54 protein-coding genes (2 of these 54 only partly in view) are annotated in these 56,745 nt (G+C 70.1%); 22 read left to right on the top strand and 32 right to left on the bottom strand.

Translation table 11 applies throughout. The features are described 5' to 3' along the window. From ACZ6Z4_RS06550 to ACZ6Z4_RS06520, 7 genes are all read right to left on the bottom strand, one after another. A protein-coding gene (locus ACZ6Z4_RS06550) for a glycoside hydrolase family 130 protein (protein ID WP_465558853.1) crosses the window boundary here: on the bottom strand, positions 1-1,013 show its 5' portion. It extends 46 nt beyond the left edge of the window; only the first 1,013 of its 1,059 coding nucleotides appear in the window; its start codon is at positions 1,011-1,013; the stop codon falls past the left edge of the window. Positions 1,014-1,036: 23 nt separating this feature from the next. After that, positions 1,037-1,864, bottom strand: a complete 828-nt coding sequence (locus tag ACZ6Z4_RS06545; protein WP_465558851.1) for a carbohydrate ABC transporter permease — start codon at positions 1,862-1,864, stop codon at positions 1,037-1,039. 1 nt (position 1,865) lies between these two features. Continuing rightward, positions 1,866-2,765 carry a carbohydrate ABC transporter permease gene (locus ACZ6Z4_RS06540; RefSeq protein ID WP_465558849.1) on the bottom strand — a complete coding sequence of 300 codons (900 nt, stop codon included), beginning with the start codon at positions 2,763-2,765 and terminating at the stop codon, positions 1,866-1,868. 115 nt (positions 2,766-2,880) lie between these two features. Further along, complete coding sequence (locus tag ACZ6Z4_RS06535) at positions 2,881-4,173, bottom strand: extracellular solute-binding protein (protein WP_465558847.1); 1,293 nt, start codon at positions 4,171-4,173, stop codon at positions 2,881-2,883. Next, positions 4,170-5,198: a LacI family DNA-binding transcriptional regulator gene (locus ACZ6Z4_RS06530; protein WP_465558845.1), complete on the bottom strand. Its 1,029-nt coding sequence runs from the start codon at positions 5,196-5,198 to the stop codon at positions 4,170-4,172. Before ACZ6Z4_RS06530 ends, ACZ6Z4_RS06535 begins: the two co-directional genes overlap by 4 nt. A 178-nt stretch (positions 5,199-5,376) precedes the next feature. Beyond that, positions 5,377-8,319, bottom strand: coding sequence for a preprotein translocase subunit SecA (gene secA / locus ACZ6Z4_RS06525; RefSeq protein WP_465558843.1), 2,943 nt, complete (start codon positions 8,317-8,319; stop codon positions 5,377-5,379). 155 nt (positions 8,320-8,474) lie between these two features. Continuing rightward, positions 8,475-9,695, bottom strand: coding sequence for a winged helix-turn-helix domain-containing protein (locus ACZ6Z4_RS06520; protein WP_465560601.1), 1,221 nt, complete (start codon positions 9,693-9,695; stop codon positions 8,475-8,477). A gap of 144 nt (positions 9,696-9,839) precedes the next feature. On the opposite strand from ACZ6Z4_RS06520, the gene ACZ6Z4_RS06515 reads away from it, so the two are divergent. After that, a complete protein-coding gene (locus ACZ6Z4_RS06515) occupies positions 9,840-10,643 on the top strand; it encodes a S1 family peptidase (protein WP_465558841.1) in 804 nt (267 codons plus the stop codon). Positions 10,644-10,725: 82 nt separating this feature from the next. Here ACZ6Z4_RS06515 and hpf read toward each other — a convergent pair whose 3' ends face one another. The 4 genes from hpf to ACZ6Z4_RS06495 form a co-directional block, all read right to left on the bottom strand. Continuing rightward, the gene (gene hpf, locus ACZ6Z4_RS06510) at positions 10,726-11,349 is read right to left on the bottom strand and encodes a ribosome hibernation-promoting factor, HPF/YfiA family (protein ID WP_465560595.1); all 624 of its coding nucleotides are present in this window, start codon (positions 11,347-11,349) and stop codon (positions 10,726-10,728) included. Between the two features lie 216 nt (positions 11,350-11,565). Beyond that, positions 11,566-12,255, bottom strand: coding sequence for a ComF family protein (locus tag ACZ6Z4_RS06505; RefSeq protein ID WP_465558838.1), 690 nt, complete (start codon positions 12,253-12,255; stop codon positions 11,566-11,568). A gap of 55 nt (positions 12,256-12,310) precedes the next feature. Next, complete coding sequence (locus ACZ6Z4_RS06500; RefSeq protein WP_465558836.1) at positions 12,311-13,240, bottom strand: AEC family transporter; 930 nt, start codon at positions 13,238-13,240, stop codon at positions 12,311-12,313. A gap of 96 nt (positions 13,241-13,336) precedes the next feature. Then, a complete protein-coding gene (locus ACZ6Z4_RS06495) occupies positions 13,337-14,521 on the bottom strand; it encodes an MFS transporter (RefSeq protein ID WP_465558834.1) in 1,185 nt (394 codons plus the stop codon). Positions 14,522-14,623: 102 nt separating this feature from the next. Here ACZ6Z4_RS06495 and ACZ6Z4_RS06490 point away from each other — a divergent pair, with 102 nt between their 5' ends. Next, on the top strand, positions 14,624-15,484 hold the full coding sequence (locus tag ACZ6Z4_RS06490; protein WP_465558832.1) for a helix-turn-helix domain-containing protein: 861 nt from the start codon (positions 14,624-14,626) through the stop codon (positions 15,482-15,484). Between the two features lie 54 nt (positions 15,485-15,538). Further along, the gene (locus ACZ6Z4_RS06485) at positions 15,539-15,721 is read left to right on the top strand and encodes a hypothetical protein (RefSeq protein WP_465558830.1); all 183 of its coding nucleotides are present in this window, start codon (positions 15,539-15,541) and stop codon (positions 15,719-15,721) included. Here ACZ6Z4_RS06485 and ACZ6Z4_RS06480 read toward each other — a convergent pair. The 6 genes from ACZ6Z4_RS06480 to ACZ6Z4_RS06455 form a co-directional block, all read right to left on the bottom strand. Then, positions 15,704-16,387 carry a haloacid dehalogenase type II gene (locus ACZ6Z4_RS06480; RefSeq protein ID WP_465558827.1) on the bottom strand — a complete coding sequence of 228 codons (684 nt, stop codon included), beginning with the start codon at positions 16,385-16,387 and terminating at the stop codon, positions 15,704-15,706. The genes ACZ6Z4_RS06485 and ACZ6Z4_RS06480 overlap by 18 nt on opposite strands. A gap of 435 nt (positions 16,388-16,822) precedes the next feature. Continuing rightward, positions 16,823-17,590, bottom strand: a complete 768-nt coding sequence (locus ACZ6Z4_RS06475) for an SDR family NAD(P)-dependent oxidoreductase (RefSeq protein ID WP_465558825.1) — start codon at positions 17,588-17,590, stop codon at positions 16,823-16,825. Between the two features lie 175 nt (positions 17,591-17,765). Further along, on the bottom strand, positions 17,766-18,470 hold the full coding sequence (locus ACZ6Z4_RS06470) for an SDR family NAD(P)-dependent oxidoreductase (RefSeq protein ID WP_465558823.1): 705 nt from the start codon (positions 18,468-18,470) through the stop codon (positions 17,766-17,768). Between the two features lie 149 nt (positions 18,471-18,619). Further along, positions 18,620-19,219 (bottom strand): sulfite oxidase-like oxidoreductase, encoded by a 600-nt coding sequence (locus tag ACZ6Z4_RS06465; protein WP_465558820.1) that lies wholly within the window; start codon positions 19,217-19,219, stop codon positions 18,620-18,622. 30 nt (positions 19,220-19,249) lie between these two features. Further along, the gene (locus ACZ6Z4_RS06460) at positions 19,250-19,906 is read right to left on the bottom strand and encodes a sigma-70 family RNA polymerase sigma factor (protein ID WP_465558818.1); all 657 of its coding nucleotides are present in this window, start codon (positions 19,904-19,906) and stop codon (positions 19,250-19,252) included. Positions 19,907-20,073: 167 nt separating this feature from the next. Then, positions 20,074-20,457, bottom strand: coding sequence for a DUF4440 domain-containing protein (locus tag ACZ6Z4_RS06455; RefSeq protein WP_465558816.1), 384 nt, complete (start codon positions 20,455-20,457; stop codon positions 20,074-20,076). A 381-nt stretch (positions 20,458-20,838) separates the two neighbouring features. On the opposite strand from ACZ6Z4_RS06455, the gene ACZ6Z4_RS06450 reads away from it, so the two are divergent. The 6 genes from ACZ6Z4_RS06450 to ACZ6Z4_RS06425 all read left to right on the top strand — a co-directional run bounded on the left by ACZ6Z4_RS06450 (position 20,839) and on the right by ACZ6Z4_RS06425 (position 28,736). Beyond that, a complete protein-coding gene (locus tag ACZ6Z4_RS06450; protein WP_465558814.1) occupies positions 20,839-21,741 on the top strand; it encodes a DUF929 family protein in 903 nt (300 codons plus the stop codon). A 3-nt stretch (positions 21,742-21,744) separates the two neighbouring features. Beyond that, positions 21,745-22,212: a vitamin K epoxide reductase family protein gene (locus ACZ6Z4_RS06445; RefSeq protein WP_465558812.1), complete on the top strand. Its 468-nt coding sequence runs from the start codon at positions 21,745-21,747 to the stop codon at positions 22,210-22,212. Between the two features lie 132 nt (positions 22,213-22,344). After that, positions 22,345-24,318, top strand: coding sequence for a cytochrome c oxidase assembly protein (locus ACZ6Z4_RS06440; protein WP_465558809.1), 1,974 nt, complete (start codon positions 22,345-22,347; stop codon positions 24,316-24,318). Next, the gene (locus ACZ6Z4_RS06435; protein ID WP_465558807.1) at positions 24,315-26,549 is read left to right on the top strand and encodes a heavy metal translocating P-type ATPase; all 2,235 of its coding nucleotides are present in this window, start codon (positions 24,315-24,317) and stop codon (positions 26,547-26,549) included. Before ACZ6Z4_RS06440 ends, ACZ6Z4_RS06435 begins: the two co-directional genes overlap by 4 nt. 188 nt (positions 26,550-26,737) lie before the next feature. Next, positions 26,738-27,337, top strand: a complete 600-nt coding sequence (locus tag ACZ6Z4_RS06430; protein WP_465558804.1) for a DUF5134 domain-containing protein — start codon at positions 26,738-26,740, stop codon at positions 27,335-27,337. Positions 27,338-27,368: 31 nt separating this feature from the next. Further along, on the top strand, positions 27,369-28,736 hold the full coding sequence (locus ACZ6Z4_RS06425) for a PepSY-associated TM helix domain-containing protein (protein ID WP_465558802.1): 1,368 nt from the start codon (positions 27,369-27,371) through the stop codon (positions 28,734-28,736). Between the two features lie 144 nt (positions 28,737-28,880). Here the strand turns inward: ACZ6Z4_RS06425 and ACZ6Z4_RS06420 are convergent, their stop codons facing one another. The 4 genes from ACZ6Z4_RS06420 to mtrA form a co-directional block, all read right to left on the bottom strand. Then, positions 28,881-29,378 (bottom strand): GNAT family N-acetyltransferase, encoded by a 498-nt coding sequence (locus tag ACZ6Z4_RS06420; protein WP_465558799.1) that lies wholly within the window; start codon positions 29,376-29,378, stop codon positions 28,881-28,883. A 626-nt stretch (positions 29,379-30,004) separates the two neighbouring features. After that, positions 30,005-31,837, bottom strand: a complete 1,833-nt coding sequence (locus ACZ6Z4_RS06415; protein ID WP_465558797.1) for an LpqB family beta-propeller domain-containing protein — start codon at positions 31,835-31,837, stop codon at positions 30,005-30,007. Next, complete coding sequence (gene mtrB, locus ACZ6Z4_RS06410) at positions 31,834-33,393, bottom strand: MtrAB system histidine kinase MtrB (protein ID WP_363676666.1); 1,560 nt, start codon at positions 33,391-33,393, stop codon at positions 31,834-31,836. Before mtrB ends, ACZ6Z4_RS06415 begins: the two co-directional genes overlap by 4 nt. 167 nt (positions 33,394-33,560) lie before the next feature. Beyond that, a complete protein-coding gene (gene mtrA, locus ACZ6Z4_RS06405; protein ID WP_077013824.1) occupies positions 33,561-34,238 on the bottom strand; it encodes an MtrAB system response regulator MtrA in 678 nt (225 codons plus the stop codon). Positions 34,239-34,492: 254 nt separating this feature from the next. Here mtrA and ACZ6Z4_RS06400 point away from each other — a divergent pair, with 254 nt between their 5' ends. Genes ACZ6Z4_RS06400 through ACZ6Z4_RS06380 form a run of 5 tightly spaced genes read left to right on the top strand, consistent with a single transcriptional unit; the run spans position 34,493 to position 39,572 of the window. Then, a complete protein-coding gene (locus ACZ6Z4_RS06400; RefSeq protein WP_465558794.1) occupies positions 34,493-35,524 on the top strand; it encodes a hypothetical protein in 1,032 nt (343 codons plus the stop codon). Continuing rightward, a complete protein-coding gene (locus tag ACZ6Z4_RS06395; RefSeq protein WP_465558792.1) occupies positions 35,521-36,159 on the top strand; it encodes a DUF4129 domain-containing protein in 639 nt (212 codons plus the stop codon). The genes ACZ6Z4_RS06400 and ACZ6Z4_RS06395 overlap by 4 nt, the downstream gene beginning before the upstream one ends. Further along, positions 36,156-37,322, top strand: a complete 1,167-nt coding sequence (locus ACZ6Z4_RS06390) for a DUF4350 domain-containing protein (protein WP_465558790.1) — start codon at positions 36,156-36,158, stop codon at positions 37,320-37,322. The genes ACZ6Z4_RS06395 and ACZ6Z4_RS06390 overlap by 4 nt, the downstream gene beginning before the upstream one ends. Continuing rightward, positions 37,294-38,280, top strand: coding sequence for an AAA family ATPase (locus tag ACZ6Z4_RS06385; protein ID WP_363676638.1), 987 nt, complete (start codon positions 37,294-37,296; stop codon positions 38,278-38,280). Before ACZ6Z4_RS06390 ends, ACZ6Z4_RS06385 begins: the two co-directional genes overlap by 29 nt. Beyond that, on the top strand, positions 38,280-39,572 hold the full coding sequence (locus tag ACZ6Z4_RS06380; RefSeq protein WP_465558787.1) for a DUF58 domain-containing protein: 1,293 nt from the start codon (positions 38,280-38,282) through the stop codon (positions 39,570-39,572). Before ACZ6Z4_RS06385 ends, ACZ6Z4_RS06380 begins: the two co-directional genes overlap by 1 nt. On the opposite strand, the gene ACZ6Z4_RS06375 is transcribed toward ACZ6Z4_RS06380, so the two are convergent. Beyond that, positions 39,569-39,940 (bottom strand): winged helix-turn-helix transcriptional regulator, encoded by a 372-nt coding sequence (locus tag ACZ6Z4_RS06375; RefSeq protein WP_465558784.1) that lies wholly within the window; start codon positions 39,938-39,940, stop codon positions 39,569-39,571. The two genes, ACZ6Z4_RS06380 and ACZ6Z4_RS06375, sit on opposite strands and share 4 nt — an antisense overlap. Here ACZ6Z4_RS06375 and ACZ6Z4_RS06370 point away from each other — a divergent pair. After that, positions 39,939-40,451 (top strand): cupin domain-containing protein, encoded by a 513-nt coding sequence (locus ACZ6Z4_RS06370; protein ID WP_465558782.1) that lies wholly within the window; start codon positions 39,939-39,941, stop codon positions 40,449-40,451. The genes ACZ6Z4_RS06375 and ACZ6Z4_RS06370 overlap by 2 nt on opposite strands. On the opposite strand, the gene ACZ6Z4_RS06365 is transcribed toward ACZ6Z4_RS06370, so the two are convergent. From ACZ6Z4_RS06365 to ACZ6Z4_RS06340, 6 genes are all read right to left on the bottom strand, one after another. After that, entirely contained in the window at positions 40,448-40,984 is a 537-nt protein-coding gene (locus tag ACZ6Z4_RS06365; protein ID WP_465558780.1) for an MOSC domain-containing protein, read from the bottom strand. The two genes, ACZ6Z4_RS06370 and ACZ6Z4_RS06365, sit on opposite strands and share 4 nt — an antisense overlap. Beyond that, positions 40,981-41,904, bottom strand: a complete 924-nt coding sequence (locus ACZ6Z4_RS06360) for an ABC transporter ATP-binding protein (protein ID WP_465558778.1) — start codon at positions 41,902-41,904, stop codon at positions 40,981-40,983. Before ACZ6Z4_RS06360 ends, ACZ6Z4_RS06365 begins: the two co-directional genes overlap by 4 nt. Then, positions 41,904-42,860 (bottom strand): ABC transporter ATP-binding protein, encoded by a 957-nt coding sequence (locus ACZ6Z4_RS06355; RefSeq protein ID WP_465558776.1) that lies wholly within the window; start codon positions 42,858-42,860, stop codon positions 41,904-41,906. Before ACZ6Z4_RS06355 ends, ACZ6Z4_RS06360 begins: the two co-directional genes overlap by 1 nt. After that, positions 42,857-43,735 carry an ABC transporter permease gene (locus ACZ6Z4_RS06350; RefSeq protein ID WP_465558774.1) on the bottom strand — a complete coding sequence of 293 codons (879 nt, stop codon included), beginning with the start codon at positions 43,733-43,735 and terminating at the stop codon, positions 42,857-42,859. Before ACZ6Z4_RS06350 ends, ACZ6Z4_RS06355 begins: the two co-directional genes overlap by 4 nt. After that, positions 43,732-44,751, bottom strand: a complete 1,020-nt coding sequence (locus ACZ6Z4_RS06345) for an ABC transporter permease (protein WP_465558772.1) — start codon at positions 44,749-44,751, stop codon at positions 43,732-43,734. Before ACZ6Z4_RS06345 ends, ACZ6Z4_RS06350 begins: the two co-directional genes overlap by 4 nt. A gap of 151 nt (positions 44,752-44,902) precedes the next feature. After that, a complete protein-coding gene (locus tag ACZ6Z4_RS06340) occupies positions 44,903-46,693 on the bottom strand; it encodes an ABC transporter substrate-binding protein (protein ID WP_465558770.1) in 1,791 nt (596 codons plus the stop codon). A gap of 135 nt (positions 46,694-46,828) precedes the next feature. Between ACZ6Z4_RS06340 and ACZ6Z4_RS06335 the strand changes: the two genes are divergently transcribed. The 3 genes from ACZ6Z4_RS06335 (at position 46,829) to ACZ6Z4_RS06325 (ending at position 48,807) form a co-directional block, all read left to right on the top strand. After that, the gene (locus ACZ6Z4_RS06335; protein WP_465558768.1) at positions 46,829-47,407 is read left to right on the top strand and encodes a dihydrofolate reductase family protein; all 579 of its coding nucleotides are present in this window, start codon (positions 46,829-46,831) and stop codon (positions 47,405-47,407) included. 132 nt (positions 47,408-47,539) lie between these two features. Continuing rightward, the gene (locus ACZ6Z4_RS06330; protein WP_465558766.1) at positions 47,540-48,142 is read left to right on the top strand and encodes a hypothetical protein; all 603 of its coding nucleotides are present in this window, start codon (positions 47,540-47,542) and stop codon (positions 48,140-48,142) included. Beyond that, positions 48,142-48,807: a hypothetical protein gene (locus tag ACZ6Z4_RS06325; protein ID WP_465558764.1), complete on the top strand. Its 666-nt coding sequence runs from the start codon at positions 48,142-48,144 to the stop codon at positions 48,805-48,807. Before ACZ6Z4_RS06330 ends, ACZ6Z4_RS06325 begins: the two co-directional genes overlap by 1 nt. On the opposite strand, the gene ACZ6Z4_RS06320 is transcribed toward ACZ6Z4_RS06325, so the two are convergent. Continuing rightward, positions 48,804-49,571: a DUF1206 domain-containing protein gene (locus ACZ6Z4_RS06320; RefSeq protein ID WP_465558762.1), complete on the bottom strand. Its 768-nt coding sequence runs from the start codon at positions 49,569-49,571 to the stop codon at positions 48,804-48,806. The genes ACZ6Z4_RS06325 and ACZ6Z4_RS06320 overlap by 4 nt on opposite strands. 94 nt (positions 49,572-49,665) lie before the next feature. Then, the gene (locus ACZ6Z4_RS06315) at positions 49,666-50,664 is read right to left on the bottom strand and encodes a stage II sporulation protein M (protein WP_363676627.1); all 999 of its coding nucleotides are present in this window, start codon (positions 50,662-50,664) and stop codon (positions 49,666-49,668) included. A 124-nt stretch (positions 50,665-50,788) separates the two neighbouring features. Here ACZ6Z4_RS06315 and ACZ6Z4_RS06310 point away from each other — a divergent pair, with 124 nt between their 5' ends. The 3 genes from ACZ6Z4_RS06310 to ACZ6Z4_RS06300 are packed head-to-tail and all read left to right on the top strand — an operon-like array spanning position 50,789 to position 53,068. Continuing rightward, positions 50,789-51,766, top strand: a complete 978-nt coding sequence (locus ACZ6Z4_RS06310) for an RDD family protein (protein ID WP_465558759.1) — start codon at positions 50,789-50,791, stop codon at positions 51,764-51,766. Between the two features lie 10 nt (positions 51,767-51,776). Continuing rightward, positions 51,777-52,535 carry a class I SAM-dependent methyltransferase gene (locus tag ACZ6Z4_RS06305; protein WP_465558757.1) on the top strand — a complete coding sequence of 253 codons (759 nt, stop codon included), beginning with the start codon at positions 51,777-51,779 and terminating at the stop codon, positions 52,533-52,535. Beyond that, positions 52,532-53,068: a hypothetical protein gene (locus ACZ6Z4_RS06300; RefSeq protein ID WP_465558755.1), complete on the top strand. Its 537-nt coding sequence runs from the start codon at positions 52,532-52,534 to the stop codon at positions 53,066-53,068. The genes ACZ6Z4_RS06305 and ACZ6Z4_RS06300 overlap by 4 nt, the downstream gene beginning before the upstream one ends. On the opposite strand, the gene ACZ6Z4_RS06295 is transcribed toward ACZ6Z4_RS06300, so the two are convergent. Further along, entirely contained in the window at positions 53,041-53,574 is a 534-nt protein-coding gene (locus ACZ6Z4_RS06295) for a helix-turn-helix domain-containing protein (RefSeq protein ID WP_465558753.1), read from the bottom strand. The two genes, ACZ6Z4_RS06300 and ACZ6Z4_RS06295, sit on opposite strands and share 28 nt — an antisense overlap. Positions 53,575-53,658: 84 nt before the next feature. Here ACZ6Z4_RS06295 and ACZ6Z4_RS06290 point away from each other — a divergent pair, with 84 nt between their 5' ends. Next, positions 53,659-55,632, top strand: a complete 1,974-nt coding sequence (locus ACZ6Z4_RS06290; RefSeq protein ID WP_465558751.1) for a vWA domain-containing protein — start codon at positions 53,659-53,661, stop codon at positions 55,630-55,632. 9 nt (positions 55,633-55,641) lie between these two features. On the opposite strand, the gene ACZ6Z4_RS06285 is transcribed toward ACZ6Z4_RS06290, so the two are convergent. Then, positions 55,642-56,745, bottom strand: the 3' portion of a protein-coding gene (locus ACZ6Z4_RS06285) for a serine/threonine-protein kinase (RefSeq protein ID WP_465558749.1). Its footprint extends 288 nt past the window's final position; the window shows 1,104 of its 1,392 coding nt (coding positions 289-1,392); its start codon lies beyond the right edge, outside the window; its stop codon occupies positions 55,642-55,644.

Genomic DNA, 56,745 nt, shown 5'->3' with positions numbered 1-56,745 from the left:
ATGCCGTAGAACACGTAGTGCACGCCGTCGACCTCCTCGATCGCGGTCGGGAAGACGACGTTGCCGACGGTCCCGATCCGCTCCTCCTCGGTCTCCGGGACGAGAATCGGCTCCGCCGTGCGATCCAGGACCTTGGTCACGTCGTCGAACGACAGCAGCAGGGCCCCGGCGGCGTAGCTGACCTTCTGCGTCGTCGGGTCGAAGCCCTTCGGCTGCTCCCCCGTCACGCCGTGGTGGATCACCAGCCAGCCCTCCGGCACCCGCAGCGGCGCCGGCCCGGCGCCGATCTTGAGCTCCTCGAACGGGTGCTCCGACATCGCGACCAGCCGGTGCTGCCGCAGGTGCACCAGGTTCTCCAGCCCGCGCTCGACCTCGGCGACCGGGACGAACGACACCCAGATCCCCGGCCGGTCGTCGGTCACGCCCGCGGGCAGGTGCACGCCCTCGCCCTCGCGGAACCAGCCGAGGTCCCACATCGGCCGGTGCAGCATCGCGTACGACGGTTCGCCGTCCGGCCCGGGCACCGGCTCGGGGAAGAACACCGTGTCCTTGTTCGGGAACAAGTTCAGATCCGTGTCCAGATCGCTCTGGTACTCGAAGTGCAGCGGCCCCAGCCGCGTCCACGTCCGCAGGTCGTCGGAGACGGCGAGCGCCGGCTTCGGCCCGAGCGGCCCGTACGCGACGTACGTCATCACGTGCTTGCCCAGCGACGGGATCCAGGTCACCCGCGGGTCCTCGACGCCGGCGTTGTTCAGCCCACGCTCCCAGCCCTCGTCCGGGGCCAGGACGACGCCCTCGCGCTCGACGCCGGAAGGCACGCCGTCGTCCAGGACGACGCGAGCCAGGCCGACCCGCGAAACGTTGCCCGGAGCAACCAGTCGCGGCAGCAGGTACAGCGTCCCGTCCGGCGTGTGCCCGGTGGCGGGGTTCAGCACGCCCTCGGACTCGAGCTCGTTACCGGGCTCCGGCGTCATCACGACACCGACCCGCGTCAGTGTGTACGGAACAGTCACAATCACAAACCTTTCGAGAAAGTTCAGCCCTTGACCCCGGACTCGAGGCTGGAGGAGATGAAGCGGCGCTGGAAGATCACGAACAGCGCCACCGCCGGTGCGGCCAGCACGCAGGCCCCGGCGAGCAGCGCACCGAACGGGTTCGCGGCCCGCGCCGACACGGTGGTCAGGTAGTTGGACAGCGAGACCGCGAGCGGTTGCAGGTCCTGCTGCTTGGTGATCAGGAACGGCCAGAGGAACTCGTTCCACGGCCCGATGAAGGTCAGCAGTACGCCGGTCAGCAGCGCCGGCTTGACCAGCGGCACCGCCACCCGCCACAGGATGGCGAGCTCGCCGGCACCGTCGATCCGGGCCGCGTCGAACAACTCCTGCGGCAGTTGCAGGAAGTACTGCCGGAAGACGAACACCGCGGTCGAGTTGATCGCGAACGGCAGGATCATCCCGAGGTAGGAGTCGGCCAGCCCGTAGCTGCGCACGATCATCACGTAGAGCGGGATCGTCAGCAGCTGGAACGGGATCACCTGGACGAGCAGCACCAGGTTGAACACCGCGCCGCGGCCACGGAACTGCAGCCGCGCCAGCGCGTACCCGGCCAGTACGCCGAAGATCAGCGTGCCCAGGATGACGCCGCCGGTGAAGATCCCGGAGTTGATCAGCGACCGGCCGAGGTCGATCGCGGCGTTGATCTCGGCGTAGTTGTGCCCGGTCAGGTTGCCCGGCGACGGGAACGCACCGCCGACCGACGGGTCCGGCTCGGTCTGCAGGCTGCCGACGAGCATGTAGTAGAAGGGGAACAGGAACACGAACGCCCCGACCAGCAGGGCGAGGAACCGCCACGGACTGCGCATCATCTCAGTCCTCCCTCCCGACGAAGCGGCGTTCGACCAAGGCCAGGATCAGGACCCCGATCACCAGCAGGACGCCGATCGCGGCGCCGATGTCCGGGTTGCCCTGCTCGATCCCGCGCTGGTACATCACCAGCACCGGCGACGCGGACGCGCCGTCCGGGCCGCCTCCACCGGTGAGCAGGTACGGCTCGGTGAACAGGTTCGCCCCGGTCACCGTCGCCAGCAGTACGACGAGCGTGGTGGCCGGTCGTACCCCCGGCACGGTCACGTTCCAGAACGACTTGAACCGGCCGGCGCCGTCCATCGACGCCGCCTCGTACAGATCCTTGGAGACGTTCTGCAGCGCCGCCAGGTAGAGCAGGATGAAGAACCCGAGCTGTTTCCAGGTCACGTAGATCGCGACCGTCGGCATCGCGAGCTTCGAGTTCACCAGCCAGGACGGGTCCGGTGCGAGCGGCCCGAGCACGGAGTTGACCAGACCGTTGGAGTTGAACAGGAACAGCCAGACGCCGACCACGGCGACGCTCGCGGTCACGTACGGCACGTAGTAGCTGACCCGGAAGAAGCCGCGCCAGCGGATCGCGCCGTTCAGCGCGTAGGCCAGCAGCAGCGACAGGACGACGGTCAGCGGCACGTTGATCAGCAGGAAGATGCCGACGTTGCCGAACGACCGCCGGACCGCCGGGTCCGAGAGCACGGTGGCGTAGTTCTCGAACCCGACGAACGGCCGGTCGACGATCGCGCCGGGCGCGGTGAAGAAGTAGTCGTGGAAGGACATGTAGACCGCGAACCCGAGCGGATAGGCGAAGACCGCCGCCAGGAACACGACGTACGGCGTGACGAACAGCGACCCGATCGGCTGCTTGCCGAGGATCTTGCCGACCGCTCCGGTTCGGGTGGTCATGAGGCCTCCCGTCCTGGACTGAGGAGCGTAAGGAGCGAAGCGACTGAAGCGACGAGGGAAGGACGGGAGTTGAGCCTCATGACCCGCCGAGCCGGAGGCGAGGCAATCGGCACAGTCATGACTGCTTGGCGAGCTGGTCGACCTTCTCGACCGCGCCGTCGAGGGCGGCGCCCGGGTCCTCCTGGCCGAAGATCACGGACTTGGAGTACGCGTCCCGGAAGGTCTGCCAGATGGTGATCGAGTTCGGCACGTTCGGCACCTCGACGGTGCGCGCGGCCTGGTCGGCGAACTGCTGGTAGTCCGGGTTCTTCTGGAAGTACTCCGGGTACGTCGTGGCGACCTTGTCCCGCAGCGGCATCTGGCCGGTGGCCTCGAGCAGCTTGCCGTCCTGCTCCTGGCTGGTCGCGAACTTCAGCACGTCCCACGCCGTCCCGCGGTTCTTGCAGGCGGAGTACATCGCGACGTTCTTGGCGTCGCTGAACGTGTAGATCTCGTTCGCGGGCTTACCGGCCGAGGTCGGCACCGGCACGGCGCCCCACTCGACCTTGTTCTTGTACGTCGCGATCGCCCACGGCCCGACGACCGCCATCGCGGCGGTGCCGTCGACGAACGAGTCGCCGGTGTACTTCTCCTGCGAGGCCAGCTTCTCGGCGTACAGGGTCCGCCAGAACGCGGCCACCTTCTTGCCCTCGTCGGAGGCGAACTGCGCCTTGCCGTCGGCGATCAGCTGCTTGCCGCCGGTCTCGGCCGCGAACAGCGGGTAGAAGTCGAACCAGGACTGGTAGAACTCGTTGCTCGGCGCCGGGTAGATCGCGTACTTCGCGGCCTTGGCGGCGACCAGCTTGCGCGACGTGGCCAGGAACTCGTCGTACGTCGCCAGCGGCGGCTTGGTGGTGTCGATGCCCGCCTTGGCGAAGGCCTTCTTGTTGTAGAAGATCATCACCGGGTTGTCCTTCCACGGCAGCTGGTAGTACTTGCCGTCGGTGGACTTGTACTGCTCGGCGACCTTGCCGCTGCGGCTCTCGACGTAGTCCTTGCCGCCGTCGAAGCCGTCGAGCGCCACCAGGCCGCCCTGCTTCTGGAACTGCGACACCGAGGCCGGCGAGGTGTTGAAGATCAAGCAGGGCGCGTTGCCGGCGGTGATCGCGGCTCCGATCACCTCCTCGGAGCTCTTCCCGGTCGGGATCTCCTGGGCTGTCACCTTCTGGTCGGCGTGCGCGGCGTTCCAGGCGGCCACCATCTGCTTGCCCCAGGCCACTTCCTCGGCGTTGTTGGACAGCCAGACGGTGATCTCGCCGCGGGCCTGCGCGGCCGCGCCGGCGTCACCGCCGCCGTCGCCGCCACCGCACGCGGCGGCCACCCCGGTCAGGCCCAGTGCCAGCAGCGTTGCGGTCAGCTTGCGTTTCATGACTCCTCCAGACGTGCGGTCGAACGGCGGACGACGAGCCGTGCCGGTGGGAGCTCCACGTCGGCGACGTCCCCGGACCCGTCGATCAGTTGGTTGAGAGTGGTCGCGGCGGCCTCGCCGAAGGCGTAGGGATCGGCGCGCACGGTGGTCAGGCCGGGATGGACGAACTCGGCGAGCTCGCTGTCGTCGAAGCCGGCGATGCTCAGGTCGTCGGGCACGGTGAGCCCGGCTCGCTGGGCGGCGCCGAGCCCGGCGATCGCCATCCGGTCGTTGGCGTAGACGATCGCGGTCGGCCGCTGCTCGAGGGCGAGCAGCTTGCGGGTCGCCTCGATCCCGCCGGCCGCGGTGAAGTCGCTGATCTCCAGCCCGGCGGGCTCCAGGCCCGCGTCGGCCAGGGTCGCGACGAACGCGTCCGCCCGGGCGGTGGCGTGCACGAAGGTGGGCGGGCCGGCGACGTGGGCGATCCGGTGGTGGCCGAGCTGCAGCAGGTGCTCGACCACCTCGACCGTGCCGGGCCGGTCGTCGAGGCAGACCGCCGGGAACGGCGACGTACCGACCGGGCGGTTCAGCGTCACCGCGGGCAGACCGAGCTCGCTGAGCAGGTCGATCCGCGGGTCGTCGTGGCGGAGGTCGGACAGGAAGACACCGTCCACCCGGCCGTCGCGGGCCAGCCGCCGGTACCCGGCGACCTCGTCCTCACCGTCGGTGACGACCTGCAGCACCAGCGCCTGGCCGCCGCGCGAGAGCACGCTCTCGACACCGGCGATGAACGCCGAGAAGAACGGGTCCGACGACAGTACGGCGGGATCGCGCGTGAGCACGAGGCCGAGCGCGAACGCCTTCGAGACCGACAGCGAGCGGGCGCGGTTGCTGGGCCGCCAGCCGAGCTCGTCGGCGGCCGCGAGGATCCGGTCGACGGTCGCCTGGGCCAGGCCCGGCCGCCCGTTCAGCGCGAACGAGACTGACCCCTTCGAGACCCCGGCGCGCGCCGCCACATCGGCGATCGTCGGTCGATCCTTCGCCACGCCGTACCTCCGATTGAGCTTTTAAACCGGTTTAAACAGTCACTAAACCGGTCAAAACCTGCTTCGTCAAGGGTTCACCGGGTGTCTTACAGACCACACGGGCGGCGTCGATGTGACAGCGCGGAACACGACGAAGGCCGCCCCCACCCAGTGGGAGCGGCCTTCGGGGTGGTGCTGGTTACTTGTAGACGTCCGCGGCCGGGTCGCCGTGGCAGCGCTTGTACTTCTTGCCGGAGCCGCACGGGCAGGCGACGTTGCGCGGGGTGCCCGGGTACATCAGGCCGCTCGCGTCGGTGCCGTCCTCGGTGCGGACCGCGACCTCCTCGTCGCCGTCGATCGTCGGCGCCGAGTACGACAGGCGCTGCGGCGGACGGTTGTCCTTGCCGAGGCCCTTGGCCAGCAGCTTCGGGCGGTCGGTCAGGCGCGGGCCGTCCTGCGGGCGGTCGGCGTCGCGACCGGGGAACTCCGCCACCGGGGCGCCCGGGGTGAGGATGTCCTCGGCCTCCTCGACGACCTCGGCCGCCGCGGCCTGCTGGGCGCGCATCGCCTCGACGTCGACCTCGACGTTGAAGATGAACGCGACCGACTCCTCCTTGATCGACTCCATCATCGCGGCGAACATGTCGTAGCCCTCGCGCTGGTACTCGACCAGCGGGTCACGCTGCGCCATCGCGCGCAGGCCGATGCCCTCGCGCAGGTAGTCCATCTCGTACAGGTGCTCGCGCCACTTGCGGTCGAGCACGTTCAGCACGACCCCACGCTCGAGCTCACGCATCGACTCCGAGCCGAGCAGCTCCTCGCGGCGCGCGTAGGCCTCGCGGGCGTCGGCGACGAACTTCTCCACCATGAAGTCCTGGGTCAGGCCGGAGCGCTCGCCGCCGGCCTCCTCGATCAGGTCCTCTTCGGTGACAGTCGTCTGGTAGAGCGTCTTCAGCGCGGTGAACAGCGGGTCCAGGTCCCAGTCCTCGGCGAAGCCGTCGGCGGTCGCGCCCATCACGTAGCCGCTGACGGTCTCGTCGAGCATGTCGAGCACCTGGTCCTGCAGGTCGGCGCCCTCGAGCACGCGGCGGCGCTCGTCGTACACGACGTGGCGCTGACGGTTCATCACGTCGTCGTACTTGAGGATGTTCTTCCGGGTCTCGAAGTTCTGCGCCTCGACCTGGGACTGTGCCGACGCGATCGCCTTGGTGACGACCTTGTTCTCCAGCGGGACCGTGTCGTCGTCGTTGCGCGACATCGCCCAGTCGACCATCTCGCGCTTGAACAGGCGCATCAGGTCGTCCTCGAGCGACAGGTAGAAGCGCGACTCGCCCGGGTCACCCTGACGGCCGGAACGACCGCGCAGCTGGTTGTCGATCCGGCGCGACTCGTGCCGCTCGGTGCCGAGCACGTAGAGGCCGCCGGCTTCGCGGACCTCCTTCTGCTCCTCCTTCACCTGCAGCTCGAACTTCTCCAGGACCTTCGGGTACTCCGCCTCGTACTCCTCCGGCGTCTCCACCGGGTCCAGGCCGCGGGCCCGCAGGTCCTTGTCGGCCAGGAACTCCGGGTTGCCGCCGAGGATGATGTCGGTACCACGGCCGGCCATGTTGGTGGCCACGGTGACCGCGCCCTTACGGCCGGCCTCGGCCACGATCGCGGCCTCCCGCGCGTGCTGCTTGGCGTTCAGCACCTCGTGCGCGATGTTCTCCTTGCGCAGCTGCGCGGACAGCCGCTCGGACTTCTCCACGCTGGTGGTGCCGACCAGGATCGGCTGGCCGCTCTGGTGCTTGTCGACGATGTCCTTGACGACGGCGTCGAACTTGGCGTCCTCGGTGCGGTAGATCAGGTCGCGCTGGTCCTGGCGGACCATCGGCTTGTTGGTCGGGATCGGGACCACGCCGAGGTTGTAGATCTTGGAGAACTCGGCCGCCTCGGTCATCGCCGTACCGGTCATGCCGGCCAGCTTGCTGTACTGGCGGAAGTAGTTCTGCAGCGTGATCGTCGCGAGGGTCTGGTACTCCTCCTTGATCTCGACCTTCTCCTTGGCCTCGATCGCCTGGTGCAGACCCTCGTTGTAGCGGCGGCCGTGCAGCGTGCGGCCGGTGTGCTCGTCGACGATCAGCACCTCGCCGTCGACGACCACGTAGTCCTTGTCGCGCTTGAACAGGTCCTTGGCCTTCAGCGCGTTGTTCAGGTAGCTGATCAGCGGGGTGTTCGCCGACTCGTACAGGTTGTCGATCCCGAGCCGGTCCTCGACCTTCTCGATCCCGCGCTCGAGGATCGCGACGGTGCGCTTCTTCTCGTCGACCTCGTAGTCGGCGACCTTGCGCTTCTTCTCGTCGATCTCCAGGTCGGTGACGCCGCGCCGCTCGTTCTTCAGCTTCTGGTCGTCGGCGTTGGTCCAGGCGTGCAGCGTGGAGGCGATCTGCGCCATCTCGACGTACCAGCGCTGGGAGTCCTCGGCCGGGCCGGAGATGATCAGCGGGGTCCGGGCCTCGTCGACCAGGATCGAGTCGACCTCGTCCACGATCGCGTAGTTGTGCTCGCGCTGCACGCAGTCGGCGATGTCGCTGGCCATGTTGTCGCGCAGGTAGTCGAAGCCGAACTCGTTGTTCGTGCCGTAGGTGATGTCCTTGTGGTAGGCGATCCGGCGCTCGGCCGGGGTCATCTCCGGCAGGATCACGCCGTAGTCGAGGCCGAGGAAGTGGTACACCCGGCCCATCCACTCGGCCTGGAACTTGGCCAGGTAGTCGTTCACCGTGACCACGTGCACGCCCTTGCCGGACAGCGCGTTCAGGTACGTCGGCAGCGTGCCGACCAGGGTCTTGCCCTCACCGGTCTTCATCTCGGCGATGTTGCCCAGGTGCAGCGCCGCGCCGCCCATGATCTGGACGTCGTAGTGGCGCTGGTGCAGGGTCCGCTTGGCCGCCTCCCGGACGACCGCGAACGCCTCCGGCAGCAGCGCGTCCAGGGACTCGCCGTTGGCCACCCGCTCCTTGAACTCGGCGGTCTGGCCGCGCAGCTCCTCGTCGGACATCGCGACGAAGTCGTCCTCGATGGAGTTGACCACCTTCGCGATGCGCTCGAGCTGACGCAGCGTCTTGCCCTCGCCGATGCGCAGGACCTTGTCGATCACCTTCATGGTGGGCAGTTCTCTCCTCGCTGCTGAAGCCTGGTTGCGGCGGACATGCGTCACCTATCGTACGGGGCCGGGTGAGCCAAGCCACGTCGAGCGTCCTCAGACCCACGCACGAGAGCGCCGAAAAGTTCCGGTACGGCGAACGACCGTACCCGTTGTCACTGTCCGCGCAGGGCGTCACTCAGCGCAGGCGCCAGGTCGCCCAGCCCGGCGACGCGAACCTGGTCGAGCCCGAGCCAGCCGGCCAGCTGGACCAGCTCGGCGGCCAGCTCCTCCGGTGTCTCGGCGGGCGCGCCGTCCTCGGAGTGCGCCGACTGGACCAGCAGGACGCCGGCCGCCCGGTCCGCCTTCAGGTCGACCCGGGCCACCAGCCGGTCGCCGAGCAGGAACGGGAGCACGTAGTACCCGTAGACGCGTTTCTCGGCCGGCACGTAGATCTCGATCCGGTACCGGAAGTCGAACAGCGCCTCGGTCCGGGTCCGCTCGAAGACCAGCGAGTCGAACGGGCTGACCAGGGCGCGCGCGTTCACCCGGCGCGGGAGCCGGGCGTCGCGGTGCAGGTACGCCGGGCGCTTCCAGCCCTGGATGGAGACCGGCAGCAGCTCGCCCTCCTCGACCAGCTCCTGGATCGCCTGGGTGGTCGGGCCGGGCGCGGTCCGGAAGTAGTCCTTCAGGCACTGCGCCGTCCCGACGCCGTGCGCCTTGGCGGCGATCCGGACCAGCTCGCGGTGCGCCTCCTCCGAGCTCGGGATCGGCGTCGCCAGCACGTGGGCGGGCAGGACGCGCTCCGGGACGTCGTACATCCGCTCGAACTGCTGGTTGCGCTTGGCGACCGTGATCTCGCCCGCGAAGAAGAGGTACTCCAGCGCGCGCTTCACGTCCGACCAGTTCCAGCCCCAGTTGTCCTTCTGGCGCTCCACGTCGTCGTCGATCTCCCGCGCGGTCAGCGGCCCCTGCGCGGTGACGTCGGCGAGCACCTGCTTCACCAAGTCAGGCCGCTCGGCCGCGATCGACCGCGGCCCACCCCACGCCTCGGTCGCCGCCCGCGCCATCCGCCACCGCATCAGCGGGTGCGTCTCGACCGGGATGAGCGAGGCCTCGTGCGCCCAGTACTCCACCAGCCGCCGCGGCGCCTTGCCCGCCGCCCGGTCGAGCAGATCCCGCGGATACGGCCCGAGCCGTGAGTAGAGAGGTAAGTACTGCGCCCGGCTCAACACGTTCACCGAGTCGATCTGCAACAACCCGATCCGCCCCAGCACCCGGCTGAGCGCCCGCATGTCCGGCACGCCCTTGGGCCGAGGGTCGGCAAACCCCTGCGCGGCCATCCCGATCCGTCGCGCTTGCGCCTGAGACAGCACCTGAGTACTCACCTTGGGCATTCTGCCGGTCGGCACCGACAGAATGCCGGTCATAACTCCTGAGTTACCGCAAGTGAGAGGTGTGCTACACAGGGTGTGCGCGGGACGCTGCTCGGACAGGCCGCGACGCCCGCGCGGCCTCTTTCACCTGTGGAGCGTGAGGCAATGACAGGAAGACTCCAGCTGGTTCGTGCCACTCTGGCCGCGACGGCGCTGACCGCCGCGTCGCTCGGTGCGGTCGCCACCGCGTCGGCGAGCCCGGCGCCGGAACCGCCGCACACCCGGATCGTCGGCGGCGAGATCGCGCACACCGCCGACACCCCGTGGGCGCTGGCGCTGAACAACAGCGGTTCCCCCGTCCCCAGCGGCCAGTACTGCGGCGCGACGCTGGTCGCGCCGGACAAGATCGTCACCGCCGCGCACTGCGCGACCGAGGACGCCGGCACGTACACCGCGATCCAGGGCCGCGACAAGCTCACCGACCCCGGTGGCAAGACGTCGAAGATCAGCGCGATCTGGGCGGACCCGAAGTACGGCCAGGAGGGTGGTCACGACGTCGCGGTGATGACGCTGGCGACGCCGTTCACCGGTGTCGAGACGCTCCCGCTGGAGACCAGCACCGCCGCCGACGTGGCCGGCGCCCAGTCGGTCGTCTACGGCTACGGCAACACCGAGGGCACCGGCCCGGCCGACACCTTCCAGAAGGTGACCGTCCCCGTGCTCGGTGACTCCTACTGCGCCGGCGTCTACGCCAGCCAGGGCTACACCGCCGACGGCGAGATCTGCGCCGGCTACGAGGACGGCGGCAAGGACTCCTGCCAGGGTGACTCCGGTGGCCCGCTGGTCCTGAACGGCCGCCTGTTCGGTGTCGTGTCGTGGGGCATCGGCTGCGCCGACGCCGGCAACCCGGGCGTGTACGCCGAGGTCGCCACCTACTCCGCCGAGCTGCAGGCGCAGATCGGCAGCTAGACCAGCATCTCCTAGACCCTTCGCAGGGGAAGGGAAGGGGCCCGGGGATCACTCCCCGGGCCCCCCTTCACGTTCCTGCGGGCTAGACGGCCAGGCGGATCACGCCGTAGTCGTAGCCCCGGCGGCGGTAGACGACGCTGGGCTGGTTCTCGTCGGCGTCGACGAACAGGTAGAAGTCGTGGCCGACCAGTTCCAGCTCGTAGAGGGCCTGGTCGAGCGACATCGGCTTGGCGGTGTGGGTCTTCTCGCGCATCACCAGCGGGCCGTCACCGGTCACCGTCAGCGAGCCGAACTTCTGGGTCGGGATCTCGTCCTCCGCGGTCTCCTCGACCACGAGGTCAGCTCCGTTGAACGTCTGCTTGGCGTTCACGTGCCGCAGGCCTTCGGGCGCGTGCTCGCCGCGGTGCACGCGGCGACGGTCGGCGGCCTTGCGGACCTGGGCCCGCAGCCGGTCCAGGCTGACGTCGAACGCCGCCTGCTTGGTCTCCCCGCACGCCTCGGCCCGGACCACCGGGCCCTTGGTGTACATGGTGAGCTCGACCCTCATCGCCCGATCGTGCTGTCGCGGGTTCTTCTCCTGACTGACTTCCACCTCGCATCGCAGCACCCGGTGATCGACCTTCTCGATCCTGGCGAGCTTTTCCTCGACGTACTGCCGGAAGCGGTCACTGACCTCGCAGTGATGACCCTTGACAACGACGTCCACGGAAACCTCCATCGATCGGCGACTTCTTTTACGTCTCGGGACCCCCGTTTCCTGTCGGCAGGTGCCCGAAACGAGAACACCCGCTCACAAGCCGGTCGGACTCCGTGGCCAGGAATCCGGCTGATCCGGTCCTGCGCCACTTCACTGCCCGACAAGCCCTAGCGGGTGTCATAGGCCAACGCTAGTCGGCTTCGGCGAAAACCGGTAGGGAAGTTCTCATGAACCGGGCGTCCCGTGCCGCCGGGTCGCGGCCAGCACGGCGGATCCGAGCACCGCGATTCCCGTTGTTTCCAAGGCTCCGGCGGCCTGGCTGAGCGTGGAACCGGTGGTCAGCACGTCGTCGACCAGCAGGACCGGTTGAGTTGTCAGGGTTTCAGCCCAGCGCGAACGCACGCCGAAGACGCCTTCCATGTTGGCGATCCGCTCCCGCGCCGACAGCCCGGCCTGGTCCGCGGGCCGCCGGACCAGCTTGAGAGCCGCCGCCAGACGGACGTCGTACCCGTTTTCGGACAGGTGGCGGGCGGCAACGATCGCGATCCGGCGCAGCGGCTCGTGACCGCGGGCCCGGACGGTCGCGCGGGCCGAGGGGATCGGGCAGAGCCAGGCGGCGCGACCTGGGGAGATCGCTGCGGCGACAGCGGTCGCGAGAGTTCGGCCGAGGGGGTCGGCGAGGGCGTAGCGGGCATGCTCCTTGTGCTCGAGGATCAGGCGGCGGAGGACGCCTTCGTACGGCGCGCAGGCGGTCGCCGCCGGGAATCCGGGCGGCAGAGGCGTCGGCGCGGCGGGAAACGGAGTGAGGGCTGCCAGTTCAGCACGACAGTCGGAGCAGAGAGTGACGCCTGGGCGCGCACAGCCGGCGCAGGTGCCGCCGAGGACGAGATCGAGCCATGCGTCCCGGAGTCCCACCGGAAAACTGTGGGCTCTTTCCAGTCTGCTCCACAAATCGGACCTGTGGACAAACTCAGGCGAGTAACCCGGTGATCAGCGTCATCGTGGGGATCGCGAGCAGCGTCGTGAGCATCACCGTGCTCCGGGCGAGCTGCTGACCGGTCCGGTAGTGCACGGCGTACACGTAGACGTTCTGCGCGGTCGGCAGCGCCGCGAGCAGCGTCGGGGCGAGCAGCGCGTGCCCCTCCAGGCCGAGGACCCAGCGACCGACGGCGTACGCGACGACGGGCTGGAGGACGATCTTGAGCGAGACGGCCAGGGCCACGTCCGGAGCGGGGCCGATGCGGGTGGTGCTGGTCCGGCCGCTCAGGCTGAGCCCGTACGCGATCAGCGCGACCGGGACACCGGCGGCGCCGACCAGTTCGACCGGGCGCATCAGCAGCGTCGGTGGGTCGAAGCCGACGGCGGCAACCAGGAGGCCCAGCAGCGACGCCACCGTCAGCGGGTTGCGCAGCGGGCGGGTCAGGACGGTCCGCAGCGACACCCTCCGGCCGGAGCCCTGCCGGTAGCCGTCCAGTACGGCGAACGCGACGGGCGCCATCACCAGGAGCTGGAACAGCACGATCGGCGCGACCAGCGCGCCGTCGCCGAGCACGTAGACGGCGACCGGGATCCCCAGGTTGCCCGCGTTCACGTACGACGCGGCGAGCGCGCCGATCGTGGCCTGGGCCCGGTCGCGGTGCCGGACCAGCGCCGTCACGGTCACCGACAGCACGACGATGACCAGCACGCAGGACAGGCTGGTCAGCAGCACCGGCGAGAAGATCGCGTTCAGGTCCGCGCGGGCCACGGTGGCGAACATCAGCGCCGGAGTGGCCACGAAGAACGCCAGCCGGGACAGGACCTGCTCGTCCTCGCTGCGCAGCACGCCGGCCCGGCCCACGACGTACCCGAGCACGGCGACCGCGACCAGCGTGAAGAACGCGCTCAGGACGGAGGACATCGGGTGCCCTCGGACTTTGTCATTACCTCCATGCTAGAAACCGTCCGCCCACCGGCCGTGGGCGGTCCCGCATGCCGGACGACCGGAAGCGGACAGTCAGGCGCCCGGCGGGAAGGCGTACCTCCGGCCGCCGAGCACCGCGACCGTCGCCACGACCAGGAGCAGCAGCGCCGCCCAGGTCAGCGACATCGTCCCCAGCCCGGGGATCAGCACCCCGCCGAGGAAGCCGCCGAGCGCGATCGACGACGAGATCACCGTGATCGTCACCGACTGCGCGACGTCCGAGGCCGGACCGGTCGCGTCGATCACGGCCGCGATGAACAGGCTCGGCGAACTGCCGAACGCGAACCCCCAGGCCGCGGCCGCGACGTACACGAGCACCGGCGTACCGGACAGCACCGCCAGCACCAGCACGCTGACCGCGAACAGTAGCGTGCTGCCGACGACCAGCTTGCGCAGGTGATGGTCGATGTGGGCACCGACCAGCAGCACGCTCAGCACCGCCGTCACACCGAACGCGAACAGCACCCACCCGGTCTGCCGGCTCATCCCGACGTGGTCCAGGAAGTCGGTGACGTAGGTGTAAACGATGTTGTGGGCAACCATGTACGCCGCGGTCGCGACGAGGATCGTCCGCAGCCCCGGGATCACCAGGACCTGCCGGACCGTGAACCGCTCCTCGGCCGTCTGCCCCGGCAGGTTCGGCAGCGTCAGCACGACCCACACGGCGTTCAGCACCGCGAGGCCGGTCGCGGTCCAGAAGGCGACCTGCCAGCCACCGAAGTGGCTCAGCCAGGTGCCAACCGGTACGCCGAGCGCGAGCGACAGCGGCGTACCGGCCAGAGCGATCGCGATCGCCCGCCGCTGCCGCCCCTGCGGAGCGAGGCGGGCGGCGTACCCGGCGAGCAGCGGCCAGATCAGCGCGGTGCCCACGCCGGCGGCGAACCGGATGACCATCGTCAGCGGGTAGCTGGTGGAGATCGCGGTCAGCGCGTTGGTGACGCCGACGACTGCCAGCGCGACCAGCAGCACGTTGCGCCGCGGCCAGCTCGCTGTCAGCCGCGACAATGGGATCGCCGCGAGCGCGGTGGCGAGCGCGTAGATCGTGACGATCTGCCCGGTCAGCGCGACGTCGGTGTGCAGCGTCGCGCCGATCTCCGGGAGCAGTCCGGCCGGCAGGCACTCGGTCAGAATGCCGATGAAGCCGCTGAGGAACAGCCCGAACAGGGCTTTGCCAGGAAGCCGGGTCGTGACCGGCGGGGTCAGAGTGGTGGTGTTCACGCTGGTCAGCGTGCGTCGGCGTTCGGGTGCTACCCAGGCCTCCGGTTTTCGTACCACTGGCAGGGACAGGCTCGGCGGCTCGTCCGGCGCAATACTGGGGTCATGGGCAACGATCCGGGCGAGCTGAGCGAGTTCCTGCGAACCCGCCGGGCCCGGCTGCAGCCCGGCGAGCTCGGGCTGCCGTCGTACGGGCGCCGGCGGCGGGTGCCCGGGTTGCGTCGCGAGGAGCTGGCCCAGGTCGCCGGGGTCTCGGTCGCGTACTACACGCGGCTGGAACAGGGCAACGCGCGCAACGTGTCGGTGGAGGTGCTGGATGCGATCTCCAGCGCCTTGAGGCTGACCGAAGCCGAGCACTCGCACCTGCTGCATCTCGCCCAGCCCCGCCGGCAGCGGCGCAGTGCGCCACGCCGCCAGCGGGTTCGCCCGGAGCTCCAGCTGATGCTGGACGCGATCGACGGGACGCCGGCGTACGTGTGGGGGCGGCGTACCGACGTACTGGCGTGGAACCGTACGGCGTCCGCCCTCTTCGGCGACTGGGCGGCGCGAGCGCCGCGCGACCGGAACTGGGCGCGGATCGTCTTCCTGGACCCGGCGGCCCAGGACCTCTTCGCCGACTGGCCCCTGAAAGCCGCCGACGTCGTCGGCCAGCTCCGCCTCGACGCCGGCCGCCACCCCGGCGACCCGCTGCTCGACGAGCTCGTCGGCGACCTGTCGATCCGCAGCGAGCCGTTCCGCGAGCTGTGGGCCGCGCACAACGTCAAGCGCAAGACCCACGACCGGATGCGCATCACGCATCCTCTGGTCGGCGAGCTGTGGGTCGGCTACGAGACCTTCACCCTGCCGGACGACCAGGACCAGGCGCTCTCGGTCTACCACGCCGAGCCGGTGTCGAAGTCGGCCGAGGCGCTCCGCATCCTCGCCAGCTGGGGCGAAGACGCCGCGGAAGCCCGCTCGACCACCTGAGCGAACTGCTGCCGGGAGTTGCCGGTAGATGAATTCTCAACCGATCTGTCGCCGGTGGGTATCTTCTCGACGATCTACCTCCTCAGCTACAGCAGCGCGACGCTGCCGAGCCTGATCTCCGCCCGGCTGTCCACCATCTACTCGCCGCCACACATCGCCTTCGGGTACGGCGTACTGGCGCTGCTGTGCTCGTTGTTCACCGTCACCGCGGCCGGCCGCTCAAGGTCCGGCCGGTAGATCCCGCTCGACGATCAGGCCCGCGAGCTCGGCGAGATCCGCGGCGATCAGGTCCGGTTGCGGGCCGATCGGGCTCGGGACCATCCCGGGCCTGCGCAGGAACGCCGCGCGGCAGCCTGCTTCCAGTGCGCCGGTGACGTCCCACGAGTGGGCTGCGATCAAGCGGACCTCGCCGATCCCGACGCCGAACGCGTCCGCGACCGACCGGTACGGTTCCGGCGCTGGCTTCAGCCGGCCCACCGTGTCTGCGGACATCACTCGCTCGAAGAGGTCGAACAGCCCGACGTACCGGAGCTGTGCCTCGGCCACGCGCTGGACCGAGTTCGTCAACGCCACCAGGCGCAACGGAGTGCCGGCCAGCCGGGCCAGCGCATCCGGGACGTCCGGGTGTGGCGGCAGCGACGTCATCAGCGCGACCGTCTCGTCGACCTGCTGATCGCTCAACGCCACGCCCGCCCGCTCGCCGATCATCCGTAGCGCGGCCTGCTGGGCGGTCGTGAAGTCGACGTACGCGCCGGTGATGCCGCCGACCAACGACAGCTGCAGCATCTGCGAGAACCAGACCGGTCGCAGGGCCGCCGACCCGAACAGTTCCTCGAAGCGGCCGTCCAGCACGCTGAGATCGAGCAGGGTCTCGTTGACGTCGAACGCAAGGACTTGAGTCACCAGCCGAGTACACCACTGGAGTCGTCAGCGCTGCGGCAGATTCCTCGATCGGTCACGGGGCCGTAAGGAGGGCTCAGTCCTGCAGCAGTTCGTCGACCTGGGTGTCGCGCAGGTAGTGGGAGAAGGCGGAGTCGTGCTTCGGGTGACGGCGGTAGCGGGCCGGGACGACGCGGCCTTCGAGGTCGTCGGCGGTGCTGTCGGCGAACCGCCACAGGCGGCGGGCGATGCGGCCCGCGACGCCGCTGTGCGGCGAGTTGGGGTGTGAGCGCGTCGGCGGCCTCCGCCCGGATCCGGAGCTCGGTAGTACCCCAGCTCCGCGTCCTCGACGATCCGGGAGCTCTCGTCGTCCAGCAGGATCTTCATCCGGGCCTCCTCACCGCGGTTCTTCGATGGTGTCGCCGCGGCGCGCCGGTCTGACCCGGCGCGCGCGTCCGATCAGCTCCGTCCGGCCATCACGCCGCCGTCGACGTTCAGGATCGCGCCGGTGACCCAGCTCGCCTGGTCGGACAGCAGGAAGGTGATCGCCGCGGCGATGTCGTTCGCCGTACCGACCCGGCCGAGCGGGTGGAACGCGTCGAACTCCTGGATCGCCTGCGCCAGCTGGTCCTTCGGGATGAAGCCTTCGTACAGCGGTGTCGCGACGACCGCCGGCGCGACCGCGTTCACCCGGATGCCCTCGCCGGCCAGCTCCATCGCCAGGTTGTGCGTCAGCGCGTGCAGCCCGGCCTTCGCCATCGAGTACCCGGTGGCCGGAGTCACCGCGACCGCCTGGTGCGCCCACATCGACCCGATGTTCACGATCGAGCCGCCGTTCCCGGCGACCTGCATCCCGCGCACAACGGTCTGGGTCAGGAAGAACGTCGCGCGACTCAGCTCGAGGTAGGCGTCGTAGTCCGTCCCCTCGTAGTCCAGGAAGCTCTTCGGGATGAAGAACCCCGCCGCGTTCACCAGCAGACTGGTGTCCGGGTGGTCCTCGGCCAGCTGCTTGCGCACGTCCTCGACCTGGTCACGATCGGCCAGGTCCGCGGTGATCCCCCAGGCCCGGTCGGCACCGAGCTCGGCGACCGTCTCGTCCACCTTGGCCTGGTTGCGGCCCACGATCACCGCCTTGGCGCCCTGCGCCACCAGGTCCACGGCGGTCTGCCGGCCCATCCCGCTGCTGCCGCCGACCACCACCAGCTTGCGTCCGTCGAAGTTCCCCATCACACACTCCCTTTCGCGTCGAGTTCACCTCGTCTGTGTCGCGCCGGTACGGCGTCTTACGCCAGATCGGTAAGACAGCAAGGCGAATCGACACTCACCAACCGGGTGCTCGGGAAGGGAGGCCGATGATCGTCCACAGCGAGCTGTACGCCGGTTCCCGGCGGGCCGGCCGGTTCTAGCTCCAGATCCGGCCGGTCTGCGTGGTCATCAGCTGATCCACGATCGGTACGGCGAACTCGCCCGTCGCGTGCTCGGTGACGCTCACGATGAAGCGCCGGATCAGTGGGTCGTCGACTGCCTCGGGATCCACGCCGCCCAGCCAGTTCTGCAGCGCCGTACCGGGCCGGTGGGCGCGGAGCGCGTTGACCGTGATCCCGGTACCGGCCAGCTCCGCGGCCAGGTTGACCGTGTGGGCCTCGACCGCGGCGACGCAGGCCGCGTGGATGTTGCCACCGGGCCAGGAGACCAGGTCGCCGACCGAACCGCACACGTTGACGATCCGGCCCCAGCCCCGATCGAGCATCGGCGGGATCACCGCACCCGCGAGCACCACGACACTCGCGACGTTGACGGTGAACGCGTGCAGAACGGCCGCCGGTTCGAGGGCGCTGACCCCGCCGAGCGGCGCCACCGTCGCCGCGTGGTTGACCAGGATGTCGACCTCGCCGAAGACCTGCTCGACCCCCTGGACGAGCGCCGGCACCGACTCGGGATCGCTCAGGTCCGCGGTGAACCCGTCGGCCTCACCACCGGCCCCGCGAACCGCCGCGACCGTGGCGTCCACCCGGGCCGGCGACTGTGCGACGACCGCCACCGCCGCCCCGGCGGCCCCCAGCTGCTCGGCGATCGCCCGCTCGACAGCGCCGCCGGCCCCGGACACCAGCGCGACTCTGCCATCGAACGGTTTTCCCGGTCTCTCGCCTGTGAACATGCCTGTTGGAGCACGGACGGCGACCGCTTCTTACCTACGCGCCGGTACCTTCGCCCGGACCGAGTCCATCGCCGGCCCGAGCCACGTGGTCAGGTAGCTCAGTCGAACTCGTAGCGTTCCTCGCGCCACGGATCGCCGTGGTTGTGGTACCCGGCGCGCTCCCAGAAACCGGGCTCGTCGCGCTGCAGCAGCCGCAGGCCGTTGAGCCACTTGGCCGACTTCCAGAAGTACAGATGCGGCACGAGCAACCGGACCGGACCACCGTGCAGCGCCGGGAGGTCCTTCCCGTCGTACCGGTGGACGATCCAAGCCTTCCCGCCCAGGAGGTCGGTCAGCGGAAGGTTGGTCGTGTAGCCGCCGTACGAGCTGACCAGGACGTGGGTCGCCTCCGTGGTCACGTCCGCGAGCAGTGTGTCGACGGAGACGCCTTCCCAGGTCGTGTCGAGCTTCGACCACCGGGTGACGCAGTGGATGTCGGCGACCACCGACTCGGTGGGCAGCGCGCGCAGGTCGCGCCACGTCCACCGGCGCTCGGCGCCGGTCTCCGAGGTGAGCGTCAGCTCCCACTTGTCCTTCGGGATCAGCGGGGTGACGCTCGCGGAGAGCACCGGGAAGTCAGTGGTGAGATGCTGCCCGGGCGGAAGCTCCCGCTCGCCGGAGTTGCCCCGTCCCTCGAAGCCGCGGTTGACGACTGCCATCTGAACCTCCCGACCTGTGTCGCGATGCTCTCACGCGGGCTGATGCTCCGGCAGGTAGCCCGCGGCGGTCAGGGCCGTGCGGAGCTTGCGGCGGGCGTCGAACATCGTCTTGTAGATCGCGTTCTGGGTTGCGCCGAGCTGCTCGGCGAGGACCTCGGTCGGCATGCCGTTCAGGACCAGGGCGACGAAGACCGTGCGTTGCTTGGCGGTCAGCGTCTCGTCGACAGCACGGCGTACGGCGGCCATCAGGTCGCGGCTCTCGGCGTGCGCCTCCGGCCCGACCCCGAGCCGGGCCGGGAGGCGCTCCCAGTCCTCCTCGTCGAACGCGACCCCGGCGCGCTGCCAGAAGTGCCGGTTCACCTTGGCGCCGACGTCGAAGATCACGAACTTGTACGCCCAGGTGGTGAACTTGCAGTCGCCGCGGAAGGTCTCGACCTTGCCGCAGATCGCGAGCAACGCGTCCGCGGCCGCCTGGTGGGCGATGTCGTCCAGTTCGGGACCGGCCAGCCGCAGCCGCGCGGCGCGGCGGCCCGCCTCGGAGCGGGCCGCGCGCAGGAGTACGTCGTACAGGCGCCGGCTGGCCAGCTCGCGCCGGTCGCCGGTGCTGGTCAAGTCGCTGACCCAGGCTTGGTTCTCCGCCGCCGCCTCGGCGGAGACGAACCGCGCCTGGGGCAGGGACTCGACCACTTCGCTCTCCAGAGATCGTTTGTAGCGGCTGATACAAGAACACAATGGACGATACCGTCCATTTCAGTCCGAGTCTACTCGCCAGCGAGAGGTCAACTGGTCGATCTAGTCCACTAGATAGCGGCCTTCGACCGTCGCGCCGTTCCCCGCAACTGGTCACTCATGGTTCAGGGCGCGATCTCGAGGTGCTGGATCAGCCCGCCGGCGAGCGTGAACCGGTAGATCACGTCGACGGTGCCGCCGGGGAAATCGCCTTCGAGGTGCTGCGTGACGACGTACCGGGTATCGCCGACCATCTCGACGTGGCTGACCTCGACCGTGTACGTGTACTCGCTGGACTCGGCCGACCGCCACCGGTGGATCTCGTCGTGCCCGGTGTAGACCTGGCCGTCGTCGTCGACCACGACCGCATCGGCCGCGAACGCCGCCAACAGGTCGGGCGCGTTGGCCTTGTGCTGCGGATCGGCCTCGCGCAGGAACCTCGTGATTGCCGCCGGCAACTGCCCGGCCTTGTCGGCCGCGGTCGGGTCGGGCGGGGTCTGGATGGTCATCAGAAACCTTTCAGTTCGGTCGTTCCGGGCAGATCGAGGCAGTACGTGCCGCCGTGATCACCCGCTCGTCGACCAGGAACGGCGAGACCTCACCGTCCTCGAGCCGCTCGACGGTGATCGACACGTTCTCATCCTCCGGCGGCACCCGCGACGACTCCGCGGACCGCCGCCCGACAAACCCCTGGTGACGGCCATCAGGCACCCGCCCAGGGCGGCAGCTTCGTACCCAGTTCGATTGACATGTCTCCCCTGTGTCAGGAGCCGCCCCGAACCTTTCCGCACCCAACTGGAAATCACCCCGCGAACCAGGAGGCGGTGATCGCGGAACTTCCGGTTGTATTCGGCAGTTATGTATTTGGTGAATCGACCGGAGGAGATGTGATGGCCAGGCGTGCCGAGCAGAAGGCTCAGGTCCGGGAGCGGGTGGCGGCGGAGCTCGCTGCGCAGGCTCGGGCGGAGCGACGCAGACGGGTGCTGGTGGCCGCCGGCGCAGTCGTGGCCGTCGTGGTCGTGGTCGGCGGGCTGGTGACGGTGCGGCTGGTCGGTGGCAGCAAGGAGGCGACCACCGGAGCGTCAGGTCAGGCCGACGCGGCGATCACCGGCGCGCTGTCGTCGGTGCCTGCGGCGACCTTCGACAAGGTGGGCACCGACGGTGTCCAGGCGAGTCCCTCGGCGATCACCGCGCCCGCGCTGACCGCGGGCGGCAAGCCGAAGGTCCTGTACGTCGGCGCCGAGTACTGCCCGTTCTGCGCGGCCGAGCGCTGGCCGGTCAGCGTCGCGCTGTCCCGCTTCGGCTCGTTCAAGGACCTCGGCACGACCCACTCCGCCGGTGACGACGTGTTCCCGAACACGGCGACGCTGTCGTTCCACGGCGCGACCTACACCAGCCAGTTCCTGTCGTTCACCGGCGTCGAGACCACGACCAACGAGAAGGTCGACGGCCAGTACGCGCCGCTGGACACACCGACCGCCGAGGACGAGAAGGTCGTCGACACCTACAACCAGCCGCCGTACGTGAAGAGCGGCGGGTCGATCCCGTTCGTCGATCTCGGCGGGAAGTTCGTCTCCGCCGGTGCGACGTACAGTCCCGAACTGCTCGCCGGGAAGACGCAGAGCGAGATCGCGGACGCCCTGAAGGACCCGGGCAGCCCGATCGCCAAGGCGATCGACGGGTCGGCGAACCTCTACACCGCCGCGCTGTGCCAGGTCACCGGCAACAAGCCCGCCGACGTCTGCACCAGTCCCGCGATCACCGCCGCCACCGGCAGCCTCGGCAAGAGCTGACCCGTGCCGTCGACAACGACCGAGCAGCGGACCGCCCTCGGCCCCCTGCCCTGGACGATCCTGCTGCTCTCGGCCGCGGGCCTCCTGGTCTCGGCGTACCTGACCTACGAGCACTTCACCGCCGGCACCACCCTGGCCTGCCCCGACACCGGCGTCGTCAACTGCGTCAAGGTCACCACGAGCCAGTACTCCGACCTGCTCGGCGTCCCGGTCGCCCTCCTCGGACTCGCGTTCTTCGCCGGCATGACGGCGCTGGCGCTCCCACCCCTCTGGCGTACGCCGAACCCGTGGCCGACCCGCCTCCGCCTCACCGGCGTCGTCACCGGAGTCGCCTTCGTCTGCTACCTGATCTGGGCCGAGCTCTTCCGGATCGACGCCATCTGCCTGTGGTGCACCGTCGTCCATGCGCTGACCCTGGTCCTGTTCGCCCTGGTGGCCGTCCGCCAGGCGCTGGGGCCGGCGCCCGGCTGACCATTTCACAGCAGCACCGGGGAACTGCCCGGCCACGTCGTTCGTCCTGCCGATTGGACGACCAGGCAACCAATGATCGGAAGCGACGTGCCGACAGGCGAACCACGGACCGAACGACGTTCCCACCGATCGTTGTCCGGTTGGCTGCAACTGTCGGCGCTGCTGGCGATCGCCGCCCCGGTGATCGCGGCGATCGTCTGGGGTCCGGACAGCTACCTGCCGATCAGCCGCGACGATCCCGGCCGCCTGACCAGCGTCGTCGCGACGCTCGTACGGGCTGTCGCCGCCATCGCGTCGCTGGTGACGGTCGGCGCGCTGGCCTCCGCGCTGCTGACCGGGCGGACGCGGCCGGTCAAAGCGGCCGGCGCGCTCCGGCAGCTCGAGATCGGCGAATGGTTCGAGCCGACGATCCTGCGCCGTGCCGCCGGCACCTGGCTGGTCGCGTCAGGTCTGCTGGTGTTCCTCGACTCCGCCGACGCCAACGGTCTCGCGCTCTCCCGGTTCGGCGACCTGTCCGCGGTCCGCTTCGCCTTGTTCTCCGGCGATTTCGGCAGATCCTGGATGGTCGCCTGCGCCACCGCGCTGCTCGTGATGATCACCGCGATGAGCACCTTGCGCTGGGTGAGCTACCTGATCGCCCTCGCCGCAGCACTGATCGGGTCGCTCGCTCCGGTCGTGGTGGGACAGGTCCTGGTCGGTCCGCGGCACGACTTCGGCAGCGACGCCGCGATCTGTCAGACAGTCGCCGTCCAGCTGCTCTTCGGAATCGTCGTCGTCCAAGCCCTGCGACTCGCGACCGGCCGCAGGCTGCGGGCCGTCGAGCGTCCGCACTGGCGTCCGGCCGCGGCGATCCTGCTCCTGGTCCTCGTCGTCACCGAGCTCGTCCTGCTCTGGTTCAAGCTCGCCGGCAGCAGTCCCTTCGGTACGGCGACCGGCCGCCTCGGCGTACTGCGTCTGCTCGCGCTCGGGATCGCCGGGCTCGGCCTCCTCGCGACCGCGCGAGCACGACTGCTGCCCGGCGCGCTGCTGCTCTCCCTGGGAGCAGCAGCCTTCGTCACCGGCGGACTGGTGATGGAACGGATCCCGCCACCACAGTTCTTCGTCCCGACCTCGATCAGCCAGATCTTCTTCGGCTTCGACCTCACCACGCCTCCCGCGTTCGCGAGCCTCGCCGGCCAGTGGCGCCCGAACCTGCTCTTCGCCGCCGCGGCGGTCGTTGCTCTCAGCACCTATTACCTGGCGGTCCGCCGCCTGCGCCGGCGCGGAGAACGCTGGCCCGTCGGGCGCACGATCGCCTGGACGATCGGCTGGACGCTGATCGTCGTGGTGACGAGTTCCGGCCTGGGCAAGTACTCCGGTGCCGACTTCGCCGTCCACATGGCCGTGCACATGACGCTGAGCATGCTGGTCCCGATCCCGCTCGTCCTGGCCGGGCCGATCACGCTCGCCCTCAAAGCGCTGCCGCCGTCCCCGAAGGACCAGCAGCCGGGGCCGCACGAGTGGATCGTGGCCGCGCTGCACTCCCGGCAGCTGACCGCGCTCTACCACCCGCTGCTCGTCTTCGCCGTCTACATCGGCTCGTACTACGCCCTGTACCTGACCGACGCGTTCGGCGTCCTGATGAAGTTCCACTGGGCCCACCAGCTGATGAACGTGCACTTCCTGCTGATCGGCTGCCTGTACTTCGGCGTGGTGATCGGCGTCGACCCGACCCCGCGCCGGCTCCCCTCCCTGGCCAAGCTCGGGTTCGTGATGGCCGCGATGCCGTTCCACGCGTTCTTCGGTGTCATCCTGATGGCCGACGGACCGGTCGTCGGTGACGCGTTCTACCAGCACCTCGAACTGCCCTGGGCACGGAACCTGCCCGACATCCAGCAGGTCGCCGGAGGGATCGCCTGGGCCGGTGGCGAGATCCCGCTGCTGATCGTGGTGGCCGTGCTCGCCCTGCAGTGGGCGGTTCAGGACAACAAGGCCGCCCGGCGGATCGACCGGCACCTCGACAGCGGCCTCGACGACTCCCACGACGCGTACAACGCGATGCTCGAACGCCTCGCCCAGCGCTCGGCCGGTACGACGAACCGATCCCGCACGGAGAGCCCCCGATGACCGTCACCACACCCGCGGCGGCGACGGTCGAGCTCACCGTCGGCGGGATGACCTGCGCCGCCTGCGCGAACCGCGTCGAACGCGCGCTCAACAAACTCGACGGCGTCACCGCCAGCGTCAACTACGCCACCGAACGAGCCGTCGTCACCGGATCCGGCGGTGACCTGGCCGACCGGGCCACGGCCGCCGTCGACCGCGCCGGGTACCACGCGGCGGTTCGCGATCCGGAGTCCGGCGACGAACTGGCCGACCAGATCTCGCGGCGCCGGGTGGCGAACCTGCGCCGGCGCCTGGTGGTGGCCACGCTGCTCGCCATCCCGCTGATGGACGCGACGATCGTCCTCGCGATGGTTCCCGGCCTGCGGTTCCCCGGCTGGGACTGGGTCTGCGTCCTCGTCGCGCTCCCGATCGTCACCTGGGCGGCGTACCCCTTCCACCGGGCGACCCTGCGCAACCTGCGGCACCGCGCCGTCAGCATGGACAGCCTGGTCTCGCTCGGGATCGCGGTGTCGTTCGGCTGGGCCGTCGTCTCGGTCGTCGCCGGGACCCCGCCGACCGCCGAGTCCTGGTTCGGCGTCGACTCGGGCAGTCTCTACCTGGACGTCGCGGCCGGGATGACCGTGTTCCAGCTGGCCGGACGGTACTTCGAGACGCGCTCCCGCAGACGCGCCGCCGACGTGTTCAGTGCGCTGAGCCGGCTCGCGACGCCGATCGCCCGGGTCCGCAGGGACGGCGCCGAGATCGAGATCCCCACCGGCCAGGTGGTCAAGGGCGACACCGTCGTCGTACGGGCCGGTGAGATCGTCCCGATCGACGGCGTGGTCAGCGAGGGTGCGGCCGCGGTCGACACCTCCGTCGTCACCGGCGAACCGATGCCTCGCACCGCTGGACCGGGTGATCAGGTGATCGGTGGCTCGATCAGCACCGACGGCCGGCTCGTCGTCACCGCGACCGCTGTCGGTGCCAACACCCAGCTCGCCCAGATGGCCGCCGTCGCCGAGCGGGCGCAGGAGCGCAAGGCGCGCATCCAGCACACGGTGGACAAGGTCATCACCTGGTTCGTACCGACCGTCATCGTGCTCGCCGCCGCGGTCGCGACCGCCTGGGCGCTGTCGGGCGCTCCGGCCGGCCAGGCGATCGGCACCGGGATCTCGGTCCTCGTCATCGCCTGCCCGTGCGCCCTCGGCCTGGCCACGCCGACCGCGCTGATGGTCGGGATCGGCCGCGGCGCCTCGCTCGGCATCCTGATCAAGGGACAGGACGCGCTCGAGGCGAGCGGTGTCATCGACACCATCGTGCTCGACAAGACCGGCACCCTCACCACCGGCGAGATGACCGTCGAGACGGTCGAGCTCACCGGAGACCTCGATCGGCCAACCGTGCTGGGTCTCGCCCTCGCCCTCGAGCAGCACTCCGAACACCCGATCGCCCGCGCGGTCGAACGCCGGGCCGAGGCCGACCAGGTTGTTCCGGCGCCGGTCTCGACGTTCGAGGTCCGCCCGGGTCTGGGCGTCACCGGTACGTCGGAGGGCCGCCTCGTCGTGGTCGGCAGCGCTGCGCTGCTCCGCGATCTCGACATCGCGGTCGGCACCACGGCCCTGACCTCGACCTCCAGCGTGTACGTCGCCGTCGACCAGCAACTCGTCGGCGTCCTCGGCCTGACCGACACGATCCGCCCCAGCGCGGCCGGCGCGATCCAGGCCCTGCACGAGCAGGGCCTGCGCACGGTTCTCCTGACCGGCGACGCCGAACCAGCAGCCCGCGCGGTCGCCGAGGCGCTGGGCATCGACGACGTCCGGGCCGAGGTCCTGCCGACGGGGAAGGCCTCGGTCGTCGAGCGGCTCCGCGAGGACGGCCACGCCGTCGCCATGGTCGGCGACGGCATCAACGACGCCGCCGCACTGGCCACCGCCGACCTCGGGCTCGCGCTGGTCACCGGCACCGACATCGCCCTCAAGTCCGCCGACATCGTCCTGGTCCGCGAGGACCTGCACGTCGTCAGCGACGCGATCGCCCTGGCCCGCCGGACGCGGCGTACCATCCGCCACAACCTCTGCTGGGCCTTCGCCTACAACCTCGCGGCCGTCCCGATCGCCGCCGCCGGTCTGCTCAATCCCCTGATCGCCGCCGGCGCCATGTCGCTGTCCTCGCTGTTCGTCACGTTCAACAGCCTCCGCCTGCGCGACTTCGGCACCACCCCGGATCAGGCGCCGGACGCGATCACCGGGTAGCCGTTGTCCCGGATCTCGTCGGAGCACCGTTCCCGCGGGTCATCGGGTGGTGAAGAACTCGTGCCGATCGGCGGGAACTGAATCAGGCTCCCGTCCGACTACCTCATCGATGTCTGCACCCAGCGCATCTCCATGACGGCGGTCGACGACCCGCGGAACTCGTGCCACAGATCGGAGCAGCAACGACCGTGTTCACCAGCCCCTGGAACCTCCTGCTGACGGTCCTGTTCGCCGTGACCCTCGGGCAGAGCCTGTGGTGGTGGACCGACCGGGCACACGCCGAGCTCCGCGGCCGGGTGCTGCACCTGAACCACGCGGTGATGAGCGCCGCGATGCTCGTGATGATCTGGTGGCCTTCGGGCCGGATCGGGACCTGGGTCCAGGTGGCGATCTTCGCGCTGCTCTCGCTCGCCGTGATCCGGGTCGACTGGCTGCCGGTCTTCGAGCGCGTCGCGGACACCGCGGCGCACGTCCTGATGAACCTGGCGATGATCTGGATGCTCGCCGCGATGCCCTTGCTGATGGGCGATTCCGGCAGCGGTACGGGAGGTCACGCAGGCCATGCCGGGCACGGCGGGGCGGCACCGGTCGCAACAGCCGGTACGGCGGCAGCAGCGCCCGACAGCTGGGTAGGCGTACTCAACGGGATCGCGACTGCCGCTGCGACGCTGTGCGGATTCTGGTGGCTTCTCCACGTCCGCCGGCCGGGCCAGGCCCGGGTCCACGCGGTCTGCCACACGCTGATGGCCGTCGGCATGGCCGCGATGCTCGTCCTGATGATCCGCTGACCGCCCGTCCCCGAGGAGAGTGAGAGTTGCCGTGAACCCCGATGCGCTGCGCACCGAAGAACCGTCGACGCGGATCGACCGACCGCAGCAGGTCCGCTGGTGGCGCGACGGCTTCCAGCCGGTCCTGATCCGGCTGCACTTCTTCGTCGGGATGTTCGTCGCACCGTTCATCCTGGTCGCGGCCACCACCGGCCTGCTCTACACGGCGACCCCACAGATCGAGCGACTGGTGTACTCCGACTACGTGTCCGTACAGGCAGGTCAGGCACCACTCCCGCTGGCCGATCAGGTCAGGGCCGCTCAGGCGGCCCAGCCCGACGGGGTGATCACGGAGGTCAGGCCCGCATCTCGGCCGACCGACACCACGCGGGTCAGCTTCAGCACGCCGTCGGTTCCCGAGGGGTACTCCGAGACCGCGTTCGTCGACCCGTACACCGCACAGGTCCGCGGCACCCTGACGACGTTCGGCGAGTGGCTTCCCGTACGGGCCTGGTTCGACGGGCTGCACCGGACGTTGCTGCTCGGCGACTTCGGCCGGCTGTACAGCGAACTGGCGGCGAGCTGGCTGTGGGTTCTCGCGCTCAGCGGCGGCCTGCTCTGGATCGTTCGCCGGCGCAAGCGAGGTCAGCGAAAGCGCCTCGTCCTGCCGGCCGGCACCAAGCCGGGCCGCCGCCGCGCGCTGAGCTGGCACGGCCCGCTGGGTCTGTGGATCCTGGCCGGGATGCTGTTCCTGTCGGCCACCGGTCTGACCTGGTCACAGTTCGCCGGCGCGAACGTCAGTGCGCTGCGCGCGAACCTGACCTGGACAACGCCCTCCCCGTTGACCACAGCCGGCCAGGTCGGCAGCGTCACCGCGACGGAGATTCCCGCCGCCGTCCAGCGAGCCGAGCAGTCCGCCCGGGCGGCCGGTCTGGACGGTGTGATCGACATCGTTCCCGCGGCGCAGGGCGCCTGGCTGGCCGGACAGGCGAAACGCTCCTGGCCGGAGAAACAGGACCAGATCGCCCTCGACCCCGCGACCGGCGCCGTCGTCCAGCGCGTCGACTTCGCGGACTGGCCCATCGCGGCCAAACTCGCCCGCTGGGGCATCGACGCCCACATGGGTCTGCTGTTCGGGCTCGCCAACCAGATCGTGCTCGCGGCCCTCGCGATCAGCCTGATCGTCATGATCTGCCTCGGCTACCGGATGTGGTGGCTCCGCCGCCCGCGCGGAGCAGGAGACGGCCGCGCTCTCACGCCGCCGCCCGCCCGGACTCCGCACCGACTCGCCGTCCTGGTCATCGCTCTGGCCGCCGTCCCGATCGGAGTCTTCGCCCCGATGCTGGGCGGATCACTGCTGCTCTTCCTCGTCCTGGACGTCCTCCGCACCCTGCGAACGCCACGGGCGCCTGCTCGCTGACCGAGCGCCTCCCCCAGGCGCAAAGCCCTCGGCTCACCTCGGGGTCGCCGGCGCCGGATGGCACCGCACTGGGGCCAACCCGGCGCACAGCACCCGAAATCCCACGTCTCGTACTGCCCCCGAACTTTTCCTCACCAGCTCGAATCACCGAAGCGGAAGGCAGAAGACGTTCACGCCAACGCCGTTGACGGTGTCCTCGCGTCCGAGGGTGAACCCGAGGTGTTCGGCCAGGCGAGCGCTCGGAGCGTTGTCGGGATGGATGACGGCGGTCAGGTGGTCGTCGGCGAGATTCCCCCTCGCCCACTCGATCCAGGCCATCGCCCCCTCGCGGGCCAACCCTCGCCCCTGAGCGGACCGCCGCAGCGCATAGCCGAGCTCGACCTCCCGCCATTCAGGCCAATGACTGAGCCCGATGCGGCCCACCAACTGGCCGGTCTCCTTCACGATCACCGCACTCTGCCCGTAGCCGCGCTCAGCCCACTCCCGCGTGCATCGCTCGGTCTGCGCGCGGGTGGACTCCGGGGTCAGGGAGTCACCGCCGACGTAGCGCGCGACCTGGGGGTCGGAGTACACACTCCACAAGTCGTCCGCGTGCTCCGGCCCGAGCGGCACCAGTTCAAGGCGATTCGTCTGCAAGATCATGCTGCTGATCCTGACGGCACCATCGACCTGCCGCAGACCCGCGCGTTTCGGCGCGCCTCGGACCGGACGTCGAACCAGATCGATGTCGGCCCTTGCGTTTCGGCGTGCCTCGGACCGAACGCCGACGCCCACCACTGTCCAACCTCCCGCAGCACCGGCGTGTCGGCGCGACACGCCGTGGCTGGTGGTGGTTAGTCGGTGGTGGGTGTCGACGTGGACACGCCCACACCCACCGACCGCGTGGGGCAGAAGCCGACGGGGATCACCCGCAAGCACGCACCGCGACGCAGAGGGGGCGGGGCGGGCTCGCCCACACCCACCCACCGACCGCATGCGGGCGCCACCCGACCAGGACCGCCCACAACCACGTAACGCGATGCAGACGGGCCGGGCGGGCAAGCCCACCTCCGCCCGCCGACTACATGCGAGCGCAACCCAACGGGCAGCACCACCAACCACGCAACCCGACCCAGAGGGGGTGGGCGGGCTCGCCCACACCCGCCCACCGACCGCGTGAGGGCAAAACCCGACGGGGATCACCACCAACCACGCAGCCCGACCCAGCGGGGGCGGGTGGGCTCGAAGCACCCGCCCGCCGACCGCGTGGGGGCGAATCCCGACAGGGATCAGCCCGGGTAGACCGGGGTCATCTTGATCGGCTGGTCGTTTTCCTCGAGCTCCGACCAGTTCAGGTCTTTGCTTTGCCAGTGGGTGACGCCTTCGGTGTCGCGGACGACGGGCAGCGTGTCGATGTTCGGGTTCGAGGCCAGCACGTCCGATTGGAAGGCGTTGTTCGGCGACCCCGGGATGATGCGGGGCGCGGAGCCGTCGACGTTGACGAGCCAGGGTTGGCGGGCGCCGGTCGGGGTGGGGCGGCCGGAGACGAGGACGCCGAGTTGGTTCCAGGTCGCGTCGGTGATGTCGTAGAGCGGGACCTGCAGCGGTCGCGGCTGGCTGAGTTGCAGGCGCTTGGCGTCGTCGGTGGTGATGGTCGCGGTCTCGACCGTTTTCTGGCCGTTCTTCTCGCGGATCACCAGCAGAGCCCGTACGCCGTCCGGCGCCATCCGGAGCTGCACCGGTGTGCGGCCCTGGAAGGTGGTGCGGACCTCGGCGATCTTGCCGTCCTTGAAGCGGACCCGCAGCCGCGGGTTGTCGCCGGCGGCGCGGTCCAGGATCCACAGGTTGTCCTGGCTGTCGAAGCTGGGGCGCAGGACGGTCCCGTCGGTCGGGACCAGATCGACCTTGTCGTCGTCGTCGGTCGCGGCGTCCAGCGGGCCGATGGCAACGACTTTCTCGCCGGCGGTCTCGGTCACGACGGCGCCGGTTTCGCCGCGGGGGTCGACGGCGAAGCTCTCGGCCGCGTACCGGTAGAGCAGGCTGTCGTCGAGGCGGGTGATGCCGATGGTGGTGGCGCTGTCGAGGTTGGCGCGGACGATCTTCTGGTTGACGACGCCGTACAGCTCCTTCATCTGCGGGATCGGTACGGTCGGGTCGAACTGGGCGTAGTTGGCGAACTGGAGCGCGTCGGTGCTGTTCTCGACCAGGCCGGCGCCGTCGACGGTGATCCGGACCCGGGTGCTGATCGGGCGCAGTGTCCACATGATCTGTGCGGCCAGTACGCCGCGGTCGGCGGCGGACAGGCCCGCGGCGGACTTGCTCAGCTCGACGGTTGCCTCGCCGAGCTCGACCGGCACGGACACGTTCACCTGCGTACCGGGCGGGGCGGCGGTGCCGACGCCGTTGCCGAGCCGGTTCGTCGGGCCCTTCAGCAGCTCCTGGACGAGCCGGGTCGCGACCTGGCCGGGCGGCAGCTGCGGCAGGAAGATCGGGTCGGGGACGAGCATGTCGCGGTCGCGGTTGGCGAAGTACAGCGCGTACGGCTCGAGCCGCGACTCGAGCTGGTTGTTGGGCAGGAAGGTCCCGTTGGGGACGCTGGAGACGCGGAACTGCCCGTCGGCCTGCTGGACGGTGAAGTTGAAGTCGACCATCGCGCCGCGCGGCGCGGACGACCAGCTGCCGCGGGCGTCGATGGTGCCGACCATCGGGGCGCGGAGCCGGATCGTGTTGGTGCCGGGGACCTGGGTGAGCGCCTTGGTCGAGGACTGGTCGTAGACCGTGATCCCCTTCTCCGGCTCCCACTTCGCGGCCGCGGCGGGCGTCATGTACTGCCGCGCGGTGTCGTAGTTGCTGAAGTCGGACATCGCTTCGACGAACCCGCTGACCAGCGCGGCGGGTTTCGCGTTCGTCCGCGGCACCTGGGCCTCGACGCCGACCCGGCCGCCGGACGCGGCGGCGGCGTTCTTGCTGCCGTTGCGGATCTGGCCCTCGGTGGGCACGGACGCGCACCCGGCAGCAACCAGTACGACGGCCAGCCCGGCGCCCAGCAACCGAGCAGCGGATCCCGGAGCCGGCCACCGCCGGCTCGCCGTCCGTGCTGGCGGCGTCTCTCGTCGCTTCACAGGTCGTCACCGCCGGTCAGCTTCTGGTACGGCGCTCCGACGTCGACCAGCATCTCCGGGACCACCCGGGACGCGTCGGAGGGACGCGCGGGCAGCGGGGAGCCGGACAGGGTGACGTCCGGGCGGCGGGGCAGGGTGAGGCGGAAGTACGCGCCGTCGCCGGGCGCACCCCAGGCGTCGAGCCGGCCGCCGTGCAGCCGGGCGTCCTCGAGCGCGATGGACAGGCCGAGGCCGGTCCCGCCGGTGGTCCGGGCGCGGGCCGGGTCGGCCCGCCAGAACCGGCTGAACACCATCTCGGCCTCCTCGGCGCGGAAGCCGATGCCGTGGTCGCGGACGGCGACCGCGGCGGCGTCGTCGTCGGTCGCCGTACTGATCAGGATCGGCCGGCCTTCGCTGTGCTCGATCGCGTTGCCGATCAGGTTGCGCAGGATCCGCTCGATCCGGCGGGCGTCGACCTGGGCGCGGCACGGTTCGGGCATGTCGAGCTGGACCTCGCAGCCCTTGCGTTCGAGCAGGGTCTCGTGGTTCTCCAGGACCCGGGCGACGATGTCGCGCAGGTCGACGTCCTCGAGGTCGAGGGCGGCCGCGCCGGCGTCGAAACGGCTGATCTCGAGCAGGTCGGCGAGCAGCTCCTCGAAGCGGTTCAGCTCGTTCTGCAGGAGCTCGACGGAGCGGCGGCTGATCGGGTCGAACTCGTCGCGGGTCTCGTGCAGCAGGTCGGCGGCCATCCGGACGGTGGTCAGCGGCGTGCGCAGCTCGTGGGAGACGTCGGAGACGAACCGGCGCTGCAGCCGGGACAGCTCCTCCAGGCGGCGGATCTGCTGCTGCAGGTTGCTGGCCATCTTGTTGAACGAGACCGCCAGCCGGGCCAGGTCGTCGGTGCCGCGGACCTGCATCCGCTCCTCGAGCTTGCCGGCCGCCAGCCGCTCAGCGATCCGCCGGGCCATCCGCACCGGGGTCACCACCTGCCGGGTGACCAGCCAGGCCACAGCACCGAGCAGCACGACCAGCAGCAGACCCGCGGTGAGCAGAGCCCGCTGTACGACGTCCAGCGTCTCCTGCTGGGCCGTGAGCGGGAACAGGAAGTACACCTCGTACCGCTCGCCGGTGGAGTCGACGCGGACCTGGGAGCCGATCGCCAGGCCCGGTGCGCTCGGCCGGCCCTCGTAGTTGATCAGCGTGTAGGTGTCCCACAGCACGGTCGGGTCGCTGCCGACCGAGGACTGCAGCTCCTGGGGCACCGAGTTGCTGACCACGCCGCCGGTCTGCTGGATCAGGACCGAGCCGGAGTTGTCGGTGGGCATCAGGACCACGTCGTACAGGCCGGCCCGGTTGGAGTTCTGGACGAGCTCGGTCAGCTTCTGGGTGATCGTCGCCGGGTCGGCGGCGTTGATCGAGCTGGACAGCGCGTTCAGCTGCGCGGCGGCCTCGGTCTGGGCGCTGGTCCGGCGCGACTCCAGGACGCCGTCGGTGACCTGGCTCATCATCACCCAGCCGACCAGGATCAGGACGACGGTCGACATCAGCAGCGTGCCGGTGACGATCCGGGCCTGGATCGAGCGCCGCCAGATGTCCGGCCAGCGGGCCGGGTGGGTGCGCCAGAACGGCGCCGGCTGGGCGTGCCAGTCCAGCCCGGCGGCGGTGAGCTCGATCTCGGTCCCGCGAGGCTCCGGTGCGGTGTCCGGCTTGTCCGCCTGCGACGCGTCGTCGCGGCCGTACTCGATCAGTCCGCACCCGCCTTGTAGCCGACGCCGCGGACCGTCACCACGATCTCCGGGTGCTCGGGGTCCTTCTCGATCTTGGAGCGCAGCCGCTGGACGTGCACGTTGACCAGCCGGGTGTCGGCGGCGTGCCGGTAGCCCCAGACCTGCTCGAGCAGGACCTCACGGGTGAACACCTGCCAGGGCTTGGAGGCCAGGCAGACCAGCAGGTCGAACTCCAGCGGGGTGAGCTGGATGGTCTCGCCGCTGCGCTTCACCGAGTGCCCGGCGACGTCGATGGTGAGGTCGCCGATGGTCAGCGACTCCGGGCCGGGCTCGTCCATCCGGCGCAGCCGGGCCCGGATCCGGGCCACCAGCTCCTTGGGCTTGAACGGCTTCACCACGTAGTCGTCGGCGCCGGACTCCAGCCCGAGCACCACGTCGACGGTGTCGCTCTTGGCGGTCAGCATCACGATCGGGACGCCGGACTCGGCCCGGATCGCGCGGCAGACGTCGATCCCGTCCATGCCGGGCAGCATCAGGTCGAGCAGCAGCAGGTCGGGCTTGAACTCCCGGAACGCCGGTACCGCTTTGTCACCGGTCGCACACAGATAGGTGTCGTAGCCCTCGTTGCGCAGCACGATGCTGAGCATCTCCGACAACGCCGTGTCGTCGTCGACGATGAGAACGCGTCCTCGCATCGTCCGGTTGCCTTCTGCCACGCCCTGCTCCCTGCCTGCCGTTGCCGCTTGCCGTCTGCCGGTCCGGTTCGTCGAATCAGGTGGTGCGACTCCGGGCCGCACTACGGATAGTGTCCCATTCCCCAGGTAGTGCACACGCCGGATCGCCGGGCGAGCCCCCGGCAATGCGGGTCCGTGGACCGCCCGGGGGGTGATCATGGTGCAAGTCGTGCCCGGGGGACAACCCGGGGCGGGGACGCGAGGGGAGGTACGGCGTGCGCGACGACCTCGGGGTGCGCGACGGCGGCGGGGACCCGCTGCGGCCCTGGCTGCCGGCCGACCTGCTGGACAACGCGGCCCGGACCATCTCGGAGAACAAGGCGATCATGCTGGGCCTGCCGGTGCTGGCGGGGATCGCGCTGGCCGCCGTCCAGGCCGGTCTGACCCAGCTGACGGTGCCCGGGGGGATCGGCGCCCTGTTCGGCGAGGACGACCCGCTGGAGCAGGCCGGTGCCGCGCTCCTGCTGATGTACGGCGTGCAACTGGTGCTGTTCGCGGTGGTGTCGAGCATGCTGGCCGGGATCATCGCGCTGGCGGCGGTCCGCAGTCAGCTGGGCCGGCGGCTCGGGCCGCGGGAGCTGCTGCGGCTGGTCCGGCCGGCGCTGCCTGCGCTGGCCGGTGTCGGGCTGCTGCAGTCGCTGTCGTTCGTCGTACTGCTGGCGGGCTGGGGGCTCAGTGTCTTCGGTGTCGGGCTCGGTGCGGACGCCACGATCTCGTCGGACGTGGCCGGATTCGTCGCGCTGGCGATGATCCTGATCGGCGCCGTGCTGGTGATCATCTTCGGCATCCGGCTGGTGCTGTCCGGGACGGTGGTGCTGATGGAGGGCAAGCACGCACCCGACATCGGCCTCTACGTGCCTGCCAGGGTTGGCGTCTGGGGCGCGCTGAAGCGTTCCTGGTACCTGGTCAAGGGCAGGTTCTGGCGGGTCTTCGGTGTGCTGCTGTTCGGCGGTGTGGTGGTCAACATCGTCAGCTACGCGCTGCAGTTCGGCGTGACCACGCTGGTGCTGACGCTCGGCAGCTGGGTCGACAGCAGCGATGGCGACGCCGCGCTGATCGTCGGGATCGCCGTCGCGGCCGCTGCCGGTACGGCGACCGTGGCCACGCTGATCGCCAGCCTGGCCTTCATGTCCGCCGTCCAGGCGCTGATCTACCTGGACCTCCGCGTACGCCGTGAGGGGCTCGACCTGTGGATGCGGCCCTCGCTGCGGCCGACCGTGCCCGGACCGACGGAGTGGCAACGTTGATTCCTTTCGAACCCCCGGTCGACATCAGCCGGGAAGAGGCGGCCGCCGAGGCGGCCCGGGAGCTGTCCAAGCCGGTCTACGGCCAGGCGGGCGACTCCCTGGTCAGCAGGGCGGTCCAGAAGGTGTTCGAGTGGATCGCCGACCTGCTGGACGGTCTGGTCAGTCCCAGCACCAACGGGCGCACCGGGCTGATCCTGCTGTTCGGGCTGATCGCCCTGGTCGTGGTGGTCGTGCTGTGGCGCGCTGGTGTGCTGCGGACGTCAGGAGGCAAGGCCAGCCAGACAGTGTTCGACACCGAGCGTCCACGCAGTGCAGCCCAGTACCGCTCGCAGGCAGAGCAGGAGGCCGCTGCGGGTGACTACAGGTCGGCAGTACGCAGTAGGTTCCGCGCTTGTGTTGCTGAGCTGACGGAACGCACAGTGCTCGACGAGAGAGCCGGGCGTACGGCGTACGAGGCAGCAGCCGACGCAGGTCGCGCTGTGCCTGCGCTGCGCGACCCGCTGCGCCCAGCAGCCGACGCCTTCACGGAGGTTGTCTACGGCAACCGCCCCGGTACGCCGGAGCGCTACGCCGCGGTGGTGGCTGCCGACGAGGCGGCCCGCCGGGTCTCCACGAGGGCGCTGGTCCAGGGATGAGCACTCCGGTCGGCCGGAGCGTCGGCGAAGGCTGGCGAGCGCTCCGGATCCCCCTGCTGGCGACAGCGGTCATCGTGCTCGGTGTGGTCGTGCTGATGGTTCTGACGGCTGCGCGGACCTCTGGTCCGTTCAGCCCGGACTCTGCCGAGGGCAGCGGCGCCAAGGCGCTGGCCACACTGCTGGAGGACCACGGCGTCCAGGTGACCGGCACGGAGAGCCTGGACGACGCGGTGGGCAGCGGAGCCGACCGGGCCTTGCTGATCGGCCCGTCGGGGAACCTGAGCAGCAGCGACTGGCGCCGGATCGACTCGTCGAGATGGGAGCACCTGATCCTGATCCGGCCCGGCCGCGAGGCGCTGGAGACGCTTGCCCCCGGCATCGAGAACGCCAGCTCCACGCTGCCCGCCGGGAGCCGCTCCCCCGGCTGCGACCTGCCGGCGGCGCTCAAGGCCGGCACGGTGACGGTCCGCGGTACGACGTACACGGCCCCTCGGCAGGCCCAGTCCTGCTACGGCGACGGCATCAACTCCACCCTGGTCCGGATCGAGCGCGACGGCCGGACCGTCGACGTGGTCGGCACCCAGCAGTCGTTCACGAACGCCGAGCTGGCCGACGACGGCAACGCGGCGCTCGCCCTCAACCTGCTCGGCACCCACCCGGAGCTGGTCTGGTACCTCCCGCAGTACGAGTCGTCGGACTTCGACGACGCCGGCACCGGTGACGGCCCGCCGCTGATCCCGCCGGACGTCCGGTACATCGCCTGGGCGCTGGCCTTCGCGGTATTCGTCGTCGCGCTCTGGCGGGGCCGGCGGCTCGGTCCGGTCGTCCCGGAGCCGCTGCCGGTCGTCGTCCACGCTGCTGAGACCACCGAGGGCCGGGCTCGGCTCTACCGGCGTTCACGCGCCAGGGACCGAGCTGCTGCCGCGCTGCGTGAGTCGGCGCTCGGCAAGATCTACAAGGTCCACGGCATCCCCCGCCGGGCCGACCCGACCGCAGTGGTCAGTGCGCTCGCTGCCCGGACCGGTCTGGACCCGGCGATGCTGTACGACATCCTCTACGGCGGGCCTCCGGTCGACGACGCCGCACTCATTTCTCTGTCCGACGCTCTGCAAGTACTGACCCAGGAGGTAGCCCGTGACGGCGGAAGCACAACGGACCGCTGAGGTGACCCCCGAGCGGGCCCGCCAGGCTCTGGTCGAGCTGCGCACGGAGATCGGCAAGGCCGTCGTCGGCCAGGACACCGCCGTCACCGCCCTGGTGCTCGCCCTGCTCTGCCGTGGCCACGTGCTGCTCGAGGGCGTCCCCGGTACGGCGAAGACGCTGATGGTGCGGGCGCTGTCGATGGCGATGCGGCTGGACACCAAGCGGGTCCAGTTCACCCCGGACCTGATGCCCGGTGACGTCACCGGGTCGCTGGTGTACGACGCCAAGACCAGCGAGTTCGAGTTCCGGCCCGGGCCGGTGTTCACCAACATCCTGCTCGCCGACGAGATCAACCGGACGCCGCCGAAGACCCAGGCCGCGCTGCTGGAGGCGATGGAGGAGCGGCAGGTCACCGTCGACGGCGAGCCGCGCAAGCTGCCGTCGCCGTTCGTCGTCGCCGCGACGCAGAACCCGATCGAGTACGAGGGCACGTACCCGTTGCCGGAGGCCCAGCTCGACCGCTTCCTGCTCAAGGTGACGCTGGACATCCCGCCGCGGGACGCGGAGATCGCCGTACTGGCTCGGCACGCGCAGGGGTTCGACCCGCGGGACCTGGTCGCTGCCGGGATCCGCCCGGTCGCCGGGCCGGAGGACCTACTCGCCGGGCAGGCCGCCGTACGCCGGGTCGCCGTACGGGAGGACCTGCTGGCCTACGTCGTGGACCTGTGCCGGGCGACCAGGCAGTCGCCGTCGCTGCAGCTCGGGGTGTCGCCGCGTGGTGCCACCGCCCTGCTGGCGGTCGCCCGGGCCTGGGCCTGGCTGTCCGGGCGTGACTACGTGATCCCGGACGACGTGAAGGCGATGGCTCGCCCCTGTCTGCGGCACCGGGTGCAGATCCGGCCGGAGGCCGAGCTGGAGGGCGTCACGGCGGACGCCGTACTGGAGAGCGTGCTGGCCACCGTTCCGGTTCCACGCTGATGGTCGTCACTGGCCGGGCCGGTCTGCTGGCCGGCTTGGGAGTCGTCTTCGTCGCCCTGGCGATGCCGAGCTGGTCCGGTGTCGGTCTGGTCGTTGCTGTCGTCCTGGTGGTGTGCCTGGTCGACCTGCTGCTCGCTGGGTCGCCGCGGCGGCTGCAGCTCAGCAGGGACGGGGACACGGCTGTGCGGCTCGGGCAGCAGGCTGTGGTGACGTTGCTGGTCGCCAATCCGGGGCGGCGGGTGCGGGGGTTGTTGCGGGACGCTTGGCCGCCGTCTGCCGGCGTACTGGATCCTCCGCACAAGCTGGATCTGCCGGGTGGTGAGCGGCGGCGACTGATGACGCACCTGGTGCCGACGCGGCGTGGTGACCGGAAGGCCTATCGGGTGACTGTGCGGTCTGTTGGGCCGCTGGGGTTTGCTGGACGGCAGGGGTCGCACGACGTGCCGTGGACTGTACGGGCGCTGCCGCCGTTCAACAGCCGCAAGCACCTGCCGTCGCGACTGGCCCGGCTGCGTGAGCTGGACGGGCGGACCGCGCTGCTGGTGCGCGGGCAGGGGACGGAGTTCGACTCGCTGCGCGACTACGTGCCGGGCGACGACGTGCGCAGCATCGACTGGCGGGCGACCGCGCGGCGGAGCAGCGTCGTACTGCGGACCTGGCGGCCGGAGCGGGACCGGCAGGTGGCGATCGTGATCGACTCCGGGCGGATGTCCGCCGGTCGGGTCGGCGACGCGCCGCGGCTCGACCACGCGATGGACGCCGCGCTGCTGCTCGCGGCGCTGGCGACGCGGGCTGGTGACCGGGTTTCGTTGCTGGCTTGCGATTCCGCGGTCCGGGCCGACGTACGGCGTCCGGCGCCGGAGGACGTGCTGCCGTCGTTCGTGAACGCGCTGGCCAACGTCGATGCCGAGCTCGTGCAGACGGATTTCCGCGTCGTCGTGTCGCAGACGCTCGAGCGGTTGGGTCAGCGCTCGCTGGTCGTCCTCCTCACGGGACTCGAGCCCGCGGTGATCGAGGAGTCGCTGCTGCCGGTCATCGGCCCGCTGCTGCGCCGGCACGTCGTCGTGCTCGCGTCGGTCGCCGACCCGCGCCTCGACGAGCTCGAAGCCGCCCGCGCCGACCTGATCGAGCTGTACGGCGCCGCCTCGGCTGCCCGCTCACGCCTCGACCGTGAACGCGTCACCGCGGTACTGGCGCGAGCAGGCGTCACTGTGGTCGACGAGAACCCGGACCAGATCGCCCCGGCGCTGGCCGACACATACTTGGCATTGAAAAAAGCTGGCCGCCTTTAACCTACTTTTGCAGCGTACGCAGCTCGGGCTGCTGTTACTGCCTCTAGATTCTCCTCGGTCCAGGTCGCGATGCCCTGGACCATCGTGTTGAACGTCCGGCCGACATCGGTCAGGGCGTACTCGACCTGCGGTGGCACCGTCGGGTGCACCGTCCGGCTGACCAGCCCGTCGCGTTCCAGCCCGCGCAGGCTCTGGCTCAGCATCCGCTGGGTGATCGGCGCCAGCAGCCGCCGGAGCTCGTTGAAGCGCAGCGGGCCCGCGGTCAGCTGGTGCAGCACGACGAGCGGCCACTTCTCACCGATCAGGCTGAGCACCGTCCGGGCCAAGTCGCACTCCGCCTCGGTGTGCCCCGGGAACGTGGTCGGCATGGGGTTCCCTCCGCGATACGACGACCCGGCCTGGTACCGCAGCGGCGCCCTGTACGTGCCGGCCGGGACCGGCCCGACGGTCTGGGCCGCGGACGACATCTACACGATCAAGGCGACCGGGGCGCAGACCAAGGGCGGCTTCGGGCTGATCGAGGCGACCGTGCCGGCCGGCGGCGGCCCGCCGCCGCACGCGCACCCGAGCGAGGAGGAGAGCTTCTACATCCTGGCCGGCGAGCTGGAGTTCCTGGACGGCGAGAAGACGTTCACCGCCGTGGCGGGCGACTTCGTACACGTTCCGCGCGGCGTCCGGCACCGCTTCCGCAACGTCGCCAGTCATGCCGCCCGGATGCTGTTCATGTTCAGCCCGGCCGGTCCCGAGCAGGTGATCGCGGACCACGCGCTGCCCGCCGTACCGGGTCAGCCGGTACCGCCGGTCAACGACGACCTGCTCGCCCGCTTCGCCACGATGACCGAGCTGGCCACGACGATCGACCTGCCAGACCGCGACTAGACCAGGTCGAGCGGCTGGTGTGGTTCGGCCGGGTAGACCACCTTCAGCTGGTCGCCCGGCCGGACCACTCCGCCCTGGTTCACCACCGACATCACGCCGGTCAGGCGCACGACCTCGCCGGCGGCGTCCTTGTGGAGCATCGTCTTCAGCAGCCCCTTGCGGAACTTGTTGATCTGCGTGCACGGGTTGCGCAGGCCGGTGAGGGTGACGACGGCGGTGTCGCCCAGGTGGAGCTCGGTGCCGGTGGGCAGGTTGAGCAGGTCCACGCCGTACGTCGTGACGTTCTCGCCGAGATCGCCCGGCCCGACGTCGTACCCGGCTTCGGACAGTACGGCGAACAGCTCGGCCTGGATCAGGTGCACCTGGCGCAAGTTCGGCGCCGAGGCGTCGACCTTGATCAGGTGCAGATGCTGGACGGTGGCGCCTGAGTGCGCGTCGCCTTCGACGCCGATGCCCTCGATCAGCGTGATCTCGGGCACCGGCGGCTTGCTGAACCAGTGCCGGGTGTCGTGGTTGACCGAGTGGACTCTCACCCGTCCAGCTTAAGGAGATGGCATGCTGCCTGCTGCGACACGGCGGCGGGCAGGATCTCCAGCGGCACCGTGCGGCACTCCGCGACGACCACCTGGCAGCGCGGGTGGAAGCGGCAGCCGGACGGGATCCGGGTCGGGTCCGGCGGCTCACCGGTGAGCACGATCTTCTCCGGCGACTCGGGTAGCACCGACAGCAGCGCTTTCGTGTACGGGTGCTGCGGGTTCTGCAGGACCTGCTCGGTCGGCCCAGACTCCACGATCCGGCCCAGGTACATCACCGCGACCCGGTCGGCGATGTTCCAGGCCAGCCCGAGGTCGTGAGTGACGACGAGCGCGGACAGCCCGAGCTCGTCGCGCAGCTTGAGCAGCAGCGCGAGGATCTCGCCACGAACCGAGGCGTCGAGGGACGCGACGGGCTCGTCGGCGATCAGGACCTGCGGGTTGAGGGCCAGCGCGCCCGCGATCACCACCCGCTGGCGTTGACCGCCGGACAGCTCGTGCGGGTAGCGCAGGAAGAACCGCTCCGGCGGCCGCAGACCGGCGCGGGACAGCGCGTCGGCGACCACCTTCTCCTCGTCCGGCAGTTTGTGGATTCGCGGGCCCTCGGCAACAGCTTCGTACACGGTCTGCCGCGGGTTGAGGGAACCGGTGGGGTCCTGGAGAACGAGCTGGACCTGCCGACGATAGGACTTGAGGTCACGAGGGCGGTAGCTCAGGGGCTCGTCGTTGTAGAGGACCTGGCCGCCAGCCGGTCTTTCCAGCCCGAGCAGCGTCCGCGCGAGCGTCGTCTTACCGCAGCCGGACTCACCGACCAGCGCGACGATCTCGCCCGCGCCGACCGCCAGGTTCACCCCGTCGACGGCCCGCGCGCGCCGTCCGCGGGCCGCGAACTCGACCGACAGGTTCCTTGCCTCGAGCATCAGGCCTCCCCGACCAGCACGCACGCCGCCGTACGCCGGTCGCCCGCCGGCCGCAGCTCGACCTCGACCGTCGAGCAGGTCTCCTGCGCCACCGCGCAGCGCGGGTGGAAGACGCAGCCCGGCGGCAGCGCGGCCGGGTCCGGCGGATCGCCGCCGAGGCCCTTCGGCGCGAGCCGCGACGCCGGGTCGCCGATCGTCGGGAACGCGGCCGACAGGGCCCGGCTGTACGGGTGCGCGAACGCGCCGCCCGCCGGACCGGCCTCGACCACGCGGCCGGCGTACATGACGGCGAGCCGGTCGCAGAGATCGGCGAGCACGGACAGGTCGTGGGAGATCATCAGCAGCGCGATGTCCTCGGCGGCGACCAGCTCGCGGATCAGGGTCAGCACCTGGGCCTGGACCATCACGTCCAGCGCGGTGGTCGGCTCGTCGGCGATGATCAGGCGCGGCTCGCAGGCCAGCGCCATCGCGATCATGACTCGTTGCCGTTGGCCACCACTCAGCTCGTGCGGGTAGCTCTTCGCACGCCAGGCCGGGAGGCCGACCTGGTCGAGCAGCTCGGCGACGCGCTTGCGGGCCTTCTCGGGACCGGCCAGCTTGTGGACGAGCAGCGGTTCGGCGATCTGCTCGCCGATCCGGCGGACCGGGTTGAGGCCGTGCTGCGCGCCCTGGAAGACGATCGACGCCTCGGCCCAGCGGACCGCGCGCAGCTTGCCCCAGGACATGGTCAGCACGTCGTCGCCGTCGAGCAGGATCTTGCCACCGACCCGCGCGTCGCGAGGGAGCAGGCGCAGGATCGCCATCGCCAGTGAGGACTTGCCGGAGCCGGACTCGCCGACGACGCCGAGCGCCTCACCGGCGTTCAGACTCAGCGAGACACCTCGTACGGCGGGGACCTCGCCACCACCCGAGATCCGGTAGGTGACCGAGAGATCGTCCAGTTCGAGGAGGCTCATCGCGCACCTCGCAGCCGCGGGTTGAGCACCGTCTCCAGCGCGCGCCCGCAGAGCGTGAACGCCATCACCACCGCGACGATGCACAGCCCCGGTACGAGGATGTACCACCACGCGCCCGACGTCGCCGCGCCCCAGTCGTACGAGCCGCGCAGCATGGTCCCCCACGAGGTCTTGTTGGCGCTGATCCCGAGAAAGGCCAGCGTGGACTCGGTGACGATCGCGCTCGCGACCTCCAGCGTGGTGCTGGCCAGCAGCAACGGCGCGACGTTCGGCAGCACGTGCCGGGTGGCGATGTGCCAGTGCCCGCCGCCGAGCGCGGTCGAGCGTTCGATGTACGGCCGGGCCTCGACCGCGAGGGTCTGGGCGCGGATCAGCCGCGCGGTCGACGGCCACGAGGTGACGCCGATCGCGACCACGATCGTCGCCGTACTGCCGCCGAGGATCGCGGCCAGCACCAGCGCGGTGACCAGCGACGGCAGCACCAGGAACCAGTCGGTGATGCGCAGCACGACCGCGCCGATCCAGCCGCGGAAGTGCCCGGCGACGATGCCCAGCACGGTCCCGATCACCATGCTCAGCAGGGCCGCGAGGAAGCCGATCAGCAGTGACGTCCGCGAACCCCACCAGATCATCAGCAGTACCGACCGGCCGGACTCGTCGGTGCCGAGCGGCGCGTCCCAGCTCGGCGGCGCCATCTTCTCGCCGGTGCCGCTGACCACGTTGGTCACGCCGGAGTCGATGAACAGCGGCGCGATCAGCGCGAGCAGCACGGCCACGACCAGGATCGCCAGGCCGACGACGCCCGCGCGGTGGTGCCGGAAGTCGGCCCAGAACCGTTGCAGGGAACGCTTCCGCCGGGTCCAGGTGACACTCATGCGGACCTCACCCTCGGGTCGAGCAGGTGGTAGACGACGTCGGCGAGCGTGTTCATCACGATCACCGAGACCGTGATCAGCAGGAAGGTGCCCTGCATCAACGTGAAGTCCGGCACCCGGATCGCCTCGTAGAACAGCTGCCCGAGGCCCGGCCAGCTGAAGATCGCCTCGACCGTGACCGCGCCGCCGACGACGAAACCGATCCGCATGAAGACCAGCGTCACGGTCGGCAGCAGCGCGTTCGGTACGGCGTGCTTACGGCGTACGTCGTCGTCCTTGAGGCCCTTCGCGCGGGCCGTGGTGACGTAGTCCTGGCCGACCTCGTCGAGCACGGACGACCGCATCACCAGCAGGTACTGGGCGTACACGACCGCCACCATCGTGAGGCACGGCAGCACCATGTGCTTGGCCACGTCGAGGATGTAGGCGAACCCGTCCGGCGCGTCGACGCTCTCGATGCCGCGGGTCGGGAAGATCCCCGGGATCGGGCCGACGCCGGCCGCGAACACCATCAGCAGCAGGAGCCCGAGCCAGAACGTCGGCACCGACCAGAGCACCAGCGAGATCGCCGTGGAGAACTTGTCGAACCTGCTCCCCGGCTTCCAGCCCGCGCGGGCGCCCTGCCAGATCCCGAGGCTGACCGCCATCACCAGCGCCGTCCCGGTGAGCAGCAGCGTCGAGCCGATCCGCTCCCCGATCAGGTCGAGCACCGGCCGCTTGTACTCGTACGACGTACCGAGGTCGAACTGCACCGTCTGCTTGACGAACTGGAAGAACTGCTCGGGCAGCGACTTGTCCAGCCCGAGCCGGTGCCGCTCCAGGTCCAGCTGCTCCGGGGTCATGTTCCGGCCCTGCGCGAGCGCACGGACCGGGTCCCCCGGCAGCAGCCGGAACAGGAAGAACGTCGCCACGATCACCATCGAGATGCTGAGCAGAGCCCCACCCGCCTTGCTCAGGGCGTACCGCAGCATGCCGTGGCGGGCCGGGCTCTCCTCCAGTTCCTGGGTGAAGGTCACGGTGCCCACTCCGAATCCAGGAGTCCCCCAAGGTTTTGGGGCCGCCCGCTCTGGACTGAGGAGAGAGGGAGCGCAGCGACCGAACGACGAGGGAAGAGCGGGCGAGAAAGCCCCAAAACCCGCGGCGACGAAGTCGACGCCAAAAGCACTGTCATTCGCGGTCGTCCGCGGCCTTGCCGTTGCGGCGCAGGAAGAGCAGCACGACGCCGGCGAGTACGACGACACCGATGCCGGCGCCGACGATCAGGCCCGTGTTGGTCCCGCCCTCCTCCGCGGTGTCGGCCGTGACCGCTTCGACCGTGTAGAACGGCCAGTAGCCGCTGCCGCCGTACAGGATGCCGTTGTCCTCCGGGATCGGCGTGATGCTGGCGATCCGGTCCTTGCGGTAGCCCTCGAGGTCGTTCGGGTAGTAGAGCGCGATGACCGGCGCGTCGGTGTAGAGCCGCTCCTCCATCTGCTTGATGATCCCGGCCCGCTTGGTCCGGTCGAGCTCCTTGAGCTGCTGCTGGTAGAGCTGCTCGAACTGCGGGTCGCAGTAGAACGACTCGGTGCCGCCGCCCTCGCCGGACGCGGTCGGGCGCCGGCTGCACAGGTGCGTGGCCAGCACCTCCTCCGGGTCGGGGTTGACCGACCAGCCGCTGATCGCGATGTCGAACAGGGCCGTCGTACCGGTCTCCTCGGTGAACTTGCTGGAGTCCAGCCGCTTGGTGGTCAGCGTGATGCCGAGCTCCTTGAACCAGCCGGTCAGGTACTCCGCGAGCTTGTCCTCGATCGGGGTGTCGGTGTGGATGCTGAACCGGAACTGCAGCTTGCGGGAGCCGTCCGGCATCGTTCTGATGCCATCGGCCCCCTTCTTGTAGCCCGCGGCGTCGAGGATCTGGTTGGCCTTGGCCAGGTCGAAGGAGATCTTCTTGTCACCCTCGGCCTGCCAGAAGAAGTCCTTGTACATCGGCGGCACGATCGAGCCGTCGGCCGGCTTGGCCAGCCCGTTCTGCACCTCGTCGACGAGCTTCTGCTTGTCGATCGCGTAGTGCAGCGCTTGCCGGACCTTCGGGTCCTTCAGCGCCGGGTGCCCGTCACCGATCGGCTTGTTGTCACTGGTGGTCGCGCCGTGGTTGATCTGCAGGTACGACGACCGCCGGCCCTCGTTGTTCCACTGGACCACGTTCGGGTCGCCCTTGAGCGCCTCGAAGTCCGGCGGCGCGAGCCGGCCGAGCAGGTCGATGTCGCCCTTCTTCAGCCCGACCACCGCGGCCGCCGGGTTGTCGTAGAAGATCACCTGCAGCTCGTCGATCTTCGGCGCACCCCGCCAGTACTCCGGGTTCGCCTTCAGCTTCACGTACTGGTCCTTCTTGTGCTCGACCGCGACGTACGGGCCGCTGCTCACCGCCGGGTAGGTCTCGGCGTCGAACTTGCCGATGTCGCCGACCTTCTCCCAGACGTGCTTGGGCATGATCGGCACCGGGTTCTCCAGCATCGAGGCCTGCGGCGACTTGAGTTTGATGGTGAGGTCCTGGCCGGACGCCGTCACGCTGGCGAAGTTCTCCACCGCCGGGCCGTTCGCGGTCTTCGCGCCGTCATCGGTCATCATCGTGGTGAACGTCCAGGCCGCGTCGTCGGCGGTGATCGGCTGGCCGTCGGACCACTTCGCCTGGCGGATCTTGAACGTCCAGGTCAGCCCGTCCGGCGACGTCGTCCAGGACTCGGCCAGATCGGCACTCGGCTGCAGCGTCTTGGCGTCCGGAACGGTGAGGAACCCGTAGGTCCACCGGAAGATCGAGGTGGACACCAGCCGGACCCCGAGGAACGGGTTCATCGAGTCCATCGACTGGGTCGCGCCGACCCGCACGACCTTGGCCTTGCCCGGTTCGGCCGCCTGCGCCGGCGCCGTCCCGATCGCCAGCAGCGCCACCGCCGCCAGCCCCGCGAACCACTTCCTCATCACGCCACGCACCTCTCACCAGAGCGCCGTTTAGAGAGAAAGCAACACCAGTTCATCAAGAGATGTCAATGAATTACTTCGCTGCGCGGGCACTTGTGATACTGCTGCTACCAACCGAGCGGGAGAAGGTGCCGGATGTCCTCGACCGTGCTCTACATGTCGATGTCCCTGGACGGCTTCATCGCCGGGCCGAACGAGACCTACGCCAACGGCCTCGGCGACGGCGGCGACCGGCTGCACGCCTGGGGCGCGCTGGACGACCCGAGCACACTGGGCGCGGCCGACCGCGCCGTCCTCGACGACTTCCTGACGACCGGCGCGGTGATCGCCGGCCGGGGAACCTTCGAGCCCGCCGGCGGCTGGGGCGGCGACCACCACGACGGCATCCAGATCTACATCCTCAGCCGCCACCCGGCGCCCGCCGAGTTCGCCGGCTGGCCGAACGTGCACTACGTCGACGACCTCGAGTACGCCGTCGCGGAGGCGAAGAAGGCCGCCGGCGACCGGAACGTGATGGTCCACGGTGCCGGCCTGACCCAGCGCCTGCTCGCCGCCGGCCTGCTCGACGAGATCCAGCTGCATCTCGTCCCGGTCCTGTTCGGCGCCGGCCGCCGGCTGTTCGACCACCTGGGCTCCGGCCAGATCGCGCTCGAGACGCTGCAGGTCGCGCAGGGCCGGGACGCGACGCACCTGCGGTACCGCGTCGTGCGCTGACGCCTTTGTGGAACTCGGTTCCAGAAATTCCCATCCAGACCACTGTTGGACTGGTAAACGTTTGCCCTATGGTGAGCGAACGCATGCGGACAGTGATTACCGCCCCGAATGACTATCCGATGAGGTGCCCCCATGAGACGAACCCTTCGCGCGCTCTGCGCAACCGCCGCCGCCGTGGCCGGTACGGCGATCGCGGTACCGACCGCCTCCGCCGAGGTCGAGCCCGGCGGCTGGACCAGTTACTCGCCGTCGTTCACCGAGCAGGAACGCGGCTGCGGCCAGATCAACGGGCTGACCTTTCAGCTCACCTGCTCGACCGGCAGCGGCGACCAGCGCGCCGAGCGCCGCTACGCCACCTACTCCAGCGGATCGCGCCAGTTCGAGGGCTACTTCCGGATCAGCTCGATGGGTGGCACCCGAATCTCGCTGAAGCAGACCTTCAACGAGAGCGCCGCCGGGCCGTTCTTCATGCTCGCCGTGGAACGCGGCGGCCGGCTCTACCGGGTCGGCGGTGACACCATCCAGAACGGCGCCGCCCCGGTCGGGACCACGGTCCGGGTGAACACCGTGCACGTCGTCGGCAGCGGCCACCGGACCTACATCAACGGGTCGCAGCGGCACAGCATGGGCAGCCCCGGCGGCAACTTCTACGACAAGTTCGGCTCCTACCGGACCGACAGCGGCTCCGGCCCGATCACCACGGTCTGGAGCGGCGTGAAGTTCTGGCGGAAGTAGTGCTCCGACTCGCAGTCGCTGCACTGGCGGTGGCTGCGCTGACCGGTTGCTCGGCAACCGGTCAGCCGGCCGCCGCCGGGGTCCAGCTCACCGCCACCCTGACCTCACCGGTCGACATCACGCTCGACTGGTCCGGTACGCCGGACGCCGCGACCAGCACGATCGTCGAGTTCGCGACCGAGAAGGACGGGCAGTACACGATCCTCGACTTCCTCGCGCCGGCTGAGCACACGTTCCAGCACCCCGACCTGATGCCGAAGACGCCGTTCTACTACCGGGTGACGCCGGTGCTCGGCCCGGCCTCCGACCCGGTCGCGGTTCAGTTGCCCTCAACAACGATCTTCCGGGCCGAAGGCAAGCAGGCCCGGCCGGGATCGGTCCGCGCACAAGCCGGTACGCCGACCGACGTGGCCGTGAAGTCGGCCGGCGGCGACCAGGTCCGGGTCACCTGGAAGGACAACGCCACCGACGAGGAAGGCTTCCTGCTGGAGATCAAGCCCGACGGCCAACCGGCGTACCGGGTGGCCGGTTTCATCGATCCCGGCGCGACCTTCACCGAGCTGAGCACGCTCCCGGCCGAGCGCAAGGCGTCGTACCGGATCCGGGCGTTCTACCGTGGCCCGGCGTCGAACCTGGCCCACCAGACCACGGGAGGAACGCTTTAGTGCTTGGCGTTGCGTGACCAGCTGAAGCAGTAGACGCCGAAGCAGGCCAGGCCGAGCGCCATCACGGTCAGCAGCACGGTGCCGAACGGCTGGTCCTTGATCGTGCGCATCGCGGTGTCGAGGCCGCCGGCCTTGCTCGGGTCGTAGTCGATCGCGGCCCAGGCGAACAGCGCGCCGACGATGAAGAACGCGACCCCCTTGGCGGCGTACCCGACCCGGCCGAGCCGGATCGTGGTGCGCGAGACGCCACCGACCAGGTCCTCGGTGAACTTGGTCGTGTACGCCTTGTACAGCTGGCGAACGCCGACGCCGATGATGACCAGCCCGATCAGTACAACGAGCACGCGACCGGCGCCGTTCTCCATCAGCTTCGCGGTCATCGACTGCTGGTTGGACTTACCACCGCCACCCGACCCGACCGCGACCCTGATCGCGCTGATGCCGAGCACGAGGTACATGCCGAGACGACCGGCCGACGAGACCTTCTTCTCGGTGTCCAGATGGCCGTAGGCGAGCTCGAGGCCCTTCCAGACCACGAGCGCGAAGAGTCCCAGCGCGACCACCCAGAGCAGCACGCCGCCGAGCGGCTTGTCGGCCAGCTCCTGCAACGCGCCCTGCTGCGACGCTTCCTCCGACGACTTCCCGAAAGCGAGCTGGAGCGCGATCCACGCGACCAGCAGGTAGACGACGCCGTACGCGATCAACCCGACGGTGATCGCGTAGTCGTACACCCGGCTGTTCTGGGCCTGACTGGCGGTGCTCATCCTGCTCCTCACGACGTGGCTGGCGGTCCCCGTCCTGCGGATCACGTACCCCGCCCTAAACGATCAGGCCAAGCACGATCAGGCAGAGCAACGATCAGGCGGAGACCGGCGCGGTCGCCTCGCGGTCGGCTTCCTCGACGTCGCCGTACTCACCGAGCCGGACCGCGCGGCGCCCGAGCGTCCACACGTAGACGAAGAACGCGACCTCGACGACGATCCCGACCCCCACCCGGACGGCGGTCGGCAGCGGCGACGGTGTCACGAAGGCCTCGATCATGCCGGTGATCAGCAGGATCACCGCCAGGCCGATCGCCATCCCGACGGTCGCGCGACCGGTCTGGGCCAGTGCCTGCATGCGGGTCCGCGGGCCGGGCGCGATCCACGACCAGCCGAGGCGCAGACCCGCAGCCGACGCGACGAAGACGGCGGTCAGCTCGAGCAGGCCGTGCGGGGTGATCAGGCCGAAGAACACGTCACCCTTGTCGTGGCCGATCATCACGCCGGCGCTGACCCCGAGGTTGGTCGCGTTGCTCCACAGCACGAACGCGACCGGCACGATCAGTACGCCGATCGCGAGGACGGCGGCGGAGATCGTCGCGTTGTTGATCCAGACCCGGAGTGCGAAGTCCTGCGCCGGGTTCTCGGAGTAGTACGACGCGAAGTCCTTGTCGACCAGCTGCTGGATCGCCTCCGGCGGCGCGACCGAGTCGAGCACGTCGGGGTTGACCAGGATCCGCCACGCGACCCAGGCGGCGACCAGGTAGAACAGCAGGCCGATCGTGAGCCACCAGCGGCGGGAGACGTAGAGGGCCGCGGGGAAGCTGACCAGGAAGTACCGCGAGATGTCGCGCCAGACCGGAGCCTGCGCGCCTGTCACCGCGCCGCGGGCGTCGGCGATCAGGCCGGAGAGGCGACCGACGGTCACCGGGTCGGCACCGGCCGCCCGGAGCGCAGCCATGTGGGTACCGACGCGCTGGTAGAGCTGGACCAGCTCCTCGGCCTCGGCGCCGGTCAGGCGGCGCTGCCGGCGAGTGAGCGCGGCGAGCCGGTCCCACTGCGGCTGGTGGACCGACACGTACGCTTCGACGTCCATCCCCGGCCTTCCTGTCCGTGTCGCCCCGGCGTACCCGTGGTCGGTCGAGTGTCCCGCATTTCGGGGTCGGATGACCTGGAATAGGCGACACTAGCTGTCTCGGGACACGTGGGAGGGGGCGAGGGTGGCTGAGCTGGTCACGGGGGAAGCGGTTGTCCTGCAGGTGCGGATCGCCCGGATGCCGACCCGCGCGCTGGCCTGCGCGATCGATTTCACGCTGCAGGTGATCGCGCTCGTCGTCCTGTTCCTGACGCTGTTCGGCTTCCTGCTCGGCGGCGCGAGCGAGGCGCTCGGGGTGGCGCTGGTGTTCGTCGTACTGCTGCTGGTCCTGGTCGGGTACCGCGTGGTGATGGAGACGCTGACCCGCGGCCGGACGGTCGGCAAGATGCTGCTCGGCCTGCGCGTGGTCCGCGACGACGGCTCGTCGATCCGCTTCCGGCACGCGCTGGTCAGGTCGCTGCTGTGGATCTTCGTCGACTTCGCGCCGTGGTTCGCCGCCGGACCGGGGATCGTCGCGAGCCTGATGAACAAGCAGGGCAAGCGGATCGGCGACATGGTCGCCGGGACGGTGGTCATCCGCGAGCGCCACCAGCCGATGGCGTCGCCGCCGCTGTTCGTGCCCGGTCATCTGGTGCAGTGGGCCCAGTCGCTGGAGCTCTCGCGGCTCTCGGACGACCTCGCCAACACGTCACGCGAGTACTTGGCGCGCTACAAGGAGCTGGAGCCCGCGGCGCAGGTCGCGCTGGGCGACGCGCTGGCGTTCAAGGTCGGCGGCCTCACCGCCCCCGCGCCGCCGGTCCCCATCTCGTCCCCCGCTTTCCTGTCCGCAGTACTGGCGGAACGCCGCCGCCGAGAGCTGGACCGCTTGGCAGCTCACCGGCCCGCGGCACACACCGGCCCGTTCGCACCACCGAACCCGTACGTGCAGCACCCGCCCGCGTACGGCGGGGTGCCCACCTTCGGTGCCCCACCCGCGAGCGGGGGCTTCCCCGGGCCCAGCGCTCTTCCTTCTCCTCCTGTCCCACCCCGGCCCCGCGGGGAGCAGGTGAACCCCCAAGGCTGGCACGCCCCCGGCAGCGGGGAATCCAGCCAGTGGTTCTAGCCTTGCGACCATGTCGCAGGTAGAGATCGACTGGAACGCGTGGCTCCGACGGTGGGACGACCAGCAGGCCGGCTACCTGCCGGACCGCGAGGAGCAGTTCGCGCTGATGCTCGACGTCGTCGAACGAATCACCGGTACGCCGAACCGCTTCCTCGACCTCGCCTGCGGCCCCGGCTCGATCTCCGCCCGGGCGGCCGAACGCTTCCCGGCCGCGGAGATCGTCGGCGTCGATCTCGACCCGTTCCTGCTGGAGATCGCCCGGCAGGCCGTCGCCTCCGACCGGGTCAGCTTCGCCGAGGCCGACCTGCGCGCGCCCGGCTGGGACGGCGTGCTGGGTGATCGGCCGATCGACGCCGTCTGCTCGGCCACGGCCCTGCACTGGCTCGACCCCGCGGACCTGACGACGCTCGCCCAGACCCTCGCCCAGCGGATCCGTCCCGGCGGCCTCTTCCTGAATGCCGACACCATGCGCCTCGGCCCGACCGAGGTTCCGCGCCTGGACGCGGTCACGGTCGCCCTGCGCGACGAGATCTGGTCGACCTCGCACGCGAACGGCGTCGAGGACTGGGAGACCTGGTGGAAGTCCGCCGCCGCCGAACCCGCCTTCACCGCCCTGCTCACCGAACGCGAGACCCGCTTCGCCGACCGCCACAAGGGCCGCGACATCACCCTCACCGACACCGTCGAGGCGTTCCGCAAGGCCGGCTTCGCCGAGGTCGCCGTCCTCGGCCAGGTCGCCGACAAACACCTGTTCGCCGCGATCCGATGAGCTGCGGCGGCTACGACCTGCTGATCTCCCGCCCGGTCGACGTGGCCGAGCTCCGGCCGTTCCTGCGCGACACCTTCGCGGTCGCCGACGCCGACCTGTTCGCCGCCCCCGCCGACCGCGTCGACGACGAGCTCGCGGGCGTCCCGCCGGACCTGGTCTTCGCCGCCTTCTGCACCTGGGAACCCGTCCAGGGCCACTTCGCCGCCAGCCTCACCCTCGGCGTCGACGGCGACCGCACCCGCCACCTCGACCACCTGGACTTCGCCACCCGCTTCGCCGCGCACTTCCAGGCGATGGTCCTGTACGGCGACACCGAACCCCCGGGCCTGTGGACGGTGATCCTTGCCGACGGCACCCGTCTGCTCGCCGCGATGGACGAGGACGACGACCGCTTCACGCTGACCAGCGCGTCAGCCGCCGTACCGGACCTGCCCGACGTCACCGTTGTCGCCGGTACCGCAGCTGTGTCGCCTCCGGCGGATCCGGCCACTGTTGCGCTTGGCAACTACCTTCGGGCGGTGAGTTCGGAGTAGTAGGCCCGGGCTTCCTGCGTGCGGCCGGCGCCGAACACCCGCAACGCCTGAGCCAGCTCGGGATACGACTTCTCCAGCAACCGCGCCGCGCCCTCCAGCTCCGCCGCGGACGCCAGGTCACGCAGCAGCGACTGGATGATGACGACCGGATCGGCCGCGGGTTCCAGCGGCGCGTCGCGGCCGGGGTCGAGGGTCAGCGTCGTCTGCTTCGCCGCGCGGACCTCGTCGAGGCGGCGCTCGCGCTCGGGCGCCGGCGTCGCGGCCCAGCCGGGCTCGGCGACCATCGCCTCCAGCTGCAGCACACGCGACAGGACCGCCGGGTTGCTGATCTTGGCTCGCTGGCCCGACATCAGTTGTGACAGCATCGGCGCGGACAGGCCGAGGACGCCGGCGAGCTGGGCCTGCGAGAGCGCGAGCCGGTCGAGCAGGCGGCGGAACCGGGCGCCCAGCGGTTCGCCGTACCACTGCTGCTGGAGCTCGAGGTTGCGCTCGTGCGCGTCGCTCACCACACCTCCGGATTATGATTTGCAAATTGCGAATGCAAACGATAGGTTCGTGCTCGTGACCGCCCGCATCCCCTGGAGAGCATCATGATACGACGGACCACCGCCCTCGCGGCACTGACCGCCCTGGCCGCCGCATTATCGTTCGCGAACGCGGTTCCCGCCGCCGCCGAGGGTGAGCTGTCGCCGGTGCTGGTGGTGCTCGACTCGTCCGGCTCGATGACCGCCCGCGACGCCGGCGGCAGCGGCACCCGGATGGACGCCGCCAAGCGCGCCGTCGGCTCGATGGTCGACGGGCTGCCCGCGCAGGCCCAGGTCGGTCTGGCGATCTACGGCGCCGGCACCGGGTCGAGCGGCCGGGAGAAGGCGGCCGGCTGCAAGGACGTGCGCGTCGTCCAGCCGGTCGGCGCGGTGAACAAGCCCGCCCTCAAGCGCGCGGTCGCCGCCACCAAGGCCAGCGGGTACACGCCGATCGGCCAAGCCCTCCGGACGGCGGCCGCCCAGCTGCCGAAGGAAGGCCAGCGCTCGATCGTGCTCGTCTCCGACGGGGAGGACACCTGCGCTCCACCGCAGCCGTGCGAGGTCGCGAAGGAGCTGCACCAGCAGGGCGTCGACCTGCACGTGCACACGATCGGTTTCCGGGTCGACGCGAAGGCCCGCGCGCAGCTGGCCTGCATCGCGCAGAACACCGGCGGGACGTACCACGACGCCGCGGACGCCGACTCGCTGCTCGGTGTACTGGGCCGGGTCACCGAGCGCGCGCTGCGGCACTACGAGCCGACCGGCGAACCGGTCACCGGGACCGGGGACCCGTTCACCGCGCCGACGGTCACGCCGGGGCAGTACCTGGACACCGTCGACCCGGTGGAGGAACGCTTCTACGCCGCCGATCTGAAGGCCGGCGACACGGCGTACTTCGCGGCCACCACGGTCTTCCCGCGCGGCAACCCGCGCACCATCGAGGTGCTCGACATCCGGATCACCGGCCCGAACGGCGCCGACTGCTACGAACGCCAGCGCGAGCTCAACACGCGCGCCAAGGACGGCGGCTCGCTCACCACGCTGCTGAGCTGGAACGGCACGGTCGCGGGCTCGTCGAAGCCGAAGGGCTGCAGCGTGCCGGGCAAGTACGTGTTCCGGGTGACCCGCGACGCCCGTGGCGGCGGCACCGACCGCGTACCGGTCGAGCTGCAGCTCCGGATCGAGCCGCCCGTCACCGGCAGTCTGGGTGAGCCCGCGCAGACCAGCCTGGTCGACTTCGCTGCCCCGCCCGCCGGCGGAGTCCGAGCGGTGCGCGGCGGTGGTTCGTTCAACGAGGCGACGACGCTGGGCGGCGCCGGCCGGTACGGCGAGACGATCTACCACGGCGAGCAGCTGTTCTACCGGGTCAAGCTCGACTGGGGTCAGGGCCTGGCGTACCGGGTCACCTTCGCGGGCCGGCCGGACGGAGCGACCGCGAACATCCGGACGGGGTTGTTCAGCCCGGTGCGGGCGGAGCTGAAGTCCGACACCACGGCGTACACGGGAAGCACCAAGATCCTGCCCTCGAACGGCAAACCGATCGCGACACCGCGGGTCGTCTACCTGAACCGGAACGCGAACAACTCCGACTTCCGCAAGGCGAGCGTGGACGGCTGGTACTACATCGTCGCCAGTCTCGGCGTCGCCTTCGGCGACGCGCCCGCCGGTGGGGTCCCGCTCACCATCGACGTCACCGTCGCCGGCGACAAGCTCGCCGGGCCGGAGTACGGCGCCTCGACCGGCGAAACGCCCACCGAGACTCCGACGGCTGAGCCCAGCCCGTCGTCCGGCAACACCGCGGATGTCACCCCGCCGACCCCGCCCGCCGACGACTCCTCGTCCTCCAACCTGCCCTGGATCATCGCCGGTGCCGCGCTGCTGCTGGCGGTCGCGGTCACCGTCGCCGCCCTGCTCCGCCGCACCCGCAAGCCGGTGGCGCCGCCCGCCTACCCGCAGAACCCCGGCTACCCCCAGGGTCCTGGCTACCCCCACGGTCCTGGTCATCCCCAAGACCCGTCCGGCCCCAGCCACCCCAACTGACCGGCGGTTCTACCCGGCCTTGACCCATCGATAGGAACTCCCCTGCTGACGGCACTCCACCCGAGTGCCGTCAGCAGTCGTCTCCACAGTCCCCGCCTCTTGCCACCCGCACGCGCCGCCCAGCTTCACCGCCGCGTTGGGTGCCCGCGTCACCGGCCCGGTCGGCACGGCGGGCGGCGTCACCGACGGAGTCGGACCAGGCGTCGGCGACGAGCTCCCCGTCGAAGGCGTGCCACCGTCGGGCCGCCCATCCAGCAACCACCACGCACCAGCCCCTGCGACGACGACCGCCCCCACAGCTCCAGCCAGCACCCACCGCCTGCCTTTCGACGAAGCCCGGCTCCTTCCCGCAGCCCGCACCGCCACCTCCGGCGCCGGTGGCGCACCTGCGCGCACGCCCCCGGCCGCCTCCACGCCCGCGGCCGTCGGCGCATCCCCTCCCGCGCGCACGCCCGCACCCGCCGCCGACGGCGCACCTGTTCCCGCGTGCACGCCTGCACCCGACCCAACCCCCGTTGCACCGGCGGCCGACGGCCGCGCGGGCGCGGCCGACTCGGCTGCGGCAGGTGTTCGGTCCCAGTCGCCGGCAGGCAGCGGTGGTAGGTGGTCGAAGACCTCGATGGGTTCTTGGTCGGAGGTGTGGGCAGGTACGGCGAGGGGCTGGGCCAGGACAGGTGTCAGCGTCGCCAGGGCGGACTCGGCGGAAGGGCGATCGGCAGGGTCGGCTGCGACGAGTGGCTCGACCAGGTTCCAGAGAGGGCCGGTGAAGGCCGGCAGCGGGTGCGTGGTGGGTGGCTCTTCCCCGGTGAGCAACTGCCAGGCGGTGACGCCGACGGCGTACAGGTCCTGGGCGGTGGCAGGCGGCGCACCGGTGAGGGTTTCCGGGGCGAGGTATCCGGGGGTGCCGATCAGGGCGCCTTGATGGGTGAGGCGGGGCTCGCCCAGGGACAGGGCGATGCCGAAGTCGCTCAGGCGGAGTACAGGTGAGTTGGTGCCGGTGGCTTCGAGCAGCAGGTTGCCGGGCTTGATGTCGCGGTGGACCAGACCGGCCGCGTGCACCTGGACGAGCGCGCCCAGGAGCTGGGCGAGCAGCTCAGCGGCATACCGGTCCGG

The sequence above is a fragment of the Kribbella sp. NPDC104740 genome (assembly GCF_055583505.1).
This window is presented reverse-complemented; position numbering and strand designations above follow the sequence as displayed.

Coding starts and splice junctions, on each gene's coding strand:
- ACZ6Z4_RS06450 (WP_465558814.1), top strand. CDS start 20,839: ATGGCCAGGCGTGCCGAGCAGAAGGCTCAGGTCCGGGAGCGGGTGGCG.
- ACZ6Z4_RS06490 (WP_465558832.1), top strand. CDS start 14,624: ATGGGCAACGATCCGGGCGAGCTGAGCGAGTTCCTGCGAACCCGCCGG.
- ACZ6Z4_RS06465 (WP_465558820.1), bottom strand. CDS start 19,219: ATGGCAGTCGTCAACCGCGGCTTCGAGGGACGGGGCAACTCCGGCGAG.
- ACZ6Z4_RS06290 (WP_465558751.1), top strand. CDS start 53,659: ATGATACGACGGACCACCGCCCTCGCGGCACTGACCGCCCTGGCCGCC.
- ACZ6Z4_RS06515 (WP_465558841.1), top strand. CDS start 9,840: ATGACAGGAAGACTCCAGCTGGTTCGTGCCACTCTGGCCGCGACGGCG.
- ACZ6Z4_RS06335 (WP_465558768.1), top strand. CDS start 46,829: ATGTCCTCGACCGTGCTCTACATGTCGATGTCCCTGGACGGCTTCATC.
- ACZ6Z4_RS06340 (WP_465558770.1), bottom strand. CDS start 46,693: ATGAGGAAGTGGTTCGCGGGGCTGGCGGCGGTGGCGCTGCTGGCGATC.
- ACZ6Z4_RS06315 (WP_363676627.1), bottom strand. CDS start 50,664: ATGGACGTCGAAGCGTACGTGTCGGTCCACCAGCCGCAGTGGGACCGG.
- secA (WP_465558843.1), bottom strand. CDS start 8,319: ATGAAGGTGATCGACAAGGTCCTGCGCATCGGCGAGGGCAAGACGCTG.
- ACZ6Z4_RS06355 (WP_465558776.1), bottom strand. CDS start 42,860: ATGAGCCTCCTCGAACTGGACGATCTCTCGGTCACCTACCGGATCTCG.
- ACZ6Z4_RS06300 (WP_465558755.1), top strand. CDS start 52,532: ATGAGCTGCGGCGGCTACGACCTGCTGATCTCCCGCCCGGTCGACGTG.
- ACZ6Z4_RS06350 (WP_465558774.1), bottom strand. CDS start 43,735: ATGAGTGTCACCTGGACCCGGCGGAAGCGTTCCCTGCAACGGTTCTGG.
- ACZ6Z4_RS06535 (WP_465558847.1), bottom strand. CDS start 4,173: ATGAAACGCAAGCTGACCGCAACGCTGCTGGCACTGGGCCTGACCGGG.
- ACZ6Z4_RS06435 (WP_465558807.1), top strand. CDS start 24,315: ATGACCGTCACCACACCCGCGGCGGCGACGGTCGAGCTCACCGTCGGC.
- mtrA (WP_077013824.1), bottom strand. CDS start 34,238: ATGCGAGGACGCGTTCTCATCGTCGACGACGACACGGCGTTGTCGGAG.
- ACZ6Z4_RS06540 (WP_465558849.1), bottom strand. CDS start 2,765: ATGACCACCCGAACCGGAGCGGTCGGCAAGATCCTCGGCAAGCAGCCG.
- ACZ6Z4_RS06390 (WP_465558790.1), top strand. CDS start 36,156: ATGAGCACTCCGGTCGGCCGGAGCGTCGGCGAAGGCTGGCGAGCGCTC.
- ACZ6Z4_RS06330 (WP_465558766.1), top strand. CDS start 47,540: ATGAGACGAACCCTTCGCGCGCTCTGCGCAACCGCCGCCGCCGTGGCC.
- ACZ6Z4_RS06420 (WP_465558799.1), bottom strand. CDS start 29,378: ATGATCTTGCAGACGAATCGCCTTGAACTGGTGCCGCTCGGGCCGGAG.
- ACZ6Z4_RS06475 (WP_465558825.1), bottom strand. CDS start 17,590: ATGGGGAACTTCGACGGACGCAAGCTGGTGGTGGTCGGCGGCAGCAGC.
- ACZ6Z4_RS06380 (WP_465558787.1), top strand. CDS start 38,280: ATGGTCGTCACTGGCCGGGCCGGTCTGCTGGCCGGCTTGGGAGTCGTC.
- ACZ6Z4_RS06455 (WP_465558816.1), bottom strand. CDS start 20,457: ATGACCATCCAGACCCCGCCCGACCCGACCGCGGCCGACAAGGCCGGG.
- ACZ6Z4_RS06545 (WP_465558851.1), bottom strand. CDS start 1,864: ATGATGCGCAGTCCGTGGCGGTTCCTCGCCCTGCTGGTCGGGGCGTTC.
- ACZ6Z4_RS06370 (WP_465558782.1), top strand. CDS start 39,939: ATGGGGTTCCCTCCGCGATACGACGACCCGGCCTGGTACCGCAGCGGC.
- ACZ6Z4_RS06500 (WP_465558836.1), bottom strand. CDS start 13,240: ATGTCCTCCGTCCTGAGCGCGTTCTTCACGCTGGTCGCGGTCGCCGTG.
- ACZ6Z4_RS06320 (WP_465558762.1), bottom strand. CDS start 49,571: ATGAGCACCGCCAGTCAGGCCCAGAACAGCCGGGTGTACGACTACGCG.
- ACZ6Z4_RS06375 (WP_465558784.1), bottom strand. CDS start 39,940: ATGCCGACCACGTTCCCGGGGCACACCGAGGCGGAGTGCGACTTGGCC.
- ACZ6Z4_RS06520 (WP_465560601.1), bottom strand. CDS start 9,695: ATGCCCAAGGTGAGTACTCAGGTGCTGTCTCAGGCGCAAGCGCGACGG.
- ACZ6Z4_RS06360 (WP_465558778.1), bottom strand. CDS start 41,904: ATGCTCGAGGCAAGGAACCTGTCGGTCGAGTTCGCGGCCCGCGGACGG.
- ACZ6Z4_RS06305 (WP_465558757.1), top strand. CDS start 51,777: ATGTCGCAGGTAGAGATCGACTGGAACGCGTGGCTCCGACGGTGGGAC.